Raw genomic sequence first — 53,972 nt, forward strand, 5'->3', positions numbered from 1 at the left:
GTCGATTCCCGGTATAGGTCCTAAAATTGCGGCAACAATTTTATCGGAAATTGGAGAAGTCGACCGATTTGATCATCCAAAGAAACTAGTAGCCTTTGCGGGCATTGACCCGAGTGTATTCGCATCTGGAAAGTTTACGGCAACACGCAATCGAATTACCAAACGTGGTTCACGACAACTTCGTTATGCTCTAGTTATGGCCGTCCAGTGTGGACTCATCCGCTCTCGAAATCTGCGACTTAAAGATTTTTATGATCGCAAAAGAGCCGAAGGAAAGCCACATAAAGTAGCTTTAATCGCATGCGCAAATAAGCTGGTTCATTGGCTTTATGTCATCCTGAAAAGTAAAAAAACTTTCCGCGCTGTCTAAGCACTCATATTGGTATAACCTTCCAAAACAAAGAAATTGGAGGGTTATTTGTCATGCTTAATTTTACTATACCACATGACTTAAGGTTCATTTTGCTGGTAATCTTGACAAGCTATTAGCTGGTATAGTCGAACAAAAGCAGCCGACCATGTTGAGATCGGCTACCTTAATTGTTTTTATCAAGCTATCGTTTTCCGTTAATTTAATCACTTGGCAGGCTTCTCAGCATCAATAATCAATGAGACAAAGCCTAATTTACCATTAATATTTCTATGATCAGAACGTTTGGAACGGAAAATTAAACCTTTGTTTTTGTCCCACTCCTTGTAACGAAATTTACCTTCTTCATCACAATATTCGAGTAAACGCACATTGAATCCAGCAGCTTTAAACATGATAGTTAAAGTCTCATAATTGTATACAATCTTATGAGAAGCAGCTGGATGGTCAACTGGTCCTGGTCCTCCAATTTGCACTTCATTTTGATATTCTTCATTGGGAAAATAACCATCTGGAACCGCGCAACGCACATAACCACCGGGTTTTAAAAATTCAAAGCATATTTTTGCTGCTTTTACACCTTCGTCAAAATCTAAGTGTTCCCAAACATGTTCTGCTAAGATTGATGTTATCGTATTAGGTGTAAAACGATCTGCCCATTGATTTCTTTGTAGTAAACTCAACTCTGATTTCTGAGTTTGTATCCACTCAGGATTGTTATTATACATTCCAGCGCCAATAACTACTCTGATATCCTCTTTTATACCATGCCACTCCTTTACATATTTATATAAAGTTTAGCATACATATTCTGGATATAAATGGATTTAAATCACTTCCGGATGGAACGATGTGATCTCTATCAAAAACTCCTTGTTCAAACAGAGTACTTCCGAGCGAATCACGTCATACATCCCCTTAGAAAAGCTTTCAAGCTCCAACTGTGAAATTGCAGAATCATTGTGCTAACCTCCCGTTAGACGAATGAAAGTAGCCAATCACAATGATCGGCTTTTTATGTTATTGAGCTATCATTTCCCGTTAGCGTAACAACGAATTATACATCATTTATGCGGCACATAAGCTAAATTTTTATGATCCCATTTAACCACCATTCTACGTACTTAGTTACTGAAGGCGCGACCCACATTCGGCTATCATTTTCATGATTCCATACAAACACATCATCTCTGCAAACTCTATTTTGGGATACTGGAAAGGCAAACAAATCACCAATACCACTCTCTGCAAAGAAGACTAGATTTTCAAACGGCATATAATACTCTTCTAAAAAACCATCTCTATAATGCTTGTTTTCATTCATAATACGGTCCAATGGCCATATCAGCCCCAGATCATAACTCCCCTTCACCCCATTTGTCTCTAACATGATTTCTTTCAATTCCTGTGGGAGAGTCACATTGAGCAAGCTTTCAACCTTGTCAATCTCGTCTTTTGTTGCAGGAATGCTGAACGTACACTCCTCTGAGATTCCCTGAAAGTAATTTTTCCACATCGAATAGTCCACCTCCCAATATGTCTACTTTGTACTTTTATTGATTAAGAGCAATTTTTTATAATGATCGTTTGCGCTCTTGTTTGTTTGAGAGGTATTCCTGGTATTCCACGTAATCATGGTTTTGCCTTTTGTTCATGCGGGCAGAACCAGAAAGGAAGTCGTTTAGCTCACTTTCCCCCTAACCGTGTGTGTCCACTAAATCGTCAGCCATAAAATCGAAATATCCCGGCGCTCCAATTGAGACGGTCGTAAAATAGAAATACCGCTTTTCGAGCTCCTGATTTTCCTCGCTCATCTCCAGAAAAAGCGGATCTTTCATGATTTCATCGTTCATAATGCCTTCCCGCCAGAAGCTTAGCTGAAGCTCTTGAATTGCAAAAGAAAATCCCGTCCGCGGATCAACATCCCCAACCATTGGATACTCTTTCCTAAGCGTGTAAATCAGATCCTCTGCCTTGGTCTTGAAGACGTCGACGCCTTGAAACAGGCACGGAATGCAGAATTGCCCCAAATAGTGCGGATTCATCAGTTGAATGAACTTTACTCTGCCATTGGAATCGTATTCGAAATGTTCGCGCATAAACAGCATCTCGATATAGCTGGGATTAACGGGGCTGCCACCATCAGATCTCCAATGGTCGAGATTCTGAAAAGTCTGCTCCACCTCTTCCCTGGACATCCCTAGCCGAAAAAGACCGATGCCGATAAGCGGCTTTATCATAATTGCGTCCACCTGCAAACTCCTTTCAATGACAACTTTTATTGTCCTGTATACAGGATCTAGCCATCATCAGCTCTTCTTCCCCTTGCTTGAGTGAATTCATATTTCCCCGTCAGTTCAATGGTTAAATAACTTAAGGATATCCATATTATCTGATACACGAATCATTTTTTCTTTATAATCGCAATGTTCAATGAATTGTGGAAGCTTCTCCAGATTGTATTTTCTATTCCACTCTAATAAGTTCCTGACTCCTTCAAGAGTCTCTCGCTTTTTACTTACTACAACTCCAGTAATGCGTTCTTCATATCGTTTCCATATTCTTGTTTCTTGGACAGACAAAGGGGGCATAAGAATAATAATCTTGTCAGCAGCTGAAAAACTCGGTTCTACCCATGTCCTATATACGCCTTCCACGATCCAACAATCTCGTCTTACAATTCCCTCCAGTTTTTGATCCCGCTTTTCTGCTGAAGCTTTTACTCCATAAAGATCCGCTTTATTGTCCCAAAAAATATCGTCTAAATCGTAATGAGGAATATGGAGATGTTGACTTAATAATTCTGCAATGTATGACTTACCACTTCCCGATCCACCAATAATATGTATTTTCATGGTATTACCCTCCTTGAATTGTATTACCGTAATTATACACCCCCGCATTTAGACGAACCTGTCCGTTAGTTAAACAAAAAAGCCGCAGCTAAGCGGCTTCTAAGAGTGTACACTCTTTTCATTTTGATGTTCTAGATTAGGAATGATTGTACTTCTGCGGGATACTTATATGAATCGTATTACTATCGGGTATCCACTTTACTTCAGCCCCTAATGTTTCAGAAATGAAGCGAATGGGCACCATCGTTACGTCATTGATGACCTTCGGCTTTAGCTCTTCTGGTAGAGACCTCCCGTTTAATCGAATCTCCTCTGACGGAGCATGAATTTCAATGATAATATCGTCTTTCTTAACAACACTAGTGAAGCTGCCTTGATTCCATTTAATTGTAGCCCCAATGTATTCAAACACTCCTCTCAGGGGTACATAGCTGATATTATTTATTATGATCGGTGGAACAACCAAGCTGAGTGTCTCATCATTTAACTGCACGTTGATGGGCGCCTTAACAAACACAGGTACGGATGGCTTACCCAAAGAATCTACCGTCCATTTCACAACAGTTCCGTTCTCAAGTAATGCATACTGCCCCCTGAATTGACTGTTTGCAATGTCCAATGCATTTTTAATTCCCGGTACTTGTACAGCCGTATATGCAGGCTTATCCCAGTAACTGTCCCACATCCATACCGTGCCGTCATCTTTAATTAGGCTAAAAGAAGATCCTGTACCGCCAGCCACCTGCCTGACACCATCCGCATTAACTACTTTGGTTGGATTCAGCAGTTTTCCAGGAGTAGGATACATTTTCGAGTTGTTCCACGTCCATAAAGTACCGTCTTCCGTTAGAGCAGCTGCTCTCTGTTCTAATGTTGCAATCTCTGTAGACTCCATCAACCCACTTATTATTGTCGGCTTCCTTAATTTGTCCGGGTTCGTTTCGTATAACAATGTCCCCCAAACATGTACATTTCCTTTGCTATCAAGAATCATCGCTGATCCATAACCTGCGGCAATCGATATGCCTGAAGGAAGCCCTTCTACCTTAATAGGTTTAAATGAGGGAGTATTAACTCGATCTGTCCTTCCCCATTGCCATACTGTACCGTCTGCTTGTAACGCAAGGCTTTGATCACCTTCGGCAGCAATGGCTTTAATATCCCTCAAACTTTCTATCTGTACAGGATCTAGTACTGTTTCAGCTGATGAAACATCAATTCCCAGCTGCCCGTCCACATTTGATCCAGTTGCCCAAACCGTACCATCTTTTTTTAAGATAAGTGCATGTTTCGTGCCACTGGCGACATCGACTGCACCATCCATCTTCATTCGTACAGGGGACTCAGACGGAACCGTGTAACCATTACCAATTAGACCACTATTACGCATACCACCCCATACCCAAACTGAGCCGTCTTTTTTAACTGCATAAACGGCCCATTCTCCTGCAGCAATCGCAGCAACATCAGATAAATGCTTTTGATTCTGACTAGAGTATTCAGTTGCGTGCAAGACCTTGGGCATGAAGAAAACAGTCATCGATATAAACAAAATTATTAATGTAGATTTTGCACATCTATGTATTCTCCTGTTAGACACGACATCTTCCCCTTTCCGACAATCTGAATTAATGAGTATTTCTTACAAATAACTGATACACTCATTCTGATTGAGTTAACGTTTGAGGATAAAGGTTTGTTACAACAAAAATTAAAGAAATGTTTAGAAAACAGTTCTCTCGCTTGATTCTAAATCAGAAATATCATTAGGCTCTAGTTCGCCATCATTCAATACAACTGGATGTTAAAGGAAACATTTATCCAGCTTGTAGCGTTTATGTTACGTAAACAATATTACTTTAGGAGGAATCAAGATGAAGCGGATCGTTTCTCTATTGTTGATGTTAACACCATTAAAAATCAGGGAAAAGAATTGATTCTCAATTTCTCAGGAAAGGACATCGTTGTGGGAAAGAGCCAGGTTACTCTTCCGCAAGATTGGGTCCAATTGAAAAACGGGGTCTCAAGTATCGATGCATTTGTCCTAGCATATATTTTTGAAGTAGCTGCTGATGACTCGGATCAAGAAAGAGTAAATTTGGAAGAAAAACTTAAATTTTTGGATATCAAAGGAACGACAGGTCTTCCAGGATTCGATAAGTATATGTATGTGTTTGTTGAGTTTAATGATTAATTACAATCGTTTATTTATTCTTACGAGCCTTTTTCGGTTATCACCGGGAGAGGTTTCTTTTTGTCTTAGTCCCTGGACACCCATCTATAGGATACTCGCACGTCAGTTGAATAAAAGCAGCCGCTTGGACAATGCTGCGTTTGCGACTGATGTATGGTATGGCCATTAAAACATCATGAGTAACCCCCGTCGCAGGATACCGGCTAGCGGATCGAATGCAGAACGGGGGTTAGCATATTTATTGTCTTACATAAGCAGAACGGCACATTTATTGCACGGCTGTAACCGTGATATTATCCACATTCGGCCCTTCCGTGCCGGTTGTTACCACTGTAATCGTATTGGTTCCCGCGTTCATGGGAACCTGAATGGTTTTTTCACTCCAAGTCGACCAGCTGCCGGTTGCCGGGAAAGGTTCGTTGCTGATGACTTTGGTCCCGTTGACATAAATGTCGAGATTACGCGTTCCGCTTTCCAGCGCATAGCGAAACTTTACGTTTTTGGTACCTGTTATTACGTTATTGATGGCATTCCATTGAATGGCCGATCCCGTCAATGCGTTGAAGTTCACGTATCCAGACCCTGTGTATCCAGGATAGAGGGTCTCAATGACAGCATCGGTAAGTGTGGTGCCCGTCTCTGCCTCGTATGTGGTTCCACTACCCGGGTTCACGCCGCCGCCGGTGAGATCGGCTACGAACGTGGTTACGCTTTGGGCTGGCAGTTGTGCCGTAAAGGCTCCACCGGACACCGTAATCGGTGCTCCGCTTGCCAGGTTTCGACTGCTGTCCGTAACCCATGAGGATACCGTAGAGGCGTTCCCGTTCTGCAGAACGAATTTTTGGCTTGCAGCCGAGGTACCACGATTAATTGCCACAATGACCACCTTGTTGTCGCCTTTATAGGCCGAAACGAAAGTATTGGTATCCGGATTTTTGGTAGCATCTACTCTGTAGTAGCCTGGCCGTACAAATTTCGAGAAATGGGCCATATTATATCCACGTTTGCTAATGGTCCCGTTCTCATTCATCGGACCGTATTGTCTCCGAATGTACCACCATACATAAGCCTGGAAATCCCCTTCAACCATGGCGTTATGCATATGGTAAGATACGTCCAGTGCCTCAGGCCAGCGGTCCGACGAGTTGTTGTCACTGTTCGGGTAATACACCTCGGTCATCCACAGTTCTTTGCCTGCTCCTTTTTGCTTAAAGAGCGGGTATGCAAAATCTTTGAACTGAGTTCCATAGGTATGTGCTCCCAGAATGTCCATGTTGGCGAGTGCCTGAGGATCATTCAGGATCGGGTCAGACATGTTTTTCAAATACTGGAACGATTCAGGTGCCATGACCTTGGTATTTTGAATGGAACCGGCATTCTCCTTCATGAAACGAAGCATCTCCTGCGGTGTCCACCAGGTCCAGTCATGGGCATAATCCGGCTCATTTTGTACCGAGATGGCATACAGGTCTACGCCATTATTTTTCATATAAGTGACAAAGTCGTTCAGATGCTGCGCGTACGCGGCATATTTGTCGTATTTCAATCGTTTGGCGTTCGGATCCCCATTGTGATTAAAGGTTTCGACCATGTCGCTTGGCGGATTCCAAGGTGAAGCGAATACGAGGGCGCCTTGCTCTATCGCTCTTTTCGCGGTAGCAACCTCTCTGTACCAGTTATTTCTATTTTCGTCGACATAGATTCTTAAAATGGAAAACCCAAGCTGATTTTGTCCGTTACCAAAGGCGGTTTCACGCTGAGCTGCCGTCAAGTCGCCGATCCAGGCCGGATGGTTAATTCCCCCAAAACCCTTGATGAGCTGTTTTTCGGAGGATAAATTAATGTTGGCATCACTTGCTGCTGACACGTGGGTCGGAGTTAACATTAGAGGCAGAGCCGTCAAACAGGCTAACAGAATATGGACGGATCTTTTTAAGTTCAATTTCAACATGTTCACCTTCCTCAAATGGATATACATACGAAAGCGCATTCAATACTATAAACTTGTTCAGTGCCCAATAGAATTGTACGTACCACACCCTCTCGAATTGCAAAAGAATTTGACTTATATTTGTAAATATTACTATATTATTCTCCGCTCCAAAACCTGACAAATTATAGTTCATTCATTTTTTGATCTCAAGCATGTCGGATTTCAATGACAATAAAAAAGATGACCCCTAATGAACATAGGAGTCATCTGCCGATTACGAAGCAAGCTCAAGTTAATATTCCAAAAATGTATACAACAAGGAGGTTCGTTCAGATGTGAATCGAATTGGTCCCTTTTTCATCGGAGGCCGTTGGGTTGTTCGTTTCCTTGTAAACAAAGTAATCAAAATCAGCGTGTTTCCGGGTCCCGCCAAGATCCTGCGCACACAGACCGATATAGGTTCCCGTGAACCGGATGTATTCCGGGGATTCATCACACAGATGTGTGATATCCGTCCACCCGCCTGCCGGAACCCATGACGGATCATCGTCTAACGCATAGTAAAAGCAGGCACGATCATGATCGACCACGGTTTTTAAGCGAATCCGATGCCCCGATTTCAGTGGAATGTCCTCCTCCAAAACTTCATCATACACCCCGTATTTGGACTGAATGATGCCAAGGCACAACCCCTTGTCTTCATGATGCGTTACCCGTAGGTAGAGGTAATCCTGAGTATCGTAATACAGAATAAGTCCTGCCATTTGCTGCGGATGGTCCGGCGCGAATTCAAGGCACGTCTCGGCTTCGCACTCGAAAGCCTGCAACCTGCGGGCAAGCATGCTTTGTCTGTGCGTTGAACTCATCGATTCCATCCCATGCAAGCGTAAATAACCTGGACGTTCCGTCAGACTAAGCCATGTTGCATCCGGCGGGATGCGAAGTGTATTCCAATCGTGGCGAAGCTCGGCCTGATCAAAATGGTCCATCTCCCCTGGCGGTTCAAACGGGTGCGGCTTGATCATCGGTGCTGTAACCTGAAGCTCCGGATACCGATCCCCGCTTGCAAGCCTTAGCCATCCGTCATCACTCCAAGTACAACGCTGCAGAGCCGTCTCACGACCAAGGATGCAGTGTTTCTCCTGAACAGGTCTTCCCACTAGGTGCGCCATGTACCATTCGCCCGTGTGCGTCTCGACGAGACTGCCGTGACCCGCCTTTTGCAGCGGTAAATCCGTCCTGCCGTGTGAAGTGAGAATCGGATTAGCCGGATCAACCTCATAAGGACCTTGTAACGAACGAGAGCGGGCAACCGTAACGGCATGCTCGTATCCAGTTCCGCCTTCAGCTGTGATCAAATAATAGTATTCGTTGTGTTTATACAGATGAGGCGCTTCCGTCAGTCCCAGTTCCGTTCCCTTAAAAATGTTAACCGCGGGTCCGACCAGCTTTTGTTCCTGAAACGAATATTCCTGCAGCACGATGCCTGCAAACCGGTTTTTGCCTTTGCGGTGATCCCAGATCATATTGACCAGCCACTTGCGTCCATCTTCGTCATGAAACAAGGAAGGATCAAAGCCACTGCTGTTCAAATATACCGGATCGGACCAAGGGCCCTCAATCTCCGTTGCTGTTACAAGATAATTATGAGTATCTTTAAAAGCGCCTATCCGGCTCTTCACATCGGTGTATATCAGATAAAACACGCCATTATCGTAGCTGAGACAAGGGGCCCATACGCCTCCCGAATTAATATTTCCCTCCATGTTCAACTGAGCCATGCGAGTCAACGGAGCAGCCATCGCGCGCCAATGAACCAGATCCCTGGAGTGGTGAATGCGTACACCCGGGAACCACTCGAAGGTAGACGTAGCGATATAATAATCTTCCCCAGCCCGGCATATGGAGGGATCAGGATGAAAACCGGGGAGAACGGGATTGGTAATCCTATTTTTGATCGTATTCATTAAAGAAACCTCCGGTAAGTAAATGGTAACTGTACAAAACAGGTAAGAACATGATGCCAGAGTTGCTTGGTTTCAGTGCCACCCCAGCGCTTTTTTGCCAGCCTCCAGAGCCGTTATGATCCGTTCGACATCGTACACATTGCCTCTCCACGTACCACCGCTGACGGATTGCAGTGCTGCCCACAATCGTGTATCCTCCGGCAGCGCTTCATCTGGCCGCATATCCGGATGAAAAGGCCGCTGTGCCAGGATGAGTGCTCCTTCTTCGGGGGAAACCTCCATGCCTTCTTCTCCGACAAAATTAATGCTTCCATCCAGGGTGCTTCGATCCACCACAATGTCAATCAAGTCACCGTTCCGCAGCTTGCCGATCGGCCCGCCGGCCAGAGCTTCGGGACCAACATGCCCAATACACGCACCGGTGGACACACCGGAGAACCGGGCATCGGTAATGAGTGACACGTATTTTCCAAAGGACAGATGCTTGAGCGCAGACGTAAGCTGATAGGTCTCCTCCATCCCGGTCCCGGAGGGTCCCCGTCCAAGTAGAACGATGATGTCCCCTGCCCGAATTCCGCCTGTTTTGATCGCCCGGATCGCTTCACGTTCCGTTGTAAACACCTTTGCTGTACCCCGATGACGATATACCCCGTGCTCATCCAGTACATCCGGGTCGATGGAGGTGGATTTGATAACCGAGCCTTCGGGGGCAATATTGCCGGTCGGGAATGTCACGGTGGAGGAAATCCCGAGACGCTGCGAGTGTTCTGCACTCATGATGACGCTGTCCGGATCAATGCCGTCCTTCTCCTTCAATTGTTTCCGCATGACATGGCGGCGTTCTGACGATTCCCACCAATCCAGCACTTGCCCCAAAGATGTGCCGCTTACTGTCGGAACAGACTCATCAAGTAAACCAAGCTGCCTGAGGTGAAGCATGACCTCGGGGACACCTCCGGCCTGGAAAACACGAATAGTCGGGTAAAAGATGGGGCCGTTCGGCAGAGCACTCACCAGTCTCGGAACATTCTTGTTGACCTGAATCCAGTCCTGAACGCCGGGCAGCGTTAAACCAGCCGCATGAGCGATCGCCGGGATGTGAAGAAGCAGATTGGTAGATCCGCCGAACGCGGCATGTACAATCATTGCATTGCGAATCGATGCATCTGTGACAATGTCCGCCATCTTCATCCCTTGGGTCTCCATATGGATGAGTGCACGCGAGGATTGCCGTGCCATCTCGATCCAGATCGGCTGCCCCGAAGGAGCCAGAGCGGCATGAGGCACCGTCATGCCCATGGCCTCGGCTACCACCTGGGCTGTTGCCGCTGTCCCCAGGAACTGACAGCCGCCGCCCGGTGTAGCGCAAGCCCGGCATCCCAATTCCGATGCCATTTCCAGCGAAAGCTCACCATTGGCGTACCTTGCGCCGATGGTTTGAATTTTACCCGCGTCTTCTCCGTTCGTAGGCGGAAGGGTAACGCCGCCGGGAACGATCACTCCTGGCAGCTGCGGCATACCCGCAAGAGCAAGCATCATGGCGGGCAGTCCCTTATCACAAGTTGCAACGCCGAGCACGCCTTTTCGCGTGGGCAGGGATCGAATCAATCTGCGGAATACGATAGCGGCATCGTTCCGGTACGGCAGCGAGTCGAACATGCCGGCTGTTCCTTGCGACCTGCCGTCGCAAGGATCGCTGACATAGCCGGCAAACGGGATTCCGCCGCGGCTGGACAGTTCTTCTGCCGCCGCCTTCATCAGCAGACCAACCTCCCAGTGCCCCGTATGATAACCGAGAGCAGCAGGACTGCCATCCTCGTTTCGAATACCGCCTTGCGTACTCAGGATCAGAAACTGTTTTCCGTTTAATTCTCCAGGCTTCCAGCCCATTCCAACATTCTGGGACATGCCGAACAAGTCGCCGCTTGGAGCATTTCGCAGCAAATCGTCGGTCAAAGGCAGACGTCCTGCAGCCCCTGGAGCATGAGCTGTAATCCCGAAGAAGTCGGACTCCTTCTCCCCCATAATCGACATGATCTGTTCGTACATGATACCCTCCCCGCAGTTTATGACTTCACGAAGACGGTTTTGATGGCGGTGAAAAATTCGATAGCCGCTTGTCCTTGCTCTCTGGAATGCGAACTGGACATTTTCATCCCGCCAAACGGAGCCTGCAGCTCTACACCGGCCGTTTCCGCATTGATTCTTACAAGTCCGGCATCCATATCCCGGATGAACGAAAGCATAGCCCCGACATTTTGTGTGTAGATCGAAGCACTTAAACCATAATCACTGTCATTTGCCGACGCTATAGCCTCTTCAAGGGAATCCACCGGAATCAAGGCCAGTACCGGGCCGAATATTTCTTCCCGGGCAATGGACATATGTGATTCGACACCTTCAAACACGGTCGGCTCGACATAGAATCCTTCTGCAAGCTCAGGACTGTCCGGTCTTTTTCCCCCAGCGAGCAGTACTGCACCTTCATCCTGTCCTTTTTGAATATAGCTCAGTACGGTGTTGAGCTGTCCTTCGCTTGCACATGGCCCCATCCAGCTGCCGGCAGACATGCCGTCGCCCAACCGGATTTCTTGTATCTGCGACAGAAGCTTTTCTTTGAAAGCATCATAAACTTTGCGTTCAATAATAACGCGGCTGGTGGCCGTGCATTTTTGACCCGTTGATTTCAGGCCGCCGCTGATCGTTCCCTCTACAGCGAGATCCAGATCAGCGTCGGCTGCAATGATGATCGGGTTTTTGCCGCCCATTTCAAGCTGGTACTTGGCTCCACGAGCAAGTGCTGCGGCGCCGACCCGCTTTCCGACTTCATTGGAGCCTGTAAACGTTATGCCGTTCACATCCGGATGCTCGGCAAGTGCGGAACCGATTACCGAGCCTTTGCCGCACACGAGATTGAGAACCCCGGCCGGAATGCCGGCTTCCTCAAAACATTCCATTATTTTGGCTGCCGTAACCGCCGTTTCCTGGGCCGGCTTCAATACAACCGTGTTGCCATAGATCAAAGCAGGTGCCGTTTTCCAGATGGGAATAGCCACCGGGAAGTTCCATGGCGCAATTACGCCGACTACGCCAAGCGGTACACGGGTCGTGAACATTAATGCTTCGCTATCCGTCGACGGAATCACATCACCCGTTTTGCGCATGCCTTCCCCTGCGTAATACCTCAAGATGGCGACGCCGCGCATCGTCTCTCCTTTGGCTTCAGGGAACGTTTTCCCCATTTCTCTCGTCATGGCTTCCGCCACCTCGTCGGCCCGGCGTTCCAGCACGTTTGCTGCCTGAAAAAGATAATTGCCCCGTTCTGCGCCGGTTAATCTCCGCCAGGTCTTCGCAGCCGCTTTTGCCGCTGCCACAGCATCGTTCAGATCCTCTACGCCGGAGACAGGCACATGCCCTACGATTTCTTTTCGATTCGCCGGATTCATGCTGGGTTCCGTCTTTCCGGACGCTGCCTTCACCCATTCTCCGTTAATAAAATTGTTATAGGTCTGCTCTAACTGAAAAACGCTCATCGCCTTCATCCTCCTTAAGTCAACTAGTTTGAAATGACAGGATTAACGAGAGTCCCAATCCCGCTTATGGATATTTCAATACGGTCTCCGGATTCAAGCGTAAAATCATTGGGCGGTACAATATTGGTACCTGTCAGTAGAACCGTGCCGTCAAACAAATCGTTGTCTCTTGCTAAAAAGGAAACCAGTTCATCCAGCTTTCGGTTTAATTCACTTGTACTGGCCTCACTCTTCACCACCAATTCCCCATCGCGGAATATTTCGCAGACGATGTTAAGGTCATAAGGATTCCGGACCGTTTCCGCCAGACGAATCGCCGGACCGATCGAGCAGGAACTGCGCCATATTTTGGCCTGCGGCAGATAGAGCGGGTTATCCCCTTCAATGTCCCGGCAGCTCATGTCATTGCCCACGATGTATCCCGCAATGGTGCCATCTGCGGCAAGCACCAGTCCGAGCTCTGGCTCCGGGATCTGCCAAGTGGAATCGCTGCGAAGGGTAACCGCTTCATTCGGTCCAACGGTGCGGGCTGCTGTGGATTTGAAGAAGATCTCGGGACGTTCTGCATCATATACCTTGTCGTAAAAGGTGTTCGCATCCAGCTTGCCATCCGTTGCTTCATAGTTTCGCGCTTCCCTGCTCCGCTGATAAGTTACACCCGCCGCCCATACTTCCGGAGCTTCCACGGGTGTGATCAGGTGCAGGGAAGTCCAGTCGCCGCTCAGCTCGTTCAGCGGTTTAAAAGCGCTTTCAACCAGTTGAACCGGAGAAATTCCCCGCTCCCTTGCTTGATAGATCAGCGTCATGAAATCTGCTTGCGGCAAACGATAGGCTTTTTCATCATCCGTAACTGCTGCCAGCCACTTCTGTTGTCCATCCAGAAATCGAATAATTCTCATTCATGCTTGCCCCCATTCTCCCCTTCGGGGTGATAACACTACCATAGCATCAGCTAAGATTCATGACGATGTGCTAATCACTCCGACGACTTACCCTTTTCACGCATTTTTTTTCTGTTAATATGAATTTATCAGTATTTGGAATACAGAGCATTAAGAGGAGGTTGCTGTGACCAAAATCCCGGAAGCCATGTATTTAGGCCGTCTACCCGATGTTCGCATGTCTTTTCAGTTACTGGGGCTGCATGCAAGAAAAGTAGATTCCAACTGGACGTATCCATCCCATGAGCATTCCATGTATGAAATCCACTGGATGTTGAACGGTCAGATGGACATGGTGGTTAACGGACAGTTGTACAGTCAGTCTGCTGGAGACCTTCTGTTCATCCGCCCCGGCATGACCCATTCCTGCACCGGTGCCGGACCGCAGGGCTTCTCTTACTTTTCCGTTCATTTCAGCGTACATGATATCTCCTTTTGCAGAGAGCTCAACCGGTCCAAGGACATTTATTATCCGGCAGATTCGAATTTAGCCCTGGGACTTTCCTCTTCACTGTGTACGCTGTATGATCTGGCCACGGAGCACTTATCCATCCCGCTGTCTTCCTCCAAACAAATGAAGGTGCATGCTGCCGTATTCGAATTGCTCGGCTCCCTGGTCGGCCAGTTATCTCAGAACGCATCCGTGACCTTATCCAGAAAAGAAGCCATCGCCCATCAAATCGCTGAGCACATTGAGGATTCCGTTAGATATATCCATCTTCATGGTGAAATCCGGGATAGCGAGCGAACCTGGATCCAGGACATTGCCAAGTCGCTGAACATTAGTCCGTCGCAGGTCAATCGAATTTTTCGGCAGGTATATGGCACAGCACCGCGCAAGTTTCTATCAGAAACCCTTCTGAACGAAGCCCAGCGGCTGTTAAAGCAAACCGACCTGAGCATTGACCACATTGCGATGATGTTAGGATATAAGACCAATGCGCATTTCAGCAGGCAGTTCAAGCGGTGGACAGGCATTGCGCCAAGCGAATTTCGCAGCCATTCCCAGCAGGCTCCAGCAGCCGACCATCCTGATCATTGAAGAATCCGCTCATATCAACGGAGAGCTGTACGAAACACGTCTCCGTATAAGATACTCAGGCCCCCACGTAGGGCATTACAAAAATCACATCGAAATATGCACTGCGGATGTTCAAATGAAATAGCAGCTGCTGGCGTCCAGCAGCTGCTATTTCATTACGTAGGTCGAACCTGCTAAGCCGTTAATTCCAAGGTAAATGAAGCCAATCTCGCGCCTTCTGTAAGTAATACACGTTCTCCCCTTTTCCTTCAAAAGGCCCCCATTCAAGCCGCAGGAAGCCATTTTCCGCCTGAAGAATAGTTCCGTCCACGTTAAAAAAGATCCGTTAGTGTGGATTTGATTTCAACAATCGAATGGTAAACGAGGTCCCTTGTGAGAGTTCACTTTTAACCGTGATCGTGCCGTTATGGGCTTGAATCAGCTTATAGACGATGGCCATGCCCAATCCCGTGCCCTCGGAAGCAGCATCCGTCGTAGTGCCGCGGAAATATTGCTGGAATACATGTTCTACCGTATGGGGCGGCATGCCTACGCCGTTGTCTGCAATGCGAATCGTCGCATGCTCTCCTGTTTCCTCGATCTCGACGTAGATATCCGTATGTTCCGGGTTATGGATGATGGAGTTCATCATAATATTTTGCAGGATACGCTGCATGTATTTCATGTCAAAATCGACGTGAATGACCGACGGATCTGCTTGAAAATGCAAGCGGTAGCTGCTTGCTTGCGGAGTATTGCTGATATCCGCAACTGCCCTTTTGGTAAATTCGACGATATCCTGCATCGTCTTCTGCAGTGGCAGCGCGCCTTCAGCGCTATGGAGCTGTGTGACGAGGCTTAAATCTTGTATCAATTCCTCCATATGCTTCCCTTTGCCGTCCATTTCCCGGATGAACGACATCGCCTCTTCCTTCGACCACTCGTATTGCTCATTTAATAAGAGAGCCGAATATCCTCTGATATAGGTCAAGGGTGTTTTCAAATCATGGGATATCCCCGCAATCCATTCCTGCTTGGCTTGTTCGATCCGGTTTCTCTCCACTTCGTTTGCTTGCAAGATACTGCCCAAGGATTGAAGCTGCTGGAGCACCTCCTTATACAAGCGGTACCGCATGCGTAATTTTCCGGTTCGGTTATATATGTTCGCCATATTGCCGGGCTCCATGTAGTTGTCCCGCGAGAGCTGCTGAATCCAGGACATAAGGAAGCCGATCGGACCGCCGAAATACCAGCCGAACAAAGCGATGCATAGCAGCGTGCTAACCCCGAAAATCCCCCCTACGATAAGACCCTCATCATCCATATTGATGTGAAAACCAAGCGAGGGAAGAAGGCCTTCCACAATAATAGCAATAGATATCCCCGTACCCAGAAGCCACAGCACGAGCCCTAATGCCAAGTGAATCGTGAATCGAGTTTTTATTCGCATAGCCGTACCTCATTCGGGGGGATGAATTTATAACCGATTCCTCTTAAATTCACGATGATTTTGGGTTTTCGGGTATCGTCGCCGAGCTTCTTGCGCAGCTTGGAAATATGAATCGTAACCGTTTTTTCTTCTCCGAACACATCATTTCCCCATACCAACTCGTATAGCTGGCCCGTCGTAAAGATATGATTGGGGTGCTTGCAGAAGAAATGAAGAAGGTCCAGCTCCTTCGCTGTGCAATCGACGGTTTGGCCCTTCACGGTTAACGTGGCCGACTCCGGATGAAATGAGAAGTACCCGTAATCGTACGCCGTGTTTTGTTGGTATGCACGTTTCAGGATCTTTTCCCGGCGAAGGATCGCCTTGATTCGGGCAACGACCTCCAACGGATTAAAAGGTTTGGTGATATAATCGTCTCCGCCGATCCCGAGCCCCGTTAATTTGTCGAAGTCGGTGGAGCGGGCGCTTATGAAAATAATCGGTGCATTCGTATGTTTTCGAATCTCCGTACAGAGCTCAAAGCCGCTTAGATCCGGGAGCATGATATCCAGCAAAATCATATCATACGTCTTTTCTCTGACGCGCTGCAACGCGTCTCTGCCCGATGTTGCCGTGTCCATATGCGTGAAATTCTCTTTCCGAAGCGTGATCTCCAGCAGCTTCAAAATGCCGATTTCATCATCGACGGCCAGTATGGATGCAGATTCCATGTTGATCTTCCCTCATTTCAAACGTGTCCTGAATATTCACTTTCTATCTTACTCCATTTACATTTTCAGGAGGTTGATTCAAGTAAAATGTTACGTGTTTTTTCCGTACCGTTTACTTTATTTTTACTTTCATTCCCTAAGCTTAGTGTTGCACATCCATAAATGATCGGGAGGAACTCAGGAATGGAAGCCATCATTCAAATCCATCAAGTCAGTAAGACGTTCCAGGGCACAGATACCATTAAGAACGTAAATATGAGCATCAGCAGAGGAGAAATTTACGGTTTTTTAGGTCCGAACGGGGCAGGAAAAACAACGATTATGAAAATGATATTAAATTTGGTCAAACCCTCTTCCGGTGAAATCCGGGTATTCAATCAGATCGTTACGCCAACGTCCCATCAATACTTAAAAAGAATCGGCAGCATCATTGAATATCCCGTATTTTACGATCGGCTGACGGCGGAAACCAATTTGGAGTTTCATTGCAGGTACATGGACTACAGCGATAAGCCTGCGATCAAGGACGCGCTGGAGATCGTAGGTCTGCAAGGAGTAGGGAAGAAAAAAATCCATGAATTCTCGCTGGGCATGAAACAACGGTTAGGCATTGCACGTGCGATCGTGACGAAGCCGGATATTCTCATCCTCGACGAACCGATCAACGGCCTTGATCCGATCGGGATTAAAGAAATGCGGGAGCTTCTGCTGTTATTAAAGGAAAAATACAAAACAACCATTTTAATTTCGAGTCATATTGTGTCGGAAATCGAATCGGTCGCCGATACGGTTGGCATTATTCATCAAGGCACTTTTTTACAAGAAGTCAAGATGGAAGACATCCGAAAACAACATGCGGGATCGTTAGAAGAGTATTTCATCAATCTCATTCATGGGGGCCAACGTTATGCTTAAACTTATCCAACTCGAATGGCAAAAAAACAATCTATCTCACGATCTTAAAGGGGTCGTCATTTGCATGGTGGCCATTTACGCTGCCGTTGTCCTTATGACGTTAGGTACCCAGGGCGAGAGCGAACCTATGGATTATGCTGAATTTATGTCTTTAACGGATATTTTAATCCGGATCACCTTTATCATTTTCGCAAGCGTGATTTTGTCGCGTTTAGTGATTGAAGAATATAAGAGCAAGATGATCCAAGTGTTGTTCACCTACCCGCAGCAGCGAAAAAAAATAATGCAAGCCAAGTTATTGATCGTGTATGTATTCTGTTTCTTCAGCATCCTTGTAACGACGTTGATGATTAATCTGTTAACGTACTTCCTGAATCCGGTAATAGGGTTATTTGATGCACCGGTTCGTCTTGATGAAATGGCAGCTACCCTTCCGTCAACGCTGCTAAACGCCTTTATGATCGCAGGAATCAGCCTGATTCCGCTAATTTTTGGCATGAGAAAAAAGTCGACGGCTTCCACCATTACATCCGCTGTCATCATTGGATTTCTGGTTAACGCCACGGTGTCTGACGGAGGAAGCTCGTCCAGCCTGTTCCAATTCATTGCCATTCCGATCACACTCTGTCTGCTTGGTCTTCTCCTCGGCTATCTTTCTTTTTACAACATCGATCAAAACGACGTGGCCTAATAATGTGCTCCGTACATAAGGGGAGGGAATAGAGCATGGGAAAAATGCTAACCGCTTTGCTTGTCCTGATGGCCATTGGTGTGCTGGTAAGTGGCTGCCAAGGAATAGGAAAAGCAAGTTATCACCATGAAACATCCTTTGAGGCAAAACGCATAGAAGAAATTGAAGTTCATAATGATTCTTGGGATATCGAGTTCCAGCATACAGATTCCCCGAACATCATCGTCATTTGCGATGGAAAGCAGTTGGACGGAAAGAGCGATCCGGTAACGATTAATCAGGATGGGAACAAAATGATCATCACCCAGCAAGATCAAGGAGGAATCACAGGGGGATTTTCATTAGGCAAAAATGGCACGATCTATATCTCCATTCCCGATCATGAAATCGATACGATTACACTCAACAACGACGCAGGCGATATTAAGATGAAGGACATAGCGACCCAAAACATTTTCCTTACCAACAATTCAGGCTCTGAGCATATTGAAGGACTTTCCGCAGACAAGGGAGAGTTCACATCCAAGGATGGGGAATTCACGCTGAAAGACAGCTCACTAAACGAATCAAAGGTAACTTCCGGCAGCGGCGACAGCTCCCTGACCCGTGTAACCAGTCATGATATGACCATCACTTCAACGGCCGGGGAAGTATCCGTCACGGAGGTTGAGGAAGGAAAATGGCTGCACGTAGAAACAAACTCCGGAGATATCACCGTAGCTTATACTACACCTCCTGCTTCATTAAAGCTGATGGCAAGCAGTGACTCGGCGGATATCCGTGTTGGCTTTGATGGCTTTATGGAGCAGCAGAACACGGAAAAATCGATAGAGGGCACGATTGGGAATGGATCTAATACACTGGAGCTTGTCAGCCATGCAGGAACGATAACCGTAAAATAATTCAATACCGGTTACCTTACGAATATTTCTCAAGCCTTTCGAACGGAGGGCGAGTAAAATACGTCACTATGCATATGCTTGATTTTGTCCCAGTTGCCGGGATTCATCGTGTCTGGAGAGCGGTGCTCCAAAATGGCCTGATACAGGTCGGTTTTTTGTTCCAGATGAGCAACGTGCAATTTGGCTTCTTCAAGCTTGGCGATTGCTTCCTCTTTGTGCTTCATCATGAGTGCGTAGCGCTGCGGGAGGGTCGAATCCCCTTCAAGACAGAGGTCGACGTACCTTTTAATGACCTCAATCGGCATCCCGGATTGCTTGAGGCATTTGATGCCATGCAGCCAGTTGATCGATTCTTCGTCAAACATGCGAATGTTGTGTTGATTGCGCTGTACGCTTGGCACCAGACCTTTATCCGTGTAAAAACGTACTGCATGCTCGGTGAGTCCCGTTATGAGGGCGGCTTCTTTGACCGTATGCATGTGAAACCCTCCTTGAAAAATAAATGTATGAAGACACTTGCCTTCGTGTAACACGAAGGTGGTAGGTTTATTGTAATGCAAATCGACCGTAAGCGGAAGGCGAGCTGAGATACCCGATTTCCGAGTTTCGTGGCCGTTTGCGTTTTACAATTAAACACTAGGAGGAATTACAATGCAAACTGTAACATTGAACAATGGCGTGAAAATGCCGATCATCGGCTTTGGTGTCTACCAAATTCCGGATGCGGAAGAATGCGAAAACGCCGTATACGAAGCGCTGGTGGCCGGTTACCGCTTGATTGATACCGCTGCCGGTTATCTGAATGAGGAAGCGGTCGGACGCGCGATCAAGCGCAGCGGCGTGCCGCGTGAGGAGCTGTTCATCACGACCAAGCTCTGGGTTCAGGATGCCGGATACGAGAGTGCCAAGCTGGCTTTTGCCAAATCCCTGAAGAAGCTGCAGCTCGACTATCTCGATCTCTACCTTATTCACCAGCCGTTCGGCGATTACTACGGCGCTTGGCGTGCAATGGAAGACCTGTACCGCGAAGGCAAGATCAAGGCGATCGGTGTCAGCAACTTCCTGCCCGACCGTCTGATGGACCTCATTGTGCATAATGAAATCGTGCCCGCCATCAACCAGATCGAAACGCACCCGTTCTATCAGCAAATCGAGAGTGCCGCTTTTATGAAAGAACAGGGAGTACAACACCAGTCGTGGGCGCCGTTCGCGGAAGGGCTCAACAACATGTTCAGCAACGAAGTGCTGGCATCAATCGCGACAAAACATAATAAGTCCGTCGCCCAGGTCGTGTTGCGTTGGCTTGTTCAGCGTGAAGTCGTTGTCATTCCAAAATCGGTGAAAAAAGAGCGGATCATCGAAAACTTCGACATTTTCGATTTTGAGTTAAGCGCGGACGATATTGAACAAATCGCGGCCCTCGATACGCGGGAAAGTCTTTTCTTATCGTACCGCGATCCGGAAGTCGCCAAGATGATGGGCAACTGGAGAGTGGATCTGTAAACCATGATCGAATCCTAAACTTATCACGTGTTTTTCCTTATCTAGTGAAAAAGGACAGGTCGGTCTGAGTTGACCCCTGTCCTTATTTACTTAAAGCCCGCCCTGTTAAAGCCTCGCGAACGTGATGTAATCGACTTGGACCGGCTCTGCCGATTCGCTTCGAAGTGCCCGGTTGATCTGTCCCCGGTGATATTGCCCATGCAGGATAACCTGCGACAGGATGTCCCGGACGGATGATCGGAACGGCAACCCGCTCTGGTTCGCATAGTCGATCATCTCATCCAACTCGGATTCCTCGAGCCCTTCGATATAGACGCGATATTGCGCGGCATTTTCTTCGAACATCGTCCGGATTGCCGTCAGGTCTTCCGTTTCCTCCCAGAGCGAATATGAAGCGCTGCCCTTGCCCTGCAATCGGGATAACCAAACTCGTTCCGCGACCGCGACGTGCCTAACCAGCTTCAGAAGGTCTTTGTTCTTCGTCCCACTCTCTTCGAGCGCGTCCAGGATGCGTCCGTCCGCCCAGTACAGATGGTCCATCATACACTTGATCGTCTTCATTTCGGCTTCCCCCTCTTCGTTTCATCAACTGGAACCTGCTGGGACCCATTCGTTTAATGGATTCTCGGTTGAAGCATGACCTGAGTGGCTTCCGCCATTCATCATTCGGCAATCATACTGTTCTCCCATTTTCAATTCAAAATAGCTGTGATTGTTAGAAGTTGGAGGTGTCTCAGTCACATCCCAATCCATACTAAAAGTCACTACACTAGCATTACTATACTGCCTTATTGAGTTTACAGTATAAAAGCAGTTCCCTTCTTCGACTGATTTTAGCAGGGGGATATGTTTTCTAAAATCCGACGGTTCAACCATGGGCTTAAAATGCTCTTCACTGCTAAAAGTTCCAAAAACGGCTTTCAGAAAGTCCTCGTAAAGTTCAAACGTTTCAGCCCATTTAGAGATATATTCAAAGGGCGGGAAACCAGGATTGTTGTTGGATAGCTGCTTACGGAGTTTCAATAATTCACAAATTTGTTCATCAATATTATAAATTCGCTCGTCATAATGCTCCACTGGGCGTTCAAAAGGCATCCGTTTCAACATGGATCTCCCCTTTACATGGGTTCAATTACAGGAAAAACGACCAGCCCGCGTCTGGTTATAGGTGTTCCGTTAGCGCAACGCTAAATGGGATTAAATCAAAAGTAAAACTACACAAGAAAAGATACAGCTTAATACGGCAATGAAACTATGAAGACAACTACATGAGATTTTTTCCAGTAGAATTCTTTGTTTCTTTTGAATGAAGTACGAGTAAATGAACACAGTAATCACAAGGGGCAAATATAAATAGAGATCCGGCCCATCACTACTCGGCAAGACTTTATTAATATATCCACCTATAGTTTCGTCAATTAACATACATCCGTATATAACTCCGATTATCCCTGAAACAAAAAACTGAGCTGCTACCTGAACTAGATTGTTCTTTAAGAAAAGAGGAACCAGTTTCCGGTAGAGGTCATTGATCATAATATATTTGGATCCTCCCCCATTTTTTAAGATTGCCCTTCTATATTTTACCACATGGTTCCGATTCGCGCAGATCGCTTCATTTTAGCAATTCCACGTGATAACGCCACACGTCGAAACGATCCTGCCCGTTAACGTTAAATGAACAAAGCAGCCGATCACAATGATCGGCTGCTACTTGCTCTTACTGTGCTATTTTTCCCGTTAGCATAATGACCTTGCTGATTAAACGATTGGCCATTCTAGCATTTTGCTACGTTTTATTTGCTAATCATGCACTTTTATCAATGTGACACCTTGTGCTGATCATTATGATAGGCATCTTCATTAAAGTAATGTTCAAACTGCTTTTCCATTTTATTCGCTACCAATTGGGTGTGGCGTGAATGCACAATGGCTCTAATGACAAAATAAAGGGAGACTATTGTAATCATGAAATAAATGATTTCCATCGAAAAACTCCTCTCTGGAAGGTTTACCATTCAACCTGATCAAAACGCATATCTTTATAGTAGAACTCTTTATCATGATCCGTAATCTCCCGAAGAACTCTGCATGGATTTCCAACAGCGATTACATTCGCAGGAATATCCTTGGTTACCACGCTGCCGGCACCAATTACACTCCCTTTGCCAATGGTGACTCCTGGTACAATAATCGCTCCGCTTCCGATCCACACCCCATCCTCGATGACCACGGGTAATGCAAACATCCCGCCCTCTTTGCGCTTTTCTGGATGTACAGGATGATTCGTTACAGCAATCGTAACATTCGGGCCAAACATGACATCGTTACCGATGGTAACTTTATAGTCGTCAACCACGGTGAGATTGAAATTGATATATACATTATTTCCTACGGTTGTATTTGAACCGTACGACATGCGAATGGGCGGCTCCAACCATACATGTTCTCCAATGCTTCCAAAAAGTTGTTTCATTAACGTTTTGCGTTTTTCAACATCATCCGGATGCAAATGGTTAATTTCATAGCATAACGCCTTACCACGCTGGCGTGCTTTGGCCAACGCTTCAGCCTCTTTCGGATAATTGGCATCATCATCGGTGAATAATTGTTTGCAAGCCATTCGTTCCTGGATATTCATTCGAAATTTCTCCTTTGTATATAAATTTAGATTCAATTGCATAAGTCTTGGTTATGATCAGGTTTTTGCAAAGTTTCTGGTAAGATTGTTCAGCCACTTAAACTGTCGGTATCGTATAAAAGCAATGGGTAATTTAATCACCTCGTCTAAGCTGATGACGATATACAAAAGGATCGGTGGTACATGCCAAACAAAAGCACATAGGTAACTAAGCGGCAGAATAATGAACCACATAACAACCGTGTCACACCATAATCCAAATTTAGAATCCCCACCAGCTGTGAATATGCCCGCGATCGTTGTGGAGTTTATCGATTTGGCTATACAATAATAAGCCCCAATGTACAGCATGCCATCTAGGTAACTTTGAGCCGTTGGATTCAAATTGACGATGGAATATATCAATGGTTTAATGAACAGAATCGTGCAGCCTGCAATGACTCCAAATATCAAAGCATAAAAACACATTTTGTTGCCCGCATGCTTTGCTTTCTCGATTTCACCCTGCCCCAAATACTTTCCAACAAGTACAGAACCCCCAGTAGCAATGCCTCCACAGAGTACAACGGCTAGATTTTTAACTACAGACGCTATGGAATTTGCAGCTACCATATCGGAGTTCACATGGCCAATAATGGCAGCAGTCGCGGTAAGAGCTCCTCCCCAAACGATATAATTCCCCTGTACAGGCAGCGTATATTTCAAGAAATCTTTTAATAAATTCCGTTGAATGCCGTCATATATGGGCATCATACAAAAACGAATGGGGCCCTTGGTGATGGAGTGAAACATACAACATGCGAGTTCAACAACCCGTGCCAAAACCGTGGCAAGAGCTACGGCTGAAATGGCCAGTTCGGGCCTGGACGGGAACAAAACAAAAAGGCAAATGGCATTCAACAAAATGTTTAAAATCAAACATAAGGAACTAATCCATGCACTAAGTTTTGCATTTTCCATACTTCTAATCACACTGAGATACATCTGGGATATTCCCATCACAAGATAAGAAAAGGAATTCATTTTCAAAAATCTTGAGCCGTATTGAATCAGTTCTGCATCATTGGTGAATAAACGCAAAAGTGTATCCGGAAAAAAGAAGGAAGATAAACCAAACAAAATAGAGACACAAAGGGAGAACATGCAAGCGATGTTAAAAATGCGCTGTATGGTTGAAGTATCCTTCTTCCCCCAGTATTGCGCAGTGAGGATACTTGCCCCCGCTGATATCCCCATGTAAAACAAGGTTAATGCAAAGGTAATTTGCCCTGCGAGTGATACCGCTGACATTGCAGATTGGCTAATCATACCCAGCATAAGTACATCAACGGATATGACGGTTGCCGATATTAAATTTTGTAATGCAATGGGAATGACAAGCGTCATTAACTCCCGATCAAAATCACGATGGCCAGTTCCTTTGAGTCGTATGCGGTTTACCACCTATATCCTGTCCTCTCCGCTGATCTTCACAATATAAGGATAGGATATTATCATTGTTGTTTCCATTAACATTGGCTATAATTTTATAAAAATCGTATATTTCTAAAGGATGGTCTCTTTGATGACAAATTTAGAGGTGTTTTCTGATTTATCGGAACGTTTGAATTATAATCTTCCTGATTTACCGCTCTATGTCCGAAAGGGAAGCCTGCATCAATTTAACAATTATGCTGCAGTCGCGCATTGGCATTTGGACATCGAGTTTATCTACGTATTGCAAGGATCGATGGATTTCTCTGTCAACGGAAAGATCACTCGATTGCATCAAGGGGATGGGCTTTTTGTGAATAGCCAGCGTTTGCATTTCGGTTATTCTCTTGCAGACCATAACGATTGTTTATTCCTTGTCGTCGTCGTTCATCCCTCGATCCTTGGCGAGAAGACTTCATTTATTCAAACATACTGGGGGGAAAAGTTTAGTTTAACGATGGCTGATTTTGTTGTGCTTACCGATCAGGTTGATTGGCAGCAAAGCATATTACGGTCCATTCAAGAAATCTATCAGGAAATGCACAAGGACCATGCTCCTCCCAATCCACTTCGTCTGGCATCACAAGCTTTATCTTTGTGTGCAGCAATAGGGGACCATTTGCAGCCCATTTCTGGGCAACCTGGAGTATTGACGCATGTCCAAGAAATGACTCGTTTCATTCATCAAAATTATGATCAAAAAATAACTCTCGAGGACATCGCCTCCGCAGGAGCTGTTTGCCGAAGCCGCTGCTGCACATTATTTAACAAGTATGTGGGCCAGACGCCGGGCAACTATGTCACTCAATATCGCCTTCAAAAAAGCTGCGAAATGTTAAAAGAAACCCGAAGATCCATAAGTGAAATTGCACTTGCCTGCGGTTTTCAAAGTGCTAGTTATTTTTCGTCCATTTTCCGTAAACAGATGGGCATGGTTCCGCAAAACTATCGAAAACAAGTTGCGAATATCGACTTAACGTGAATCAAGGTAATAGGGGGCACCCTTGAAGATGTTATTTCTTTAGCTAAAACAAAAAAAGACGGGACAATTATGGCCCCGTCAAGTCAATGCAATACCAATGGATAAGAAAGGATCACTGCAAGTCCAGTAATTTTTGAACCGTGAGAAGAACACCGTTTTCTTCGTTTGACTTCGTAATGAAGCTCGCTGCCTTTTTCGTATTTTCACAAGCATTACTCACTGCAAAACTGTATTTTGCGATGGCCATAAGCTCCACGTCATTCTCTCCATCACCAAATGACATGGTTTCCTCGTAGGTGACGCCCAACATTTCTTGCAGTTTCTTCACTGTCTCACCTTTATGCGTATGCAATGCCGTAATATCCAGCCATCTGGCTTCCGAATCAACGATGTAAATTTGTCCACCCAACGTATTCTCCACATGCGCTCTTAATGCTGTACTTCGCCCCTCCGTATCGAAGACCGTAATTTTGATAAAACGGGTATCTATGTTTGCAAAGGAATCTGTTTTCACTACACGTTCATAAGAGCCTTTAACCACTTTGTACATATCTTCTGAAATGGAAGAATGAACGTAAGCAGCGTCGCTTGCACAGACGATCAGGGTCATGTTGTTGTCAAAGTCTTGAATTCGATCAATCGCCTGTAGGGCGAGATCCCGATCAATACTAAATTCTTTAACCACTTGGCCATCTTTTTTAATTCGAGCAGCACTGTCACCCAGGATCCAAACGCCTTTGCCATGCTCGTCAAACAATTTCTCAACACGTTCACATTGTTTGCCGGTACATGCGACAAATGTGACTCCTTTTTGCTGCATCTCTGCATAAACTGTTTTGAAAAGCTCGACATCGTACAGACCTTCATTGTTCAGAAATGTTCCGTCTAAATCCGTGACTACAAGTTTAATCATTGTATTCGCCTCCTGTGAAATTTCATAAAATACTTTTTCAGACACTTTATAATAGTAATTTAAAAAGTATCTAAAAAAATCATAACGACTTGGTAACATGCTTATCTATGTTCTACTCGCTACAAAACAAGATTAAAATATGTAACTGGTTTCATGTCAATAAATGAATTGCAGAAATGTTTTCCTTTATCCATGAACGCAACTGATCGGCATCGAAAGCGCGTTCATCTGGATCGGACGGAGAACCTTTATCCCCCAAATACAACAAAATGGCATTCGTACCCTTCGGGCTGATGTGAAAATGATGCTGTCACCGTTCTCATTCAATTCCTTTTTCCTTTCATGTTCGAATTGCTGTCGTTTCCCGCTAGTTTAATAGCTTGGTAAGAAAAATTCCAATGGTTGTGTATCAAGTAATAGACATTCAGCATCTTGATAGCCTAGCTTTCTATAGAAATGTTGAGCGCCTTCATCAGCCTGGGTGGATGTCATGACCACGTTGAAGCCCTTTTGTTCCATTTGCTCCTCCCAGAAGAGAACAACTTTACTCCCTGCACCTTTGACCCGAAACGGTTCTTCGATCCAAATCATGTTCATAACGGTATGTTGTCCCAAAAATAACCATACTTCATTCATCCGATGTTACTTCCATCCAGGTTTCTTATGATATTGGATTTATTGAATTATTGTTTCCCGTTAGCGTAACAAAATCCCACTCCATGGTCGAGTGGGATTTTGAATAGAACTTCTCTTTTGTGGAAATATCATTCCGCTAAATCAAGGGAGAGTAGTATTTCTAGCATACTTCATTCCAACTCTAAAATTGATTCGCCACTAATTATCGTACCATTATTCTTACCCTCACAGATTTCTTTCATCGAACCTGGTTTATTGAAGTTAAACACATGCATTGGCAAATTGTAGTCTCTTGCCAAAATGAAAGCTGATTGGTCCATTACCTTTAAGTTGTGTTCTAAAACGTCGTTGTAATGGAGCGAACGAAATTTCTTTGCATTTTTATCAAATTTAGGGTCTGCATTAAGAACACCATCAACACCTTGCTTTGCAACTAATAAAGCGTCACAATTAACCTCGATGGCTCTTTGTACTGAAGGATAGTCTGTTGTAACGTAAGGTTGACCGTTCCCTCCTGCAAAAATTACAATATAGCCTTTTTCTAGATGGTGAATTGCTTTTAGACGGATGTATGGTTCTGCAACTGAAGTAATAGGAATAGCGGTCATTACCCGTACTTCCTTTTTGGTCTTGGCTTTAAGAACTCCACGAAGCATTAAACTATTTACTACAGTCGCAAGTGTTCCAATGTTGTCAGCTTCTGCCCTTTCTATCCCCCAGCTTTCCGCCATATTACCTCGAAAAATATTACCCCCACCAATAACTAATGATACTTCAACTCCTAAGTTTACTATTGACATAATTTCATCAGCGATATGGTCCAATCTTTCCGGCTCAAAACCAAATTCAGAATTTCCGGCGACTGCTCCGCCACTTAGCTTAACGAGAACTCTTTTATACCTTGACAATTATTACACCCCCATAAAATAAAAACACTAAAGCAATAAATGCTCTAGTGTCCTAATGGAATGGAAATATGAAATTACACAAGCCGACTGAATATAAGTCTTACGCTTCCACCTCATACCCCCACCCCTTCCATGTTTTTCCGTTAAGTAATTTTACATTACGTGAGGCTTAATTGCAATTACCGTCAATATTAAATCTGTAAGCAATTTCAATAAGTTATAGAATGATTTACGATGATCCGTATCAAAGAGCTACCTTGCCACTATACTGCCCGTTAACTTAATAAACTTCCTCTGTCACTGGGAACCAAGTAATTATTACAACATTACAACTACTCTTACTTAGTGAACACTCCTTCAAAGCTCATACATAACTTGAAGCTGGATTTTACGTTAGGTGAAGCATTCTGGACTGAGAGTCAAATCGATCAGATTCATGGAAAAATCGCAATATTCACTTTTGTTGTCTGGGACATTCTCCACGCTATCGTAGGGATCGGCGCAGCGATCATATTGCTGTTTATTGGCCCCTTGATTGGTCTATTGTTTCACCCAATCCATAGTTTCATTAATTTCCTGCCGACAGTGTGGCAACTTGCGGTTACCACCTGGCATGGGGTAAGCAACTTGATTAACTTGTTCAAATAACAAAGCGTTTACAGATGCCACCATCCCCAATCTATAGCTAACCAACAGCACAGCAACCTTCAACGGTTGCTATCTTGCTATCTTTGCTTTTGGCTCTAGGGTCTTGCTGTACGTTTTGTCTTATTCATGACCTTCATTCATTTTCAAGTCATTTTTTAGTCGCTCCAGCTGCAAAAGATGATGTCTGTAGTGCATTTCGATTAACATAAACCACTCTTTAGCGTTTAATTCACCGAGTCTCGGGTGAGGAACTTTCTTATGATCGGGAGCTTGGTACAGATCAGGTTCCTTACTTTTCATACGCTCCATTACACGGTTAAGACCATCAGTCAGCTGCTCTTTATTCTGCGGCTGCTGTGGGGTGTATTGCGGCGAAGCAGGTACCCGTATCCGAACTTGCGGGAAGCTCCCTAGTTTGAATACCGCCTTCCCCTCCTCCGTTTTCTCTCCAACGGTACTCCATGAAAAATCATGATCTGCTAAACATTGGTCAACATTCTTCAAATGCATAAATAGCGCGGATTGAATCAAATGCATGTACATTTGCCCGACGGACCATTCCTCCTCACACCTTTTATGGAGCAATTGCTCCATATCGAGGTTATTTAACTCGCTTAAATACTGACCGATCGTCTCTTCAAGCGATTGCAATACTTTCTCTGTTTCTCTCATTTTTCGAACAACTCCTCTTCTTGTTTTGCTATACCTTCATCATAAAAAAACGCTGCTGACAACAGTGTGTCAGTAGCGTTTTGTCATTTTTTTGCCCCTTCTTGATCCCGATCACATAGTATGAGACTACTGCTTTTAATAGCTAATTCGAGATTAACATCATCAACCCGCTCCCCGCCCAAAGTAAGTACCCGGCTTGAATAATTATATATAATACTTTTTCCATAAGCGTTAGTTTTCTTTGTCTTTTAACCTTTCGTAATTGCAGATAAGAAATGAAGGAACCAATGAGTAATAGAATCACTGCCACTTGATTAAGCGTATCTAATACCGTTATGATATTTCATTCCCTTCACAGTTATAAAATGAGTTAAAACCAAGAGTAATCACCCTCCGTTGCCAATCCACCTGTATTTAATAGCAGTGCCCATAATGATAAAAGACTTTTCATGGCTTATCCCCTTCATATTTGGCTGCTGCAATTAGAACGGAATGGGTTACATAGATCGTTACGCTAATTTGAATTTCAATTCCAATTTTGACTTGAGGCAGATTTGCGCTTCCCCATACCTCGTTAAGCTTGTTCCATTTCAAGGTTCCTTTCATCAGACTTCACCGATGGTTCTGCCTGAGAAACTTTGTCCCGGAAAGCCCGGCGACTTAGCAAGCCTACCAAAAGCGCTAGCATGGTCAGGCCGGCCGCGAACAGGTAGAGATTCACGATCCCGATATATTCGGCAAGCCCAGCCATGCCCAGCAGCGAAATGCAAAATACGAGATGCATAAGTGAAGCTTGGGCAGATAACACCTTGGGCAGCAAAAGTTTGGCTACGCTGCGCTGAATTAAGGTGCGCCGGTTAATAACGGAAAGCTCCGCAAAAGGCCCCATCAACATAACCAAAATAAGTGCAACGTATGGCTCTGTATTGAGCGCGTAAAGTGCGGTTAGAACGCCATAACCGGCCATGCCGATCATCATCACCGCTAAATAGCGGTTGCCAATCGTTCTTGCCAGTGCCAGTACCAGCATTCCACCACCTATTGTCCCTGCAAAATAAGCGGCATTAATAAATCCCCACCATTCTTCGCCTTGTCCAAGTGCGACTTGAACGAACGCAAGGGTAAAGGCGCCAACCCAAATCGAACCGCCAAGCATGTCGATCATGTCCATAAACGTAAGCACCCGCAGGCGAGGCGTATTCCATATCATCTTCCAGCCTTCGGTCAGCGTATGCCATCTGGATGGGCCAAGTGCCGGTATTTCGTCAGAGGACGCGTTCAATTCCTTATCTCCAGATCCCGATTTCGTTGGTTCTTTGACGCCCAGCGTAAAAGCCGCGGCAAGACCATAGATAACAGCCGTCAGCAACAACGTGGGGCTGGCACCCAGAAATGCAACGACGATGCCGCTTAATCCCCAGCCTGCGAATTGCACGACCTGATCGCTGACGCTAATCAGCCCGTTGGCTTTAAGCAAACCTTGCTCACGCGTTACTAAACGTGGTATAAGTGCATTTCGGGCCGGGGTTGTCCATCCGTCGAGAAAAGACATCACGAATACGAGTGAAAATACCAAAACAAGCGATGAAGCCTCTCCCTGAAGCTGTAAATAAACGGCCAGGCAAACGAACAGCAGGAATTGCCCCACTTGCGACAATAAAAGAAGGTTAGACAACTTGAAACGATGGATCAGCAAAGGCGCAATCAGGCTGCTCAACATCTGAGCCCCGCTGCGCATCAGCGGCATCAGCGCCGCCGATACGAGAGACTCGGTCCGATCAAGGACCAGCACCGTAAGGGCCATTATGTAAAGCACATCAGCTGCATTCGCCGCGGTTTGGGTCGTCCACAGGAAATAAAAAGGACGGGTCAGATTCGATGACTTCATGACAAATTTTTCTCCATTTCTTAAAAGTTACTTATTAAACAACATAAGAGTTATTCACAAAAAATATTCAATAAAAATAAGATTAATGTAATTAAAACAGTTTTACAACAAAAAACAGGAAAAACATAACATCTCGCTTATTTAAGATTCCTCATGTAAAAGGGAAACAGACTAACTAGCCGACTTTTTCTGGATTTAAAAAAGACTGGAGAAACGCTCGGGGAAAGGCCCGGCATTTTCCAGTCTTTGGTCTTGTATGGACGCTGATTTTGCTCCTCCGCGCTCATTTATAGTTGCGGACAGGAAATGTTTCCGTTTTACACCATCCGCTGTCTCATCGCCTCAAACAACAGAACCGTTGCCGCCATCGCGGCGTTCAGCGACTCGGCTTGCCCCTGCATCGGGATGGTGATCGCATCGTCGACCCGTCGGGCCGTGGCATCGGAAATACCTTTGCCCTCGTTGCCGATGACCAGCCAAACGGACTGCGTAAAATCATAACTGTAGCACGAGTGCTCTGCCTGCAGTGACGTGCTGACAAGTCGCACGCCCGCCGCTTTTGCCTCAGGCAGGATCGTCTCCAGATCGCCTTCCACGATCGGCAAATGGAACAAAGAGCCCATCGTAGATCGAATTGTTTTCGGATTATATACATCGGCAGAGCCGGCTCCCAGCACTACGCCTGCCGCTCCGGCGGCGTCGGCACTGCGAATGATCGTTCCTACATTGCCCGGATCCTGCACGCCATCCAGCACAACGACGAGTCCTTTCGCGTCTGACCACAGGTTTTGCAGCGGTTCGCTGCTTTTGCGCACCACGGCAAACACAGGCTGGGGCGTCATCGTATCCGTACATTTTGCAATGACCGCTGGGGAGACGCTAATCCACTCCACGTTCTGAAGCGGCGTTTCCAATCCGGCCAGTTCCTTCGGAATGCCGCGTTCCCCGTCGTAAGCGATGCATTCCAGATCCGCGCCTGCGCGCAATGCCTCCTGCACGAGATGAATGCCTTCAATCATATATTTATGCTGACGGGTACGATGCTTCTTCTCCAGCAATTGTGCCCATTCTTTCACGCGGTTATTTTGAGGTGATACGATATCCATGATTCCATCCTTCCCGTTCTCGGGTCATTTCTTTGGCTTATTTGGGATACGCCAGCTCCATTTTGGTCAAATGATCCTTGTGGCCCACGATAATGAGCACGTCCCCTTCTTCGATCCGATCCTCGGCATACGGCGAAATATTCATCGAGCTGCCTTGGCGAATCGCCATGACGTTACAGCCAAAGCGCGCTCGGATATTCAGTTCCAGCAAGTTTTTGCCGATCATCTGCTCCGAAGCCTTCATTTCGAGAATGCTGTAATCTTCGGACAACTCGATATAGTCCAAAATGTTGGGCGAAGTCAAATGATGCGCAACCCGCAGTCCCATATCCCTTTCCGGATAAATGACCTTGTCCGCTCCGATCTTTTGCAACACCTTGCCATGAAGCTCGTTCTGTGCTTTAACAATCAACACCGGAACGCCCATATCCTTCAAAATTAGCGTCGTCAGAATGCTCGCTTGAATGTCCTCGCCAATCGCAACCACCACGACGTCAAAATTACGAATGCCCAGCGCCCGCAGCGCTTCTTCGTCGGTGGAATCGGCCGATACCGCATGCGTTACGATATTCGACATCTCTTGAGTCCGTTGTTCGTCCGCATCGATGGCGAGTACGTCAAAGCCCATGCTGCTGAGCGCATTCGCCACACTGGACCCAAACCGTCCCATGCCGATGACGGCATATTGCTTTTTTGCCATAAGGGTCTAACCTCCCGCTCCGTGCTTCAACATCCTTCGTAGTATACCACAAAGACCGACAAACTTGAATGCGCTCACGGTCTGCAGGGTACAGTATAAGGGCAGCCGAATATACGAGGAGGGACTTGCGATGCCAATTACTTTAAGCCTGCGTGAAGCGATTGTTCATAAGGTTCATGACAAAAGCGATGCCCAGCTCCGCGAAATGATTGAAGGTTCTGTCGACGGCCCTGAAGCGGCCTTGCCCGGACTGGGTGCCATTTTCGAAATGATCTGGAAGAACACCGATCCTGCCAAACAGGATGAACTGATCCAGGTAGCACAACAGCATCTGCACACGATTCCCGTTAAGCCCCTGCGATAATGTCGGGAATGGCCGGGAATAGACTGTCACCCGTTATTACGTTGTTCTGTCTGCACACAGCATTTGCCTGATCGGTCCGAATTATGCTCCGCGGTTCTTAACTTGCGGCATTGTTCAGTAAAGCCGATCGGCTTACCGAATCACAAAAACAAGGTACAGCTCTTGATGAGCCGTACCTTGTTTCCTATGAAAGCCCAAGAACTGCACCATCAACTTTATCGACGGCCGAACTGAATTAAAAAAAGACCGAAACACCCTTCACAGGGGCTTCGGTCTTCCTTTTGTTGCTTTGCATAACACACGTAACTTGTTTTATTAAACGCTACTCCTAGAAAAACGAGGCTTATGGCGCCGTCTCCAGGAATTGGGCGGTTGGGTTTTTGTCCATGGCCGTTCTCATCGCATATTCATTTTCGAACAGGACCACGTAATTTCCTTTTTTGTCCTTCACCAACGCCGAATTGATGCGGAACTTGCTCGGGTCCAGATTCTCGTCAATGATCCAACGGGCGAACTGATACGGCATGCGCTGAAGCTGCACGTCCACGCCATACTCGCCTTTCATGCGGTATTCGAACACCTCGAATTGGAGCTGGCCGACTACGCCGAGCAGCGTTTCATCGAAGTTGACCGTCTGGAATACCTGGATGGTGCCTTCTTCGGTCAGCTGGTCGATCCCTTTTTGATATTGCTTATGCTTGAGCGCGTTCTTCACCGTAACTTTGGCGAAAATCTCAGGAGAGAACGTAGGCAGCTCGTCAAAGACGATTTCGCTGCCTTGACTCAGGGAATCCCCGATGCGGAAGATGCCTGGGTCGAACAAACCGATGATATCGCCGGCGTATGCCTCTTCCACGATATCCCGGTCCTGTGCCAAAAATTGCTGCGGCTGCGACAGCTTGATTTCTTTGCCGACACGAACATGCTTGACGCTCATGCCGCGTTGGAACTTACCGGATACGATGCGCAGGAACGCAATGCGGTCCCGGTGTGCAGGGTTCATGTTGGCCTGGATTTTGAATACGTATCCGCTGAATTTCTCGTTCGTTGGTTCAATTTCGCCAGCCGTGCTGCGGCGAGGCTCCGGTTTCGGCGCGAGCTGCAGGAAGTTCTCCAGGAACGTTTGCACGCCGAAGTTGTTGATGGCACTGCCGAAAAATACCGGCGTCAATTCGCCGCGCTGTACTTTTTCCATGTCGAACGGATCTCCCGCCACATCCAGCAGCTCCAGGTCCTGACAGAGTTGATCATGCAGGTACTCGCCCGCCATCTCGCGGATGACCGGATCTTCATATCCGTCCACTTTTTGCACCTTGATCGTCGAATGGTCGTCCCCTTGGAACAGCTCCACCTGATTTTTCATCCGATCGTACACGCCGCACAGATCACGTCCCGATCCGATCGGCCAGTTCATTGGCACGGAACGGATACCCAAGACGTTCTCCAGCTCTTCCATCAGATCGAACGGGCTTTGCCCCTCGCGGTCCAATTTGTTAATAAACGTAAAGATCGGAATGCCGCGTTTCGCGCAAACCTGGAACAGTTTGATGGTCTGTGCCTCGACCCCTTTGGCCACGTCGATCAGCATGACCGCGCTATCCGCCGCCGTCAGCGTGCGGTACGTATCCTCGGAAAAGTCTTGGTGACCCGGTGTATCCAAAATGTTGACGCGGTGTCCCAAGTAATCGAATTGCATCACGGAGGACGTTACCGAGATCCCCCGCTGTTTCTCGATTTCCATCCAGTCACTTGTCGCGTGTTTGCTGGCTTTCCGTGCTTTGACCGTTCCGGCGAGGCGAATCGCGCCCCCGAACAGCAACAGCTTCTCGGTTAGTGTCGTTTTACCCGCATCCGGGTGAGAAATGATGGCAAACGTCCGGCGTTTGTCCACTTCCTGTTGTAAAATCTGATCTTCAGCTTTGCTCATTCCCTCTATTCCTTTCGTCCGTTCATTCTAAAGTTCAGTCTCCGGCAGTCGCCGGAAGGTTATTCATCGATATGCAGTCCGGCATTTGCCGGTTGATGTGATCCGCTGGCGTTCAAACCTATGCTTGAACCATTTTACGCATTTACAACGGAGTTCATCCTCCCTGACCTGTTGTATTATTGCATGCCGTTACTTAATATGTGTATTCAACTTTCCTATTGTACCATAATCCCGGCCGAAAATAACCGATTCCATGCCGCAGAGTTCATCCTTTTTCGCAAAAAAAGAGCACCCGCGGCCCGGTTAAGGCTTAAGGGTACTCAATCCTGCTTTTGAGCATACACTTCGTATTAGAAAATCAATGCATCCAGGGCATATTGACCGCCGCCTGTAAGTGCCAATGCAACCCCGACGGCCAGAATGGCCAGGTTGTATTCGTATCCGTTTTGCGTAGACCAGTAACCGTTCGCTCCATGCACTTTGACAATGGCAATGACCATCGTGAGCGCAATCAGAACGCCGCCAACCGGAGTGAGCAATCCCAGGGCCAGCAACAATCCGCCGCCAAATTCCGCAAGTCCTGCTAGCAAGGCAACCACCGCACCCGGTTTCATGCCCATCGATTCAAACCAACCGCCTGTGCCTTTAATGCCGTAACCCCCGAACCAACCAAACAGCTTTTGCGCGCCATGCGCCATAAACGATAGTCCAATCACCAAACGAAGCAACAACAATCCTACATCCAACATGCTTTTCTCCTCCTATCAAATATATGCAAAATAGTATTCTTAGAATAAAGATATTATGCTAAAATATTTCCTTCATGAATGATTCTGCTCTGTATCCCCTTCTGTCGCGCCTTTTTCATCTCATGAATCTTTGGGTGATCCCCGCATCGTGCCGACATCACTTTTTCTTTTGCGTAATCTCTTTATGTCCTGGAATGAGTATATGTTATCTACTTACTTTTTGTCAATAACTTATTTTAGTAATGTTATTACCATTATTATCATCATCGCGAAAAAAGCCCGAAAAACGCATAATGATGCGCTTTCCCGAGCTTCGCATATCCCCTGTCCATACGTTCAACCAAATAGGTTGAGCCGTATTTCATCTATTTTTCACCTGATTAATGATTGAATTGCCACACCACTTCGTCTTCAGCCTGCCCGTTTACCGGCCACCAGTGGAATCCGTCTTGTTCCAGCAAAGCATTCGTTGCTTCCGGTCCCCAGGTTCCTGCCGGGTAGGTGTGCAGTTCCCCCATGTTGTTCGACCAAGCCGCAGCAATGCGATCAACGAAGGACCAAGCCGTCGCAACCTCGTCCCAACGCGTGAAATACGTGGAGTCCCCTTCCGCCGCATCGTGCAGCAAACGTTCGTATGCCTCCGGCGAATTGATGCCGATCATGCAGCTCTGGCAGAAATCCATGGCTAAAGGTTGGATTTCCGAATCCGAGCCCGGTTTTTTGGCATTGATTTTGATATAGATGCCTTCCATCGGATTCACGCGAATCACGAGCAGGTTCGGCTCCAATTTGTACTTTTGACCCAGGTACACGTTGCTCGGCATCGATTTGAACTCCACGACGATTTCGGTCGTTTTGACCGGCAGCCGTTTCCCCGTCCGGATATAAAAAGGAACTCCTGCCCAGCGGAAATTGTCCACGAAGACCCTTGCTGCAAAATACGTCTCGGTCGTGGACTGCGCATCCACTTTGTCCTCTTCGCGGTAACCCGGCAGAGGTTCGCCGCGGAACGTTCCTGCCCCGTACTGGGCCCGAACCACATTCCGGCGCACGTCTTCATCCGAGGAAAACGGGCGCAGCGAGCGAAGCACCTTTACCTTCTCGTCCCGAATATCCTCGGGATACAAACGGCTGGGCGGCTCCATCGCAATCATGGCCAACATTTGCAGCATATGATTTTGCCCCATGTCCCGCAGTGCACCCGAGTGGTCGTAATATCCGCCGCGCTCTTCCACGCCGACCGTTTCCCCGAGCGTAATCTGTACATTGGCAATATGCTTGTTGTTCCAGAGCGGCTCAAAAAAGGCATTGCCAAACCGGATTACTTCGATGTTCTGCACCATTTCCTTGCCAAGGTAATGGTCGATCCGGTAAATCTCTTCTTCTTTGAACACTTCTCGAATCTGCTCGTTCAACTTCTCCGCCGAGGGCAGATCATAGCCGAACGGTTTCTCGATGACCAGCCGATTCCATCCGCTGCCGTCCAGCATGCCTCCATCACGGAGACTGTAAGAAACGCTGCCGAACAGCTCCGGCGCAAGAGCCAAATAGAACAAACGATTGCCCGGAATGTTGAATTGTTCTTCCAGCCGTGCAGTCTGGACGTTTAACTCCCTGAAACCATCCACATCATTGATATCCAACGAGGTATACTCGAAATGCTCGGTAAACCGATTCCACTTCTCTGTTTCCTCCACAGGGTAACGACAAAATTCCTGGATCGATTCGAGAAGATCTTCTCTGAATTCCTCGGGAGACCGTGGGCGGCGCGCAACGCCAATAACGGCGAAATCCTCGCCTAACTTCCCTTCCCGATAAAGACTATAGATTGCTGGAAACAGTTTCCGGCGCGCCAAGTCTCCGGTCGCCCCAAAAATGAGAAATATTGCGCCTGGCGTCTGAACTTCGTGCTGCATTTGTTTTTCGACCATGAGCTCCTCTTCCTCCCGCAAAAACGATTCGTATCGCTTCTTTGATTAAGTCGTAGAAGTTACCAGTTTTAGTCAAAACATATGTCATCGCCTGCAGAGTTGATGACATTTTAGCATAAAGCATGAATACTTGCATTAATTTTCCTGTCGCTTTCTATCAATATTCAATCGTTATCACCGGGAACCCTACCGTAATTCGATTCTCTTCCCGATTTTGGTCCGTGTGTACGGCCAGCTGCATGTTCAGTTCGCGAGAGGCGCTCGCGATGGAAAGCGGCAGCCCGGGTACTTCGTAAGATACGGCCACCGTGCCGTTGTCCGTATATCGCTCCGCCTCGTGAACATCAAGCCGGGAAGCCATCGCTCGTTCGGCCTGCTCCAGTTGTTCCCCTGCATTTGTCAGCGAGGCAGCTTCTGCAGGTGTACTGCCCTGCATGGCAAAATTCCACGCCGCCTGGAGCCCTGCTTCGTTCAGCAGCCGCCCGACCTCCTCATGCAGCGAGAGGAATGCGTTCATGTCCGATTTCTCATCGGCCGTTAACTGCACGATGAGATAATACTCGCCTTCGTCAACGACGGCTGCGTTTACAAGGACCCCCGCCTGCAGCTCTCCCCCTTGCCGTTCGCTGCGGTATACCTCATGTCCCGTTTGAATGGTTTGTTCGGGTTCAGGCAGCCCAAGCTGCCGGGACAATACGGATGCGGCTGTCTGCGCATTTCCCTTTCCCTGACCCTGCCATTTAACGATCATGCGATCCGCTTTATCCATGGCCAAATGGCCGGTATGTATAAGTGCTTCAAGCTGTGTTCTTTCGGATTCAGACTTAAGCGGCTGTTTGTCCGCGTACACCCGACTCACTCCGACCAAAACGATAACCAATGCAAGCATCATGCCCGCTTTCATCCAATGTGCCTTCATGTTCAGCCCGCCTTTTCTATAATCTATCAATCTATCAACAGCATGCCCCGGATGATCCGGCTGTAAACACAGCAACACAAAAAAGCCCAACCTGCCATAAAGAGGATGGCAAATTGGGCTTCCGACCGAGTCAGGAAGGTATACCTGATGATCAGTTATTGCATTTTCTGCAATTAGTGCAGTTTTCGGGTTATCCGTTCATTCGATATGTTCGGCCCTGCTCAAGGCATAGCTCGCTTTTATTCGGCAAGGCCGTTTTTATATGCATAAATCGCTGCTTGCGTGCGATCATCCACGCCGAGTTTGGCCAAAATGTTGGTCACGTGGAATTTGACCGTTTTGATGCCGATCACGAGGTCGTCCGCGATGTCCTGATTCGACTTCCCTTGCGCCAACAGCCTCAGCACGTCCATCTCCCGATCCGTAAGCTCTTCATGGGCAGGCGCGGTCGCCTGCGGTTGACGGAAACGGTTCATCATTTTGGAGGCCACCTGGGACTCCAATACAGACTGGCCGCGAGCGGCAGCACGAATGGCATCGGCAACTTCGTTGGCCCTTGACGTTTTCAGCAAATAACTGAACGCGCCCGCCTCAATGACCGGATACATCTTCTCGTCATCCAAATAACTGGTAAGCACAATGACCTTGCATTCCGGATACATTTTAAGCAGTTGTCGAGTTGCCTCGATGCCGTCCATGCCCTCCATCACGAGATCCATAAGCACCACGTCCGGTTTGTACTCCTGAGCCAGGCGAATGCCTTCTTCTCCGCTGCCGGCTTCGCCCACGACTTCAATGCCGTCCTCCGTATCCAGCACCGCGGCCAGACCGATGCGCACCATTTCATGATCGTCCACGAGCAGTACCTTGATCGACGTTTCGTTATCCGATTCCATCTCGATTTCCGTTTCCGTTGCCATGTTCTTCCCCGCTTTCATCGTTCATCAAAGGTATCGTAATCTCAATTCTTGTTCCCTTCCCGGGAGCGGTGACAAATTGGATCGCTCCGCCGATTTCTGTAACGCGCTCACGCATGTTCGCGAGCCCATAGGAGGCCTGCTTCTGGTCATTCAACTCAAAGCCTTGCCCGTCATCGCGAATGAGCACCCGAATCGCATCCATTTTGCGCTGCAGCCGAATCTCCATTTTGTCCGCCTTCGCATGGCGCAACGTGTTGGACATGGCTTCCTGGATGATCCGGAACAAATGGTTCTCAATGCCCTTCACTAAGTGAATATTGTCATCCATTTCAAGCACGATTTCCATCGGCACTTTCGTTTTCAATTCCATCACCAGGTCGCGAAGTCCCTGCTCCAGCTGTTTGCCCTCCAAGTATACCGGCCTCAAGTGGAGCAATAATGCGCGCATCTCCGATTGCGCGACGGATGCCATCTCTTCGATGAGTGCCACTTGTCTCTGTGCCCGATCAAAATCTTGGCCCATTTTGCGCCCGACTGCCGTCGCCGTCATGGAAATGGCGAACAACTGCTGTGATACGGCATCATGCAGTTCACGAGCCAAGCGCTGTCGTTCCTCCACGATCGCCGTAATGCGCGCCTGTTCCGCAAGCTGTGCATTGTTGGTGGACAAACGCTGCAATGAAGTCACCTGTTCTTCCCACTTTTTGCCGATGCGTCCGAGTTGTTCACTCAGGCGGCCCACATCATCCGGGCCGAGATCGGGCACCGTACGGGAAAGCGATCCTTTCTCCCATTGAAGCAGCGTCTCCCGCAGCAGTTCAAGCCTTCGTTTGACGCGGTAGCTTTGGTAAAACCCGAATATTGCCCCGATGGCAACCAGGAGCAATAGCAGCGGCAGACCCGCTTGCAGCAAATGCCGCCAGCCTGCAAAAGGAGCCAAAAAACCATATGTATACAATACATACAAAATGACGGCCAGCACAACGAAAACAAGGAGGATCCCCTCACCCATGCTTCGGGTTACCATATCGGCATGTCGTTTCGTTTTCAACAGGGTCTCCTCCTCTTTGCATTTATTAACTTACTACGGTTTACTGATGAATAAGTCGCCAACAATATAGGAAATGACAAATTTTGCTTTATGTTCACTGGATTCATATCCAGGAGTTCTCCATACCAGTTTGTTCATCATTCCGCTGTCCTGCTCGCCCAGAAATTGAATGCGCCCGAACAAGACAGAGGCTTCGATTTCGACGCCGTAATCTTCAGGCAAGTTCAAACGTACATTTCCCATGACACCTTGGAGCAATACGACGGTTTGCTTTTCTTCCGGCAGGGAGAGGGACAGATCGGCATTCACTTCGCCGAGGACATGCCACAGGCTCATGCTGCGCAGCGTCCAAGGCGCACGATCCCAATAATAACGGGCCATAAAGTTTTGTTTGCGCATCACTTTTTGATGCAAATCCATCTTTTTGTTATTCGAATAAAAATAAGCGAGTGAACCAAGCACAATCAAAAACACGATCATTAAGTTGTCCAGCAATAGCAAGCCTGCGCCGATGCCCAGACAACGGTAACCTTTGCGCGTATCTCCTTTGCGGACTTGAAGCATCCCGATCGTTAACAGGATGAGTGCGGCAGCCGTCAGCACGTTAATATGGCGATTCAGCAGCATCACAACGCCGATGGCAATGATCACTACGGCAAGCCATTGCGCTTTTCTGTTCATATCTGCCACACCTCCTCTGTATGCTGGTGAACCCTTGTCGTTGGAAAAGCCATACCAGGCATCTTTCATCCCGTATGGCTTTACCTTTTACTCTACAAACCGTTCTCTATTCACGATTTATAGAATATCATATTGTTTGCTGACCGAACAGTTATTCTTTGGTTGTACCTGCATCATTTTTGGCGCCATTGCCCAATTTGTTTTTGAGCGCTTGCAGCTGCTGGTCGACTTTGAATTGTTTTTCAGCGTCCGCTGGGTTGGTGTACGTTGCGTTAGTCGCATGAGCATTGCGATACGGTGCACGCATTACGTCAGCCTCTGCTTCCATTTGCATGATTTTTTCTTCCATACGGTGGAACCCAAGCGATGCGCTTCCGCTCTCGATCGTATGCAGGCTGTTGATTTGCGACATTTGTTTTTTCGCTTTGGCCATTTGAGCACGGGATACAAGCTCATTGCGTTTGTTGCGCATTTTGTAAAACTCGTCTTTCATGTCATGCAGCTGTTGCAGCAGGTCTTTGGCTTGTGCTTCGGATTGTGCATGCAGCTCGCTGTACTCGGTGATCTTTTGATCGAAATAGATTTTTTCTTCCAGCAGCTTGCGTGCTACCTCTTCCTGACCGTTTGCCAAAGCCGCTTCGGCTTGAGATTCGCGTTGTACGGAAGTACGCTCAGCTTCATCCAGACGCTGCTTCATGCGGCGCTCGTTGGCCATTTGTTTTGCTACCGTTACTTCAGCCTCATGAATTTCGGCCTCCATATCGCGCAAATATTGGTTGAGCATTACGATTGGGTCTTCTACTTTATCCAAAAGATCATTCACCGACGCCTTTGTCATATCCTTAATCCGTTTAAATACTCCCATGTTATTTTTCTCCTTTCTCGTAACGAGATAATTTTTGGCGAAGCTCTTCGACTTCTTTTTGCAATGCTTTTTTCTCGATATCCTTCATCATGGAATCCAGTTCGCTTTCCTGCTGGTTTCCTGCGTAATTGCCGTCATAACGCGTTCCCTGATTAGGTCTGTTGTTATACCCTGGACCCGGTCCGAAACCGCCGGAACCCTGGTTGAACGGGCCTTGGTTGAATGGACCTTGGTTGAACGGCCCTCTTGGCGGATGTTGATCGTGACCCTGGAAACCTCGGCCGGGACCTGGCCCGGGGCCATATGGATCATATGGAGGGTAAGGTTCCTTCGGCACAACCAGTGCGGCGATGAAGTAGATCAGTAACGACGTGCCGCCCGTAACGAAGATGCTGATGACAAAGATGATACGCAGCAGCGTAGAATCCATGCCGATCGATTCGGAGATGCCGCCGATTAATCCGGTAAGCATCCGGTCACGCGTTGAGCGATATAGTTTGCTCATGTCGTGTTACTCCTTTCTGTCATTTGTATCCTCTTCCGAAATCAGGGCCGTATCCGTACGACTCACCGGGGTAAGTTTCCTTCGGTACCAACAGTGAAGCGATGAAATAGATCAGCAGCGACGTGCCGCCCGTGGCAAAAATACTGATGAAAAAGATGATGCGCAGCAGCGCGGAACTCACGCCGAGGTTTTCGGAAATGCCGCCGATTAGGCCTGTCAGCCTACGATTACGCGTCGACCGAAATAATCTGTTCATGCTTGGTTACTCCTTTCTGTCGGTATTCAGCTTCTGTCTCAGGCGCTCCAGCTCTTTATCGAGCTGGGAGGATGAGATTCCGCTTGAGGTGTCTCCCTGCCCCATTCTTCGCAAATCCCGAAGACTCTGGGTTTCATATTCAAGATCCGATACTTGATCATCCAAACGATTGAACATGCGAGGAACATTTTGGCCGTTATACTGGCTGCGCTGATTCATCCGCTGCTGCAGTTGAATCGTCTGCATCCGGGCGTAATAATATTGGCGCTTGCTGTATACGGTTTGATATTCAACCTTCAGTTGGTTGATTTGCTCATCCAGTTCCTGCAAAGCGGAGTTGCTTTGTTGGTACAGTTCGTTGTACTGCTCCATCTTTTCTTCGTAGATGATTTTTTCCTGCAAGGCTAGCTTGGCAAGGTGCTCTTCCCCGGCTTTCAAAGCCATCGAAGCTTGCTCCTCCCGTTTGTGTACCATGGCGGCGGCCTGATCGGCCTGTTGTTTCATTTGTCTTGTGTGTGAAGCATACTGGTGACGGAGCTTCTCGGCTTCGCCAATATCCTGGCGGGTCGAGACCAGAAACTGGTCGATCAATTTCACTGGATCCTGACTTTGCTCCAAATGCTCATTCAATGTTGCTACGGTAATGTCCCGCATTCGACGAAATACACTCATTATGCTCTGGCCCTCCTTTTCATAATCGTTAATGGCTTAGTACCGACGATATCCGCGTTTGTTGTTCAGCATGGAGATTCCGAAGATGATTAATCCGATAGCGATGATCGGACCGATCAACCAGGACAGTTTGACCATCAGCGAAAGAATACCGATGAGGAGAACGATCCATCCCAGAGCCACATTGCCTCGCTTCACGCCGTAGTATCCAAGTGCAATCATCAGAATCGGAATCAGATAACCTGTCAGATGTCCCAACAATGGAGTCAATTTTCCGAAGAGAAGCAGTACGCCGAGTGCGATAAAGACGATCGCCCAGCCATTTCCTTTGTTCCATCTCATGTTCTTGTTCACCGCCCTTTCAGTTCGTTTGTTTCTTGTTTAACCTTATGTCCTTATTCTAGGGGAATCCGACGTTTTTCAAAACAGACCGCGGACGGTTTTTCATCCTAGACTCTGGTCGGGGAAGGATTTGGACCTTCGGCTGTCCGTACGCTGGACCTCGATTCTCTGCATGGATCCCGGCCTGTTATGCTTCATAACCATGTCAAACGCGTCTTCATCCAAGATGAAATCAGTGCAACGAAGCACATGCAAGCACTGTGCACGTTTGCTGTCCCTCTTTTATGAGGTAATGAACGGCAATCCTTCTTTAACACATTACTTTTTTATCCAATTAAACAAAATGTTGTTGTTCTTTATGTAAGCGTTTACTAAAATAGAGTTGAAACCAACTTCATTCCAGAACGTCAGGAGTTGACTATGGGAGCACACAGTTATCTTCATCGGATGATCATTTTTGGCATGCTGTTAAGCACTCTCCCCATGCTGTTAACCGGAATTGCCGCTTTTTTCTATACAACGAACCAGAGCGAGCTGCATCAGCTTCAGACGAACAAACAGCTGCTGAATCAGATGCAGTCCAACGTAGAACATAAACTCGGTACTATAAGCTACATGCTGGATCAAGCAACACGTTGGCCAGCCACGCTGGAGCAGCTGTCAGCCCCACGCCTCGACGCGAAGACACCCAGCGCCGACCGGCTGCAGACCGAATTTCAAAATATGCGTTCCTGGGAGCCTTCCATGGATATCGCGCTCATTAACCAAACGCAGGACTGGCTGATCGATCATGCCGGAATGTATTTAAGCACAGAATTTCCGCTGGCTCTTCCCATGAAAGAAATGCTCTCGAAAACGTTAACGTCCGGTTGGCAGCTCATACCCTCGAGCGTGTTCAACAACCCGGAACACATCTCGGATAACGGTTGCATCTATCATATTGCCCTTGCCAGGCCAGTTCCGCACCTGAGTGCGCCGACCCATTCCGCTGTCATTGCAGGAATTCCTGCCTGCTCGTTGCAAAGCCCGGCCGATATGGAGCAAACCTCGGCTGCAGGCTTAATTATCGTCAACCGGGAACAACGCATTTTGGCCCATCCCAACCCCGCTTATATCGGCAAGCCGCTTGCGGGAATGGATATGCGGGAAGAAGAGTCTGGAAGCAACATGTCTGAACGGCTGCCTTCGGCATCATCCCATGCAGCGGGAGAAGCCAAAGTACGTCTGGGCGACTCGCGGTACTCTTTGTCCTACACCCAATCCTCATTAAGAGGCTGGACCTACATGCTTTTGACGCCAATGAACGTGCTGACCCAGGAATACACGCGCATCGCCGAGCATACCCTGCATGTCAGCCTGATCATGTTGTTGGTCTCTTTAGGGTTAACCTGGCTAGGCTCCAAACGAATGCATGTCCCGATTCGCAAACTGTTGGCCCATGTCGGCCTTCATTACCATCCATCCGTGCGTCAAGCGATGGCTAAGAAGCGTGCAAATGCTTTCCCCACTGAGTTCGAACAGATTCAGGCACGCTTTACGCAGATGGTGGATTCCAGCTCACGGCTTGAAAACCGCCTGAATCAGTACGTGCTTCAAACGCGTGTTTTTTTTGTCATGGACATGCTTCTTGGCAAATGCTCCCCTTCGGCTCTTCAAAGCGGCTTGATTGAGCATGGGTACGGTCACTATCTGGACCAGTGGCAACATGTTGCCGTTATTGTCATTCAGGCAGATCTTGTGCATCAATCCAAGTATACGGTGAGCGATCTCGATTTATTGTTGTTCGCCGTGCAAAATATGATGGAGGAAACGTTAGACGAACATCACCAGCTATACCCTGTAGTATTGGAACAAACTGTAGTCACCATATTGGGGGACGCTGAATCGGATCCGGTGAAATTTGCCGCACATCTGCATGCCATTACAGGACAATTGCAGCAGCAGGTCGAACAAGTGCTTCAACTCACAGTGAGCATCGGGTTCAGCCAACCTTGGACATCTCTCCTGCAAATACATCGTGCCTATTCCGAGGCCTTAAAAGCACTGCACCAGCGTTTGCGGCTGGGCACAGGCATTATCATTCAATATGAGCAGCCGATTCATAGCAGCAGCCCCGCATCTATCAGTTATCCTTCATCCTTGGAGTACGCTCTCGTTCAAGCGATTCAGGCCGGCGACGAAGGTGAAGCGGAAGTGCTGCTGTCCCAGATGCTCGAGCATGTTTTGGATCCGGAATGCCATTCTGAAGATTATCATCTTGCTCTGGCCCGACTGCTCACCCGTATTCTGCAGATGCTGCATGAGAGCGGGATTCGGCTTGATCCGACAACTTCCGGCTATGATTCATTGTACAAGGAACTATTTAACCTTCGATACGCCTCAGAAGTGGAGCATTGGTTCAGTCAGCGGATGATCAAACCCATCATTTTGCTTTTCAAGGAGAGACAAGTTACACAGTACCGTCATATTTCGGACAAAATGATTGCGATCATCCATCAGGAATATGATAGAGATCTCACGCTAGAGGAGTGTGCTGCCAGGCTTCACTATAATGCCAACTACTTAAGCAGTGTGTTCCGCAAGGAAACGGGATCGTCATTCAGCGAATATTTGGCCAAACATCGGTTCACCATCGCCAAAAGATGGTTGGAAGAAACGGATCTGACCGTAAAGGACATCTCTAACCGGCTTCAGTATAACAATCCGCAAAACTTCATCCGTTCCTTCCGCAAATGGGAGGGAATAACCCCGGGCCAATACCGGCTTCGGCAGCAGAACCTGCATGCCGAAAGACAGGTTTAATTTCTAATGAGCTGCCCAGGCCATGAAATACATTCGCTGTTCTATAGCTGCAATCCAGTTTTCTGAAGGATAATTTTTGAAAATTTTCGGGTTTCCTCTATCATATGAGCTTCAGCCCGTTCTAAAGACCTGTTTGAAGGCGCACTACAAGGGGGGTGGTCTGTTATTTATGGGGAGAATCCATTTCGTGAAAGGGTACAAGGTATACCTCGGAACCATGCATGCAAAAGGGGCAGCTTCCACTGCCCCTCTTGGTTTTTCTGATCATACTATTATATGAACAACCGCTCGTAACTTCATGCTTATTTCCGTACAGTTTTCATCTGAGGTTGATCGAGTTGAATCAATATTTTTCCGAATCGTCCTCCCCGCGTAAACGTGACGACGCCATCCGGAAATGTCTTTCTAATGTGCTCTTCAGCAAGTCGCAGAGTCTGTTCATCCGTTGGCAGCTTGTACGTTTTGAGCCATTCCGGCAGCTTATGCACGACATCCTCCAACGGCATCTCCAACGTAGTCGTTTCTTTGGTGATAATGCTCGTATAAGAATATCCCTTCAAATATAGAAGCTGTTGGATGTATGCCATATCTCCTGCTCTGAATGTCGATTTTACCCCCAACACCTCTTTCAACTCATCCATTAGGGTGTGCTCGCGTGGAGCCGCCATCGTGCTGATATACACATATTGCCTGGCGCAGAGGATGGCTTGTTCCACCGTCTCCCAGTCGGACATGGCTGGACACATGGAGGCAAACACCAAATCGAACTTCTTTTCCCAGCCTTTGTCCTGAATGGACAATTCCTCAAAACGTTCCGACACAATGTCGATCCTGGATCTTAATTCGGCAGGAATGGTTTCTTTCATCAAAGCGGTCAGAAAATGCGAAGGTTCAACAGCAGTAACCGTTGCTCCTTTTTCCGCGAATGGTATGCTGAACGCACCTGAGGCGGCGCCGACATCCAGTATCGTTAACCCCTTATATTCGACGCCCTGATTCTCAATCCAGCCCATAATGCGACCAGAACGTTGTTTGCCTTCTTCCGTGAACGACTGATGGTGGTATTCTCTGGCCCACCGTTCAAAGGCTTCCTCCGTATCGAACGGATAGCTCCCTTTCCTGGGAGGCATGGACGCCTTTCTCTTTCTCCAGGCTTCTTCCCAAAGAGATAGGTCAAATAATAATTGTGAATAATCGTGTTCTGTATGCAAATCCGGCACTGTACTCCCACCTAATCATTTCATTTTGTAAGCATATAGATAAACAAAAAAACAGCCCATTAGATGTAATCTCTACTGGACTGTTTTCTTAATACTGAATACCGGCGAGAGGACTCGAACCTCCACGGTTTCCCACTCGATTTTGAGTCGAGCGCGTCTGCCATTCCGCCACGCCGGCATATTTACTGGAGGCGCCACCCAGATTCGAACTGGGGATAAAGCTTTTGCAGAGCTGTGCCTTACCACTTGGCTATGGCGCCATATTCTATTGGAGCGGACGACGGGAATCGAACCCGCGACCCTCGCCTTGGCAAGGCGATGCTCTACCGCTGAGCCACGTCCGCAAATAATGGCTGGGGATATAGGATTTGAACCTATGCATGACGGAGTCAAAGTCCGTTGCCTTACCGCTTGGCTAATCCCCACTAGAGGGCGATCGAGGGGAATTGAACCCCCGAATGCCGGATCCACAAACCGGTGCGTTAACCACTTCGCCACGATCGCCATAATACATAATTAATAAAGAATTGGCAGGGGCAGCAGGAATTGAACCCACACTAACGGTTTTGGAGACCGCTGTTCTACCTTTAAACTATGCCCCTAAAAGCAATGGTGGAGGCTGATGGATTCGAACCACCGAACCCGTACGGGAGCAGATTTACAGTCTGATGCGTTTGGCCACTTCGCTAAGCCTCCACAATGGTGCCGGCGAGAGGACTTGAACCCCCAACCTACTGATTACAAGTCAGTTGCTCTACCAATTGAGCTACACCGGCATATTCGATTATTAGATTCAATGGTGGCTCGGGACGGAATCGAACCGCCGACACGAGGATTTTCAGTCCTCTGCTCTACCGACTGAGCTACCGAGCCATAATAAAGTTAATCTTGAAACGTTGCACTTTATCCAGGCGTCAGTGCCTTACAGCAGATTTAGTGAACAGCTTCCTCAATGTTTGAAAGAAAATGGCGGAACCGACGGGATTCGAACCCGCGATCTCCTGCGTGACAGGCAGGCATGTTAGGCCAACTACACCACGGTTCCAAGATCCCTTATTTAAAATAAGTTCAATTGCGGGGGCAGGATTTGAACCTGCGGCCTTCGGGTTATGAGCCCGACGAGCTACCGGGCTGCTCCACCCCGCGTCGTTAAAAAAGTATATGGTGGAGGCTGAGGGGTTCGAACCCCCGACCCTCTGCTTGTAAGGCAGATGCTCTCCCAGCTGAGCTAAGCCTCCGAACAAGACATTTATGATCATATCATATAATCAATGATAAAATCAAGTCTTTTGGATAAACATGACCCGTAGGGGATTCGAACCCCTGTTACCTCCGTGAAAGGGAGGTGTCTTAACCCCTTGACCAACGGGCCTTGCATTTAAAAATCAGAACGGAGAGAGAGGGATTCGAACCCTCGAGACGCTTTTGGCGCCTACACGATTTCCAATCGTGCTCCTTCGGCCAACTCGGACACCTCTCCATATGGCTCCCCGAACAGGACTCGAACCTGTGACAACTCGATTAACAGTCGAGTGCTCTACCAACTGAGCTATCAGGGAATATTGTTTTGTATTGAAAAACGATCCGCACATCAACTGATGTACCCGTTTTTCACTCAGAGATTGCTCTCTGAAAACTGGATTCGAAACGAAATCTGCGACTTAGAACCTGCATTTTTTGGATAAGCCCTCGACCGATTAGTACTGGTCAGCTCCATGCATTGCTGCACTTCCACCCCCAGCCTATCTACCTCGTCGTCTTCAAGGGGTCTTACATACTGGGAAATCTCATCTTGAGGGGGGCTTCACGCTTAGATGCTTTCAGCGCTTATCCCGTCCGTACATAGCTACCCAGCGGTGCTCCTGGCGGAACAACTGGTACACCAGCGGTACGTCCATCCCGGTCCTCTCGTACTAAGGACAGCTCCTCTCAAATTTCCTACGCCCACGACAGATAGGGACCGAACTGTCTCACGACGTTCTGAACCCAGCTCGCGTACCGCTTTAATGGGCGAACAGCCCAACCCTTGGGACCTACTTCAGCCCCAGGATGCGATGAGCCGACATCGAGGTGCCAAACCTCCCCGTCGATGTGGACTCTTGGGGGAGATAAGCCTGTTATCCCCAGGGTAGCTTTTATCCGTTGAGCGATGGCCCTTCCATGCGGTACCACCGGATCACTAAGCCCGACTTTCGTCCCTGCTCGACTTGTAGGTCTCGCAGTCAAGCTCCCTTATGCCTTTGCACTCTTCGAATGATTTCCAACCATTCTGAGGGAACCTTTGGGCGCCTCCGTTACTCTTTAGGAGGCGACCGCCCCAGTCAAACTGCCCACCTGACACTGTCCCCGTACCCGATCAGGGCACCAGGTTAGAACCTAGATACGATCAGGGTGGTATCCCAACGGTGCCTCCACACAAGCTGGCGCTCATGCTTCTCAGGCTCCCACCTATCCTGTACAGATCGTACCCAAATTCAATATCAAGCTGCAGTAAAGCTCCATGGGGTCTTTCCGTCTTGTCGCGGGTAACCTGCATCTTCACAGGTATTAAAATTTCACCGGATCTCTCGTTGAGACAGCGCCCAAGTCGTTACGCCATTCGTGCGGGTCAGAATTTACCTGACAAGGAATTTCGCTACCTTAGGACCGTTATAGTTACGGCCGCCGTTTACTGGGGCTTCGGTTCACAGCTTCGGGATTACTCCCTAACCGCTCCCCTTAACCTTCCAGCACCGGGCAGGCGTCAGCCCGTATACTTCGCCTTACGGCTTCGCACAGACCTGTGTTTTTGCTAAACAGTCGCTTGGGCCTTTTCACTGCGGCCCCCTCGTGCTATTCACACTACCGGGGCACCCCTTCTCCCGAAGTTACGGGGTCATTTTGCCGAGTTCCTTAACGAGAGTTCTTCCGCGCGCCTTAGAATTCTCTTCTCGCCTACCTGTGTCGGTTTGCGGTACGGGCACCTTCATCTGGCTAGAGGCTTTTCTTGGCAGTGTGAGATCATGACCTTCGCTACTGTAATTTTCACTCCCCATCACAGCTCAGCCTTGCGGTTAGCGGATTTGCCTACTAACCAGCCTCACTGCTTGGACAGGCATCCATCAGCCTGCGTCACTACCCTACTGCGTCCCCCCATCGCTCGTAACGATTTACGGTGGTACAGGAATTTCGACCTGTTGTCCTTCGACTACGCCTTTCGGCCTCGCCTTAGGTCCCGACTTACCCTGAGCGGACGAGCCTTCCTCAGGAACCCTTAGGCTTTCGGCGGATCAGATTCTCACTGATCTTTTCGTTACTCATACCGGCATTCTCACTTGTATGCTCTCCAGCGCTCCTTACGGTACACCTTCAACGTACATACAACGCTCCCCTACCCCTGATCATAAGATCAAGCCATAGCTTCGGTGGTGTGTTTAGCCCCGTTACATTTTCGGCGCAGAGTCACTCGACCAGTGAGCTATTACGCACTCTTTCAATGATGGCTGCTTCTAAGCCAACATCCTGGTTGTCTGTGCAACTCCACATCCTTTCCCACTTAACACACACTTGGGGACCTTAGCTGATGGTCTGGGCTGTTTCCCTTTTGACAATGGATCTTAGCACTCACTGTCTGACTCCCGGAAGTAAGTCTATGGCATTCGGAGTTTGACTGAGCTTGGTAACCCTTGCGGGCCCCGCACCCAATCAGTGCTCTACCTCCACGACTCTGTTTTCCGAGGCTAGCCCTAAAGCTATTTCGGGGAGAACCAGCTATCTCCGAGTTCGATTGGAATTTCTCCGCTACCCCCACCTCATCCCCGCACTTTTCAACGTGCGTGGGTTCGGGCCTCCAGTGCGTGTTACCGCACCTTCACCCTGGACAGGGGTAGATCACCCGGTTTCGGGTCTACGTCCACGTACTCATTCGCCCTATTCAGACTCGCTTTCGCTGCGGCTCCGGCTTCTCACCTTAACCTTGCACGGGAACGTAACTCGCCGGTTCATTCTACAAAAGGCACGCCATCACCCCTAAAATGGGCTCTGACTTCTTGTAAGCACACGGTTTCAGGTTCTATTTCACTCCCCTTCCGGGGTGCTTTTCACCTTTCCCTCACGGTACTGCTTCACTATCGGTCGCTAGGAAGTATTTAGCCTTGGCAGATGGTCCTGCCGGATTCATACGGGGTTTCACGTGCCCCGCACTACTCGGGATCCGTCTCGGAGGGAGCAGACTTTCAATTACAGGGCTTTTACCTTCTATGGCGGGCCTTTCCAGACCTCTTCGTTTAACCGGCTCCTTTGTAACTCCATGTGAGACGTCCCACAACCCCAGAGAGCAAGCTCCCTGGTTTGGGCTGTTCCGCGTTCGCTCGCCGCTACTGACGGAATCACTATTGTTTTCTCTTCCTCAGGGTACTTAGATGTTTCAGTTCCCCTGGTATGCCTCTCCTGCCCTATGTATTCAGACAAGAGTAACTGGGTATTACGCCAGCTGGGTTTCCCCATTCGGACATCCCCGGATCAAAGCTTGCTTACAGCTCCCCGAGGCAGTATCGTTGTTCGCCACGTCCTTCATCGGCTCCTAGCGCCTAGGCATCCTCCGTGTGCTCTTAGTAGCTTAACCAATTGCTCAGATGAGCAATGCAGTTTTCACTAATATATAAACTTGTTTGACACAAGTTCAGCTAGGATGATTGTTCATCGGTTGCTTGAACCGAATGAGCATTCATCCGAAAAGGAATGTTCTAATTCGCATTTTTCGTTTCGATATCCAGTTTTCAAAGAACAAGCTTAGAAAATCATTGTTGGTGGAGCCAAGCGGGATCGAACCGCTGACCTCCTGCTTGCAAGGCAGGCGCTCTCCCAGCTGAGCTATGGCCCCAAACCTTACTCCAAAGAGTGAAGTTTGCCTACGAGATTGATTCCAATTACTTTTCAGCTACCCCGCATACAAAAACCTTATGAAGTTTAAATGGTGGGCCCTGGTGGACTCGAACCACCGACCTCACCCTTATCAGAGGTGCGCTCTAACCAACTGAGCTAAGGGCCCACAATAATATTGAATTGTCACCCGAAACGGGTTACGCTTGGCGGCTTTCTACTCTCCCAGGACCCTGCGGTCCAAGTACCATCGACGATGAAGGGCTTAACGGTCGTGTTCGGGATGGGAACGTGTGGAACCCCTTCGCTATCGCCACCAAACGTATGAGAGTTTGAACTCTCAAAACTGAGCAACG

46 protein-coding genes, 17 tRNA genes, 2 rRNA genes and 1 pseudogene (1 of these 66 running past the window's edge) are annotated in these 53,972 nt (G+C 47.6%); 10 read left to right on the top strand and 56 right to left on the bottom strand.

The genetic code is table 11. The annotated features are described in order from the left end of the window. Nucleotides 1–370: the end of an IS110 family transposase gene (locus tag MKY59_RS26285; protein WP_339274573.1), read on the top strand. Its footprint begins 839 nt before the window's first position; 370 of the gene's 1,209 nt are visible here — the last part of the coding sequence; its start codon lies beyond the left edge, outside the window; the stop codon is at nucleotides 368–370. Between the two features lie 206 nt (nucleotides 371–576). Here the strand turns inward: MKY59_RS26285 and MKY59_RS26290 are convergent, their stop codons facing one another. The 5 genes from MKY59_RS26290 to MKY59_RS26310 all read right to left on the bottom strand — a co-directional run bounded on the left by MKY59_RS26290 (nucleotide 577) and on the right by MKY59_RS26310 (nucleotide 4,825). Continuing rightward, nucleotides 577–1,098, bottom strand: a complete 522-nt coding sequence (locus MKY59_RS26290) for an SAM-dependent methyltransferase (RefSeq protein WP_339274575.1) — start codon at nucleotides 1,096–1,098, stop codon at nucleotides 577–579. A gap of 356 nt (nucleotides 1,099–1,454) precedes the next feature. Next, on the bottom strand, nucleotides 1,455–1,886 hold the full coding sequence (locus MKY59_RS26295) for an SMI1/KNR4 family protein (RefSeq protein WP_339274577.1): 432 nt from the start codon (nucleotides 1,884–1,886) through the stop codon (nucleotides 1,455–1,457). Nucleotides 1,887–2,067: 181 nt separating this feature from the next. Continuing rightward, the gene (locus MKY59_RS26300; RefSeq protein ID WP_339274579.1) at nucleotides 2,068–2,610 is read right to left on the bottom strand and encodes a hypothetical protein; all 543 of its coding nucleotides are present in this window, start codon (nucleotides 2,608–2,610) and stop codon (nucleotides 2,068–2,070) included. Between the two features lie 117 nt (nucleotides 2,611–2,727). Next, a complete protein-coding gene (locus MKY59_RS26305) occupies nucleotides 2,728–3,225 on the bottom strand; it encodes a hypothetical protein (protein ID WP_339274580.1) in 498 nt (165 codons plus the stop codon). Between the two features lie 136 nt (nucleotides 3,226–3,361). After that, nucleotides 3,362–4,825: a stalk domain-containing protein gene (locus tag MKY59_RS26310; RefSeq protein WP_339274582.1), complete on the bottom strand. Its 1,464-nt coding sequence runs from the start codon at nucleotides 4,823–4,825 to the stop codon at nucleotides 3,362–3,364. A gap of 237 nt (nucleotides 4,826–5,062) precedes the next feature. Here MKY59_RS26310 and MKY59_RS26315 point away from each other — a divergent pair, with 237 nt between their 5' ends. Next, a complete protein-coding gene (locus MKY59_RS26315) occupies nucleotides 5,063–5,419 on the top strand; it encodes a hypothetical protein (protein WP_339274584.1) in 357 nt (118 codons plus the stop codon). A 268-nt stretch (nucleotides 5,420–5,687) separates the two neighbouring features. Here the strand turns inward: MKY59_RS26315 and MKY59_RS26320 are convergent, their stop codons facing one another. The 5 genes from MKY59_RS26320 to MKY59_RS26340 all read right to left on the bottom strand — a co-directional run bounded on the left by MKY59_RS26320 (nucleotide 5,688) and on the right by MKY59_RS26340 (nucleotide 13,751). Continuing rightward, nucleotides 5,688–7,367, bottom strand: coding sequence for a carbohydrate-binding protein (locus MKY59_RS26320; RefSeq protein WP_339278483.1), 1,680 nt, complete (start codon nucleotides 7,365–7,367; stop codon nucleotides 5,688–5,690). A 314-nt stretch (nucleotides 7,368–7,681) separates the two neighbouring features. Next, on the bottom strand, nucleotides 7,682–9,319 hold the full coding sequence (locus tag MKY59_RS26325) for a glycoside hydrolase family 43 protein (protein ID WP_339274586.1): 1,638 nt from the start codon (nucleotides 9,317–9,319) through the stop codon (nucleotides 7,682–7,684). A gap of 72 nt (nucleotides 9,320–9,391) precedes the next feature. After that, complete coding sequence (locus tag MKY59_RS26330; RefSeq protein ID WP_290371434.1) at nucleotides 9,392–11,368, bottom strand: YjhG/YagF family D-xylonate dehydratase; 1,977 nt, start codon at nucleotides 11,366–11,368, stop codon at nucleotides 9,392–9,394. Nucleotides 11,369–11,385: 17 nt separating this feature from the next. Beyond that, complete coding sequence (gene gucD / locus MKY59_RS26335) at nucleotides 11,386–12,852, bottom strand: alpha-ketoglutaric semialdehyde dehydrogenase GucD (protein WP_236414764.1); 1,467 nt, start codon at nucleotides 12,850–12,852, stop codon at nucleotides 11,386–11,388. 23 nt (nucleotides 12,853–12,875) lie between these two features. After that, complete coding sequence (locus tag MKY59_RS26340; protein WP_339274588.1) at nucleotides 12,876–13,751, bottom strand: fumarylacetoacetate hydrolase family protein; 876 nt, start codon at nucleotides 13,749–13,751, stop codon at nucleotides 12,876–12,878. A 169-nt stretch (nucleotides 13,752–13,920) separates the two neighbouring features. On the opposite strand from MKY59_RS26340, the gene MKY59_RS26345 reads away from it, so the two are divergent. Then, nucleotides 13,921–14,835 carry an AraC family transcriptional regulator gene (locus MKY59_RS26345; protein WP_236414766.1) on the top strand — a complete coding sequence of 305 codons (915 nt, stop codon included), beginning with the start codon at nucleotides 13,921–13,923 and terminating at the stop codon, nucleotides 14,833–14,835. A 325-nt stretch (nucleotides 14,836–15,160) separates the two neighbouring features. Here MKY59_RS26345 and MKY59_RS26350 read toward each other — a convergent pair whose 3' ends face one another. After that, complete coding sequence (locus MKY59_RS26350) at nucleotides 15,161–16,264, bottom strand: HAMP domain-containing sensor histidine kinase (protein WP_339274590.1); 1,104 nt, start codon at nucleotides 16,262–16,264, stop codon at nucleotides 15,161–15,163. Further along, complete coding sequence (locus MKY59_RS26355; RefSeq protein WP_339274592.1) at nucleotides 16,255–16,974, bottom strand: response regulator transcription factor; 720 nt, start codon at nucleotides 16,972–16,974, stop codon at nucleotides 16,255–16,257. Before MKY59_RS26355 ends, MKY59_RS26350 begins: the two co-directional genes overlap by 10 nt. Before the next feature lie 183 nt (nucleotides 16,975–17,157). Here MKY59_RS26355 and MKY59_RS26360 point away from each other — a divergent pair, with 183 nt between their 5' ends. Genes MKY59_RS26360 through MKY59_RS26370 form a run of 3 tightly spaced genes read left to right on the top strand, consistent with a single transcriptional unit; the run spans nucleotide 17,158 to nucleotide 19,482 of the window. Then, nucleotides 17,158–17,889, top strand: a complete 732-nt coding sequence (locus tag MKY59_RS26360) for an ATP-binding cassette domain-containing protein (RefSeq protein WP_339274594.1) — start codon at nucleotides 17,158–17,160, stop codon at nucleotides 17,887–17,889. Then, nucleotides 17,882–18,580, top strand: coding sequence for an ABC transporter permease (locus MKY59_RS26365; RefSeq protein WP_339274596.1), 699 nt, complete (start codon nucleotides 17,882–17,884; stop codon nucleotides 18,578–18,580). The genes MKY59_RS26360 and MKY59_RS26365 overlap by 8 nt, the downstream gene beginning before the upstream one ends. A gap of 56 nt (nucleotides 18,581–18,636) precedes the next feature. Further along, a complete protein-coding gene (locus MKY59_RS26370; RefSeq protein ID WP_339274598.1) occupies nucleotides 18,637–19,482 on the top strand; it encodes a DUF4097 family beta strand repeat-containing protein in 846 nt (281 codons plus the stop codon). 29 nt (nucleotides 19,483–19,511) lie between these two features. On the opposite strand, the gene MKY59_RS26375 is transcribed toward MKY59_RS26370, so the two are convergent. Then, nucleotides 19,512–19,961, bottom strand: coding sequence for a MerR family transcriptional regulator (locus tag MKY59_RS26375; RefSeq protein WP_339274600.1), 450 nt, complete (start codon nucleotides 19,959–19,961; stop codon nucleotides 19,512–19,514). A 172-nt stretch (nucleotides 19,962–20,133) separates the two neighbouring features. On the opposite strand from MKY59_RS26375, the gene MKY59_RS26380 reads away from it, so the two are divergent. Continuing rightward, entirely contained in the window at nucleotides 20,134–20,985 is an 852-nt protein-coding gene (locus MKY59_RS26380; protein WP_339274601.1) for an aldo/keto reductase, read from the top strand. Nucleotides 20,986–21,090: 105 nt separating this feature from the next. Here MKY59_RS26380 and MKY59_RS26385 read toward each other — a convergent pair whose 3' ends face one another. From MKY59_RS26385 to MKY59_RS26400, 4 genes are all read right to left on the bottom strand, one after another. Beyond that, entirely contained in the window at nucleotides 21,091–21,546 is a 456-nt protein-coding gene (locus tag MKY59_RS26385; RefSeq protein WP_339274602.1) for a DinB family protein, read from the bottom strand. A gap of 24 nt (nucleotides 21,547–21,570) precedes the next feature. Beyond that, on the bottom strand, nucleotides 21,571–22,092 hold the full coding sequence (locus MKY59_RS26390; RefSeq protein WP_339274603.1) for a hypothetical protein: 522 nt from the start codon (nucleotides 22,090–22,092) through the stop codon (nucleotides 21,571–21,573). A gap of 904 nt (nucleotides 22,093–22,996) precedes the next feature. Continuing rightward, a complete protein-coding gene (locus MKY59_RS26395) occupies nucleotides 22,997–23,626 on the bottom strand; it encodes a DapH/DapD/GlmU-related protein (protein WP_236414783.1) in 630 nt (209 codons plus the stop codon). Nucleotides 23,627–23,683: 57 nt separating this feature from the next. Then, complete coding sequence (locus MKY59_RS26400; protein ID WP_339274604.1) at nucleotides 23,684–25,069, bottom strand: MATE family efflux transporter; 1,386 nt, start codon at nucleotides 25,067–25,069, stop codon at nucleotides 23,684–23,686. Nucleotides 25,070–25,190: 121 nt separating this feature from the next. Between MKY59_RS26400 and MKY59_RS26405 the strand changes: the two genes are divergently transcribed. Beyond that, the gene (locus MKY59_RS26405; protein ID WP_339274605.1) at nucleotides 25,191–26,081 is read left to right on the top strand and encodes an AraC family transcriptional regulator; all 891 of its coding nucleotides are present in this window, start codon (nucleotides 25,191–25,193) and stop codon (nucleotides 26,079–26,081) included. 112 nt (nucleotides 26,082–26,193) lie between these two features. Here the strand turns inward: MKY59_RS26405 and MKY59_RS26410 are convergent, their stop codons facing one another. The 7 genes and pseudogenes from MKY59_RS26410 to MKY59_RS26440 form a co-directional block, all read right to left on the bottom strand. After that, nucleotides 26,194–26,994: a Cof-type HAD-IIB family hydrolase gene (locus MKY59_RS26410; protein WP_236414790.1), complete on the bottom strand. Its 801-nt coding sequence runs from the start codon at nucleotides 26,992–26,994 to the stop codon at nucleotides 26,194–26,196. A gap of 372 nt (nucleotides 26,995–27,366) precedes the next feature. Continuing rightward, nucleotides 27,367–27,635: pseudogene (locus MKY59_RS26415) on the bottom strand (GNAT family N-acetyltransferase); the annotation flags it as partial. 165 nt (nucleotides 27,636–27,800) lie between these two features. After that, nucleotides 27,801–28,538 (bottom strand): UMP kinase, encoded by a 738-nt coding sequence (pyrH, locus tag MKY59_RS26420; RefSeq protein ID WP_339274606.1) that lies wholly within the window; start codon nucleotides 28,536–28,538, stop codon nucleotides 27,801–27,803. Between the two features lie 768 nt (nucleotides 28,539–29,306). Continuing rightward, nucleotides 29,307–29,858: a DinB family protein gene (locus MKY59_RS26425; protein ID WP_339274609.1), complete on the bottom strand. Its 552-nt coding sequence runs from the start codon at nucleotides 29,856–29,858 to the stop codon at nucleotides 29,307–29,309. A 574-nt stretch (nucleotides 29,859–30,432) separates the two neighbouring features. Then, the gene (locus MKY59_RS26430; protein ID WP_339274611.1) at nucleotides 30,433–31,746 is read right to left on the bottom strand and encodes an MFS transporter; all 1,314 of its coding nucleotides are present in this window, start codon (nucleotides 31,744–31,746) and stop codon (nucleotides 30,433–30,435) included. 317 nt (nucleotides 31,747–32,063) lie between these two features. Next, the gene (locus MKY59_RS26435; protein ID WP_339274613.1) at nucleotides 32,064–32,852 is read right to left on the bottom strand and encodes an RNA methyltransferase; all 789 of its coding nucleotides are present in this window, start codon (nucleotides 32,850–32,852) and stop codon (nucleotides 32,064–32,066) included. 37 nt (nucleotides 32,853–32,889) lie between these two features. Beyond that, nucleotides 32,890–33,552 (bottom strand): TrkA family potassium uptake protein, encoded by a 663-nt coding sequence (locus MKY59_RS26440; protein ID WP_236414817.1) that lies wholly within the window; start codon nucleotides 33,550–33,552, stop codon nucleotides 32,890–32,892. Nucleotides 33,553–33,682: 130 nt separating this feature from the next. Between MKY59_RS26440 and MKY59_RS26445 the strand changes: the two genes are divergently transcribed. Next, nucleotides 33,683–33,916, top strand: coding sequence for a small acid-soluble spore protein SspI (locus MKY59_RS26445; protein WP_339274615.1), 234 nt, complete (start codon nucleotides 33,683–33,685; stop codon nucleotides 33,914–33,916). A gap of 343 nt (nucleotides 33,917–34,259) precedes the next feature. On the opposite strand, the gene MKY59_RS26450 is transcribed toward MKY59_RS26445, so the two are convergent. From MKY59_RS26450 to MKY59_RS26505, 12 genes are all read right to left on the bottom strand, one after another. Further along, complete coding sequence (locus tag MKY59_RS26450) at nucleotides 34,260–35,843, bottom strand: peptide chain release factor 3 (RefSeq protein ID WP_236414821.1); 1,584 nt, start codon at nucleotides 35,841–35,843, stop codon at nucleotides 34,260–34,262. Between the two features lie 350 nt (nucleotides 35,844–36,193). Continuing rightward, nucleotides 36,194–36,592, bottom strand: coding sequence for a DoxX family protein (locus MKY59_RS26455; protein ID WP_236414823.1), 399 nt, complete (start codon nucleotides 36,590–36,592; stop codon nucleotides 36,194–36,196). A gap of 380 nt (nucleotides 36,593–36,972) precedes the next feature. Beyond that, nucleotides 36,973–38,523 (bottom strand): glucose-6-phosphate dehydrogenase, encoded by a 1,551-nt coding sequence (zwf, locus tag MKY59_RS26460; RefSeq protein ID WP_339274618.1) that lies wholly within the window; start codon nucleotides 38,521–38,523, stop codon nucleotides 36,973–36,975. Nucleotides 38,524–38,680: 157 nt separating this feature from the next. Further along, nucleotides 38,681–39,442 (bottom strand): YwmB family TATA-box binding protein, encoded by a 762-nt coding sequence (locus tag MKY59_RS26465; protein ID WP_339274619.1) that lies wholly within the window; start codon nucleotides 39,440–39,442, stop codon nucleotides 38,681–38,683. Nucleotides 39,443–39,681: 239 nt separating this feature from the next. Beyond that, nucleotides 39,682–40,362 carry a response regulator transcription factor gene (locus tag MKY59_RS26470; RefSeq protein ID WP_290371435.1) on the bottom strand — a complete coding sequence of 227 codons (681 nt, stop codon included), beginning with the start codon at nucleotides 40,360–40,362 and terminating at the stop codon, nucleotides 39,682–39,684. After that, nucleotides 40,325–41,413, bottom strand: a complete 1,089-nt coding sequence (locus MKY59_RS26475) for a sensor histidine kinase (RefSeq protein ID WP_339274620.1) — start codon at nucleotides 41,411–41,413, stop codon at nucleotides 40,325–40,327. Before MKY59_RS26475 ends, MKY59_RS26470 begins: the two co-directional genes overlap by 38 nt. Nucleotides 41,414–41,446: 33 nt before the next feature. After that, a complete protein-coding gene (liaF, locus tag MKY59_RS26480) occupies nucleotides 41,447–42,094 on the bottom strand; it encodes a cell wall-active antibiotics response protein LiaF (RefSeq protein WP_236414831.1) in 648 nt (215 codons plus the stop codon). Nucleotides 42,095–42,245: 151 nt separating this feature from the next. Continuing rightward, nucleotides 42,246–42,959, bottom strand: coding sequence for a PspA/IM30 family protein (locus tag MKY59_RS26485; RefSeq protein ID WP_236414833.1), 714 nt, complete (start codon nucleotides 42,957–42,959; stop codon nucleotides 42,246–42,248). Between the two features lies 1 nt (nucleotide 42,960). After that, nucleotides 42,961–43,464 (bottom strand): PspC domain-containing protein, encoded by a 504-nt coding sequence (locus MKY59_RS26490; protein ID WP_236414836.1) that lies wholly within the window; start codon nucleotides 43,462–43,464, stop codon nucleotides 42,961–42,963. A gap of 19 nt (nucleotides 43,465–43,483) precedes the next feature. Continuing rightward, nucleotides 43,484–43,720 (bottom strand): PspC domain-containing protein, encoded by a 237-nt coding sequence (locus tag MKY59_RS26495; protein ID WP_236414838.1) that lies wholly within the window; start codon nucleotides 43,718–43,720, stop codon nucleotides 43,484–43,486. A 6-nt stretch (nucleotides 43,721–43,726) separates the two neighbouring features. Beyond that, a complete protein-coding gene (locus tag MKY59_RS26500; protein ID WP_236414841.1) occupies nucleotides 43,727–44,392 on the bottom strand; it encodes a PspA/IM30 family protein in 666 nt (221 codons plus the stop codon). 36 nt (nucleotides 44,393–44,428) lie between these two features. Beyond that, nucleotides 44,429–44,734, bottom strand: coding sequence for a hypothetical protein (locus MKY59_RS26505; protein ID WP_236414843.1), 306 nt, complete (start codon nucleotides 44,732–44,734; stop codon nucleotides 44,429–44,431). A gap of 420 nt (nucleotides 44,735–45,154) precedes the next feature. On the opposite strand from MKY59_RS26505, the gene MKY59_RS26510 reads away from it, so the two are divergent. Further along, entirely contained in the window at nucleotides 45,155–47,536 is a 2,382-nt protein-coding gene (locus MKY59_RS26510; protein WP_339274624.1) for a helix-turn-helix domain-containing protein, read from the top strand. A 302-nt stretch (nucleotides 47,537–47,838) separates the two neighbouring features. On the opposite strand, the gene MKY59_RS26515 is transcribed toward MKY59_RS26510, so the two are convergent. From MKY59_RS26515 to rrf, 20 genes are all read right to left on the bottom strand, one after another. Next, entirely contained in the window at nucleotides 47,839–48,666 is an 828-nt protein-coding gene (locus MKY59_RS26515) for a methyltransferase domain-containing protein (protein WP_339274625.1), read from the bottom strand. A 189-nt stretch (nucleotides 48,667–48,855) separates the two neighbouring features. After that, nucleotides 48,856–48,934, bottom strand: a tRNA-Leu gene (locus MKY59_RS26520). 8 nt (nucleotides 48,935–48,942) lie between these two features. Further along, a tRNA-Cys gene (locus MKY59_RS26525) sits at nucleotides 48,943–49,016 on the bottom strand. Between the two features lie 9 nt (nucleotides 49,017–49,025). Further along, nucleotides 49,026–49,100, bottom strand: a tRNA-Gly gene (locus tag MKY59_RS26530). 6 nt (nucleotides 49,101–49,106) lie between these two features. Next, nucleotides 49,107–49,181 (bottom strand) — tRNA-Gln (locus MKY59_RS26535). Nucleotides 49,182–49,187: 6 nt separating this feature from the next. Beyond that, nucleotides 49,188–49,260: transfer RNA gene (locus MKY59_RS26540), tRNA-His, on the bottom strand. 24 nt (nucleotides 49,261–49,284) lie between these two features. Next, a tRNA-Trp gene (locus MKY59_RS26545) sits at nucleotides 49,285–49,358 on the bottom strand. 8 nt (nucleotides 49,359–49,366) lie between these two features. Next, nucleotides 49,367–49,452: transfer RNA gene (locus tag MKY59_RS26550), tRNA-Tyr, on the bottom strand. A gap of 4 nt (nucleotides 49,453–49,456) precedes the next feature. Further along, nucleotides 49,457–49,532, bottom strand: a tRNA-Thr gene (locus MKY59_RS26555). A gap of 21 nt (nucleotides 49,533–49,553) precedes the next feature. Continuing rightward, nucleotides 49,554–49,629, bottom strand: a tRNA-Phe gene (locus MKY59_RS26560). A 94-nt stretch (nucleotides 49,630–49,723) separates the two neighbouring features. Then, nucleotides 49,724–49,801: transfer RNA gene (locus tag MKY59_RS26565), tRNA-Asp, on the bottom strand. A 27-nt stretch (nucleotides 49,802–49,828) separates the two neighbouring features. Continuing rightward, nucleotides 49,829–49,902 (bottom strand) — tRNA-Met (locus MKY59_RS26570). Between the two features lie 16 nt (nucleotides 49,903–49,918). Next, nucleotides 49,919–49,994, bottom strand: a tRNA-Val gene (locus MKY59_RS26575). 62 nt (nucleotides 49,995–50,056) lie between these two features. Beyond that, nucleotides 50,057–50,128: transfer RNA gene (locus tag MKY59_RS26580), tRNA-Glu, on the bottom strand. Between the two features lie 19 nt (nucleotides 50,129–50,147). Next, nucleotides 50,148–50,236: transfer RNA gene (locus MKY59_RS26585), tRNA-Ser, on the bottom strand. A 3-nt stretch (nucleotides 50,237–50,239) separates the two neighbouring features. After that, nucleotides 50,240–50,315: transfer RNA gene (locus MKY59_RS26590), tRNA-Asn, on the bottom strand. Nucleotides 50,316–50,433: 118 nt separating this feature from the next. Then, nucleotides 50,434–53,359, bottom strand: a 23S ribosomal RNA gene (locus MKY59_RS26595). Between the two features lie 182 nt (nucleotides 53,360–53,541). Next, nucleotides 53,542–53,617 (bottom strand) — tRNA-Ala (locus MKY59_RS26600). Nucleotides 53,618–53,708: 91 nt separating this feature from the next. Further along, a tRNA-Ile gene (locus MKY59_RS26605) sits at nucleotides 53,709–53,785 on the bottom strand. Nucleotides 53,786–53,820: 35 nt separating this feature from the next. Beyond that, nucleotides 53,821–53,937, bottom strand: a 5S ribosomal RNA gene (gene rrf, locus MKY59_RS26610). Between the last annotated feature and the right edge of the window lie 35 nt (nucleotides 53,938–53,972).

It is taken from the genome of Paenibacillus sp. FSL W8-0426, assembly GCF_037969725.1.
Classification (GTDB): domain Bacteria; phylum Bacillota; class Bacilli; order Paenibacillales; family Paenibacillaceae; genus Paenibacillus; species Paenibacillus hubeiensis.

Excerpts from the sequence above, each read along its gene's own strand:
- zwf (WP_339274618.1), bottom strand. The coding sequence starts at position 38,523 with ATGGTCGAAAAACAAATGCAGCACGAAGTTCAGACGCCAGGCGCAATA.
- MKY59_RS26435 (WP_339274613.1), bottom strand. The coding sequence starts at position 32,852 with ATGGATATCGTATCACCTCAAAATAACCGCGTGAAAGAATGGGCACAA.
- MKY59_RS26505 (WP_236414843.1), bottom strand. The coding sequence starts at position 44,734 with ATGAGATGGAACAAAGGAAATGGCTGGGCGATCGTCTTTATCGCACTC.
- MKY59_RS26510 (WP_339274624.1), top strand. The coding sequence starts at position 45,155 with ATGGGAGCACACAGTTATCTTCATCGGATGATCATTTTTGGCATGCTG.
- MKY59_RS26355 (WP_339274592.1), bottom strand. The coding sequence starts at position 16,974 with ATGGAATCTGCATCCATACTGGCCGTCGATGATGAAATCGGCATTTTG.
- MKY59_RS26365 (WP_339274596.1), top strand. The coding sequence starts at position 17,882 with ATGCTTAAACTTATCCAACTCGAATGGCAAAAAAACAATCTATCTCAC.
- MKY59_RS26315 (WP_339274584.1), top strand. The coding sequence starts at position 5,063 with ATGTTACGTAAACAATATTACTTTAGGAGGAATCAAGATGAAGCGGAT.
- MKY59_RS26385 (WP_339274602.1), bottom strand. The coding sequence starts at position 21,546 with ATGAAGACGATCAAGTGTATGATGGACCATCTGTACTGGGCGGACGGA.
- MKY59_RS26390 (WP_339274603.1), bottom strand. The coding sequence starts at position 22,092 with ATGTTGAAACGGATGCCTTTTGAACGCCCAGTGGAGCATTATGACGAG.
- MKY59_RS26465 (WP_339274619.1), bottom strand. The coding sequence starts at position 39,442 with ATGAAGGCACATTGGATGAAAGCGGGCATGATGCTTGCATTGGTTATC.
- MKY59_RS26395 (WP_236414783.1), bottom strand. The coding sequence starts at position 23,626 with ATGAATATCCAGGAACGAATGGCTTGCAAACAATTATTCACCGATGAT.
- MKY59_RS26405 (WP_339274605.1), top strand. The coding sequence starts at position 25,191 with ATGACAAATTTAGAGGTGTTTTCTGATTTATCGGAACGTTTGAATTAT.
- MKY59_RS26440 (WP_236414817.1), bottom strand. The coding sequence starts at position 33,552 with ATGGCAAAAAAGCAATATGCCGTCATCGGCATGGGACGGTTTGGGTCC.
- MKY59_RS26450 (WP_236414821.1), bottom strand. The coding sequence starts at position 35,843 with ATGAGCAAAGCTGAAGATCAGATTTTACAACAGGAAGTGGACAAACGC.
- MKY59_RS26425 (WP_339274609.1), bottom strand. The coding sequence starts at position 29,858 with ATGAGAGAAACAGAGAAAGTATTGCAATCGCTTGAAGAGACGATCGGT.
- MKY59_RS26515 (WP_339274625.1), bottom strand. The coding sequence starts at position 48,666 with ATGCCTCCCAGGAAAGGGAGCTATCCGTTCGATACGGAGGAAGCCTTT.
- MKY59_RS26290 (WP_339274575.1), bottom strand. The coding sequence starts at position 1,098 with ATGTATAATAACAATCCTGAGTGGATACAAACTCAGAAATCAGAGTTG.
- MKY59_RS26485 (WP_236414833.1), bottom strand. The coding sequence starts at position 42,959 with ATGGGAGTATTTAAACGGATTAAGGATATGACAAAGGCGTCGGTGAAT.
- MKY59_RS26430 (WP_339274611.1), bottom strand. The coding sequence starts at position 31,746 with ATGAAGTCATCGAATCTGACCCGTCCTTTTTATTTCCTGTGGACGACC.
- MKY59_RS26470 (WP_290371435.1), bottom strand. The coding sequence starts at position 40,362 with ATGGCAACGGAAACGGAAATCGAGATGGAATCGGATAACGAAACGTCG.
- MKY59_RS26380 (WP_339274601.1), top strand. The coding sequence starts at position 20,134 with ATGCAAACTGTAACATTGAACAATGGCGTGAAAATGCCGATCATCGGC.
- MKY59_RS26330 (WP_290371434.1), bottom strand. The coding sequence starts at position 11,368 with ATGTACGAACAGATCATGTCGATTATGGGGGAGAAGGAGTCCGACTTC.
- MKY59_RS26455 (WP_236414823.1), bottom strand. The coding sequence starts at position 36,592 with ATGTTGGATGTAGGATTGTTGTTGCTTCGTTTGGTGATTGGACTATCG.
- gucD (WP_236414764.1), bottom strand. The coding sequence starts at position 12,852 with ATGAGCGTTTTTCAGTTAGAGCAGACCTATAACAATTTTATTAACGGA.
- MKY59_RS26445 (WP_339274615.1), top strand. The coding sequence starts at position 33,683 with ATGCCAATTACTTTAAGCCTGCGTGAAGCGATTGTTCATAAGGTTCAT.
- MKY59_RS26490 (WP_236414836.1), bottom strand. The coding sequence starts at position 43,464 with ATGAGCAAACTATATCGCTCAACGCGTGACCGGATGCTTACCGGATTA.
- MKY59_RS26295 (WP_339274577.1), bottom strand. The coding sequence starts at position 1,886 with ATGTGGAAAAATTACTTTCAGGGAATCTCAGAGGAGTGTACGTTCAGC.
- MKY59_RS26500 (WP_236414841.1), bottom strand. The coding sequence starts at position 44,392 with ATGAGTGTATTTCGTCGAATGCGGGACATTACCGTAGCAACATTGAAT.
- MKY59_RS26410 (WP_236414790.1), bottom strand. The coding sequence starts at position 26,994 with ATGATTAAACTTGTAGTCACGGATTTAGACGGAACATTTCTGAACAAT.
- MKY59_RS26340 (WP_339274588.1), bottom strand. The coding sequence starts at position 13,751 with ATGAGAATTATTCGATTTCTGGATGGACAACAGAAGTGGCTGGCAGCA.
- MKY59_RS26375 (WP_339274600.1), bottom strand. The coding sequence starts at position 19,961 with ATGCATACGGTCAAAGAAGCCGCCCTCATAACGGGACTCACCGAGCAT.
- MKY59_RS26300 (WP_339274579.1), bottom strand. The coding sequence starts at position 2,610 with ATGATAAAGCCGCTTATCGGCATCGGTCTTTTTCGGCTAGGGATGTCC.
- MKY59_RS26360 (WP_339274594.1), top strand. The coding sequence starts at position 17,158 with ATGGAAGCCATCATTCAAATCCATCAAGTCAGTAAGACGTTCCAGGGC.
- MKY59_RS26305 (WP_339274580.1), bottom strand. The coding sequence starts at position 3,225 with ATGAAAATACATATTATTGGTGGATCGGGAAGTGGTAAGTCATACATT.
- MKY59_RS26325 (WP_339274586.1), bottom strand. The coding sequence starts at position 9,319 with ATGAATACGATCAAAAATAGGATTACCAATCCCGTTCTCCCCGGTTTT.
- MKY59_RS26350 (WP_339274590.1), bottom strand. The coding sequence starts at position 16,264 with ATGCGAATAAAAACTCGATTCACGATTCACTTGGCATTAGGGCTCGTG.
- liaF (WP_236414831.1), bottom strand. The coding sequence starts at position 42,094 with ATGAACAGAAAAGCGCAATGGCTTGCCGTAGTGATCATTGCCATCGGC.
- MKY59_RS26495 (WP_236414838.1), bottom strand. The coding sequence starts at position 43,720 with ATGAACAGATTATTTCGGTCGACGCGTAATCGTAGGCTGACAGGCCTA.